This window comes from uncultured Roseibium sp., assembly GCF_963675095.2.
Taxonomy (GTDB): Bacteria; Pseudomonadota; Alphaproteobacteria; order Rhizobiales; family Stappiaceae; genus Roseibium.
This window is the reverse complement of record NZ_CAXXSJ010000002.1, coordinates 56,012-112,566: the sequence shown is the minus strand read 5'-3', so window position 1 is coordinate 112,566 and position 56,555 is coordinate 56,012. Positions and strand designations below refer to the sequence as shown.

55 protein-coding genes and 2 pseudogenes (1 of these 57 cut by a window edge) are annotated in these 56,555 nt (G+C 61.6%); 36 read left to right on the top strand and 21 right to left on the bottom strand.

Going from position 1 to position 56,555, the window contains the following annotated elements:
* The 3 genes in view from ABIN98_RS00765 to ABIN98_RS00755 are tightly spaced (each overlapping or abutting the next) and all read right to left on the bottom strand, a layout consistent with a single transcriptional unit that may run on beyond the window.
* Positions 1–2,904, bottom strand: partial view of an error-prone DNA polymerase gene (locus ABIN98_RS00765; RefSeq protein ID WP_346906516.1) — the 5' portion only. Its footprint begins 444 nt before the window's first position; the window shows 2,904 of its 3,348 coding nt (coding positions 1–2,904); its start codon is at positions 2,902–2,904; its stop codon lies off the left edge, out of view.
* Positions 2,901–4,526, bottom strand: coding sequence for a DNA polymerase Y family protein (locus tag ABIN98_RS00760; protein ID WP_346906682.1), 1,626 nt, complete (start codon positions 4,524–4,526; stop codon positions 2,901–2,903). The genes ABIN98_RS00765 and ABIN98_RS00760 overlap by 4 nt, the downstream gene beginning before the upstream one ends.
* Entirely contained in the window at positions 4,462–5,229 is a 768-nt protein-coding gene (locus ABIN98_RS00755; RefSeq protein WP_346906514.1) for an inducible mutagenesis protein A, read from the bottom strand. The genes ABIN98_RS00760 and ABIN98_RS00755 overlap by 65 nt, the downstream gene beginning before the upstream one ends.
* Positions 5,230–5,730: 501 nt before the next feature.
* Here ABIN98_RS00755 and ABIN98_RS00750 point away from each other — a divergent pair.
* Together ABIN98_RS00750 and ABIN98_RS00745 are read left to right on the top strand one after the other, a co-directional pair.
* Positions 5,731–7,107, top strand: a complete 1,377-nt coding sequence (locus ABIN98_RS00750; protein ID WP_346906512.1) for a lipopolysaccharide biosynthesis protein — start codon at positions 5,731–5,733, stop codon at positions 7,105–7,107.
* Entirely contained in the window at positions 7,104–8,231 is a 1,128-nt protein-coding gene (locus tag ABIN98_RS00745) for a GNAT family N-acetyltransferase (RefSeq protein WP_346906510.1), read from the top strand. Before ABIN98_RS00750 ends, ABIN98_RS00745 begins: the two co-directional genes overlap by 4 nt.
* 6 nt (positions 8,232–8,237) lie before the next feature.
* On the opposite strand, the gene ABIN98_RS00740 is transcribed toward ABIN98_RS00745, so the two are convergent.
* Complete coding sequence (locus ABIN98_RS00740) at positions 8,238–9,866, bottom strand: AMP-binding protein (protein WP_346906508.1); 1,629 nt, start codon at positions 9,864–9,866, stop codon at positions 8,238–8,240.
* A 306-nt stretch (positions 9,867–10,172) separates the two neighbouring features.
* Here ABIN98_RS00740 and queF point away from each other — a divergent pair, with 306 nt between their 5' ends.
* The 3 genes from queF (at position 10,173) to prfH (ending at position 12,744) form a co-directional block, all read left to right on the top strand.
* Positions 10,173–10,640: a preQ(1) synthase gene (queF, locus tag ABIN98_RS00735; protein ID WP_346906506.1), complete on the top strand. Its 468-nt coding sequence runs from the start codon at positions 10,173–10,175 to the stop codon at positions 10,638–10,640.
* 278 nt (positions 10,641–10,918) lie between these two features.
* The gene (locus ABIN98_RS00730) at positions 10,919–12,112 is read left to right on the top strand and encodes an RNA ligase RtcB family protein (RefSeq protein WP_346906504.1); all 1,194 of its coding nucleotides are present in this window, start codon (positions 10,919–10,921) and stop codon (positions 12,110–12,112) included.
* Complete coding sequence (gene prfH / locus ABIN98_RS00725) at positions 12,109–12,744, top strand: peptide chain release factor H (RefSeq protein ID WP_346906502.1); 636 nt, start codon at positions 12,109–12,111, stop codon at positions 12,742–12,744. The genes ABIN98_RS00730 and prfH overlap by 4 nt, the downstream gene beginning before the upstream one ends.
* Before the next feature lie 216 nt (positions 12,745–12,960).
* Here the strand turns inward: prfH and ABIN98_RS00720 are convergent, their stop codons facing one another.
* Entirely contained in the window at positions 12,961–13,557 is a 597-nt protein-coding gene (locus ABIN98_RS00720; RefSeq protein WP_346906500.1) for a hypothetical protein, read from the bottom strand.
* A 159-nt stretch (positions 13,558–13,716) separates the two neighbouring features.
* Here ABIN98_RS00720 and ABIN98_RS00715 point away from each other — a divergent pair, with 159 nt between their 5' ends.
* Positions 13,717–14,256: a hypothetical protein gene (locus ABIN98_RS00715; protein WP_346906498.1), complete on the top strand. Its 540-nt coding sequence runs from the start codon at positions 13,717–13,719 to the stop codon at positions 14,254–14,256.
* A 21-nt stretch (positions 14,257–14,277) separates the two neighbouring features.
* Here ABIN98_RS00715 and ABIN98_RS00710 read toward each other — a convergent pair whose 3' ends face one another.
* Together ABIN98_RS00710 and acnA are read right to left on the bottom strand one after the other, a co-directional pair.
* Positions 14,278–14,940 (bottom strand): L,D-transpeptidase, encoded by a 663-nt coding sequence (locus ABIN98_RS00710; RefSeq protein WP_346906496.1) that lies wholly within the window; start codon positions 14,938–14,940, stop codon positions 14,278–14,280.
* 251 nt (positions 14,941–15,191) lie between these two features.
* Complete coding sequence (acnA, locus tag ABIN98_RS00705) at positions 15,192–17,867, bottom strand: aconitate hydratase AcnA (RefSeq protein ID WP_346906494.1); 2,676 nt, start codon at positions 17,865–17,867, stop codon at positions 15,192–15,194.
* 502 nt (positions 17,868–18,369) lie between these two features.
* Between acnA and ABIN98_RS00700 the strand changes: the two genes are divergently transcribed.
* The 20 genes and pseudogenes from ABIN98_RS00700 to ABIN98_RS00605 all read left to right on the top strand — a co-directional run bounded on the left by ABIN98_RS00700 (position 18,370) and on the right by ABIN98_RS00605 (position 36,885).
* A complete protein-coding gene (locus ABIN98_RS00700) occupies positions 18,370–21,162 on the top strand; it encodes a bifunctional aconitate hydratase 2/2-methylisocitrate dehydratase (protein WP_346906492.1) in 2,793 nt (930 codons plus the stop codon).
* A gap of 239 nt (positions 21,163–21,401) precedes the next feature.
* The gene (locus tag ABIN98_RS00695; RefSeq protein WP_346906490.1) at positions 21,402–22,064 is read left to right on the top strand and encodes a DUF4129 domain-containing protein; all 663 of its coding nucleotides are present in this window, start codon (positions 21,402–21,404) and stop codon (positions 22,062–22,064) included.
* Positions 22,061–23,413, top strand: coding sequence for a hypothetical protein (locus tag ABIN98_RS00690; protein ID WP_346906488.1), 1,353 nt, complete (start codon positions 22,061–22,063; stop codon positions 23,411–23,413). The genes ABIN98_RS00695 and ABIN98_RS00690 overlap by 4 nt, the downstream gene beginning before the upstream one ends.
* On the top strand, positions 23,403–24,359 hold the full coding sequence (locus ABIN98_RS00685; RefSeq protein WP_346906486.1) for a MoxR family ATPase: 957 nt from the start codon (positions 23,403–23,405) through the stop codon (positions 24,357–24,359). Before ABIN98_RS00690 ends, ABIN98_RS00685 begins: the two co-directional genes overlap by 11 nt.
* Before the next feature lie 17 nt (positions 24,360–24,376).
* Positions 24,377–25,654: a DUF58 domain-containing protein gene (locus ABIN98_RS00680; protein WP_346906484.1), complete on the top strand. Its 1,278-nt coding sequence runs from the start codon at positions 24,377–24,379 to the stop codon at positions 25,652–25,654.
* Positions 25,654–26,067: a hypothetical protein gene (locus ABIN98_RS00675; RefSeq protein ID WP_346906482.1), complete on the top strand. Its 414-nt coding sequence runs from the start codon at positions 25,654–25,656 to the stop codon at positions 26,065–26,067. Before ABIN98_RS00680 ends, ABIN98_RS00675 begins: the two co-directional genes overlap by 1 nt.
* Positions 26,068–26,139: 72 nt before the next feature.
* The gene (locus tag ABIN98_RS00670) at positions 26,140–26,649 is read left to right on the top strand and encodes a stage II sporulation protein M (protein WP_346906680.1); all 510 of its coding nucleotides are present in this window, start codon (positions 26,140–26,142) and stop codon (positions 26,647–26,649) included.
* Positions 26,646–27,593: an RDD family protein gene (locus ABIN98_RS00665; protein ID WP_346906480.1), complete on the top strand. Its 948-nt coding sequence runs from the start codon at positions 26,646–26,648 to the stop codon at positions 27,591–27,593. The genes ABIN98_RS00670 and ABIN98_RS00665 overlap by 4 nt, the downstream gene beginning before the upstream one ends.
* A 267-nt stretch (positions 27,594–27,860) precedes the next feature.
* The gene (locus ABIN98_RS00660; protein WP_346906478.1) at positions 27,861–28,643 is read left to right on the top strand and encodes a hypothetical protein; all 783 of its coding nucleotides are present in this window, start codon (positions 27,861–27,863) and stop codon (positions 28,641–28,643) included.
* Between the two features lie 190 nt (positions 28,644–28,833).
* Positions 28,834–29,613, top strand: a complete 780-nt coding sequence (locus ABIN98_RS00655) for a hypothetical protein (RefSeq protein WP_346906476.1) — start codon at positions 28,834–28,836, stop codon at positions 29,611–29,613.
* 2 nt (positions 29,614–29,615) lie between these two features.
* Positions 29,616–30,452: a hypothetical protein gene (locus ABIN98_RS00650; RefSeq protein ID WP_346906474.1), complete on the top strand. Its 837-nt coding sequence runs from the start codon at positions 29,616–29,618 to the stop codon at positions 30,450–30,452.
* 137 nt (positions 30,453–30,589) lie between these two features.
* Positions 30,590–31,237: a heme ABC exporter ATP-binding protein CcmA gene (ccmA, locus tag ABIN98_RS00645; protein ID WP_346906678.1), complete on the top strand. Its 648-nt coding sequence runs from the start codon at positions 30,590–30,592 to the stop codon at positions 31,235–31,237.
* Positions 31,234–31,905: a heme exporter protein CcmB gene (gene ccmB, locus ABIN98_RS00640; protein ID WP_346906472.1), complete on the top strand. Its 672-nt coding sequence runs from the start codon at positions 31,234–31,236 to the stop codon at positions 31,903–31,905. Before ccmA ends, ccmB begins: the two co-directional genes overlap by 4 nt.
* Positions 31,906–31,987: 82 nt before the next feature.
* The gene (locus ABIN98_RS00635; RefSeq protein WP_346906470.1) at positions 31,988–32,755 is read left to right on the top strand and encodes a heme ABC transporter permease; all 768 of its coding nucleotides are present in this window, start codon (positions 31,988–31,990) and stop codon (positions 32,753–32,755) included.
* Between the two features lie 5 nt (positions 32,756–32,760).
* The gene (gene ccmD, locus ABIN98_RS00630) at positions 32,761–32,952 is read left to right on the top strand and encodes a heme exporter protein CcmD (RefSeq protein WP_346906468.1); all 192 of its coding nucleotides are present in this window, start codon (positions 32,761–32,763) and stop codon (positions 32,950–32,952) included.
* Positions 32,949–33,555 (top strand): annotated as a pseudogene (locus ABIN98_RS00625) (DsbE family thiol:disulfide interchange protein). The gene ccmD and the pseudogene ABIN98_RS00625 overlap by 4 nt, the downstream one beginning before the upstream one ends.
* Positions 33,556–33,756: 201 nt before the next feature.
* Positions 33,757–34,194 (top strand): hypothetical protein, encoded by a 438-nt coding sequence (locus ABIN98_RS00620; protein WP_346906466.1) that lies wholly within the window; start codon positions 33,757–33,759, stop codon positions 34,192–34,194.
* Positions 34,195–34,343: 149 nt separating this feature from the next.
* Entirely contained in the window at positions 34,344–35,066 is a 723-nt protein-coding gene (locus tag ABIN98_RS00615) for a DUF1223 domain-containing protein (RefSeq protein ID WP_346906677.1), read from the top strand.
* 132 nt (positions 35,067–35,198) lie between these two features.
* Positions 35,199–36,086, top strand: a complete 888-nt coding sequence (locus tag ABIN98_RS00610) for a cation diffusion facilitator family transporter (protein ID WP_346906464.1) — start codon at positions 35,199–35,201, stop codon at positions 36,084–36,086.
* Positions 36,087–36,216: 130 nt separating this feature from the next.
* Positions 36,217–36,885, top strand: a complete 669-nt coding sequence (locus ABIN98_RS00605) for an HAD family hydrolase (protein WP_346906462.1) — start codon at positions 36,217–36,219, stop codon at positions 36,883–36,885.
* A gap of 58 nt (positions 36,886–36,943) precedes the next feature.
* Here the strand turns inward: ABIN98_RS00605 and ABIN98_RS00600 are convergent, their stop codons facing one another.
* A complete protein-coding gene (locus ABIN98_RS00600) occupies positions 36,944–38,164 on the bottom strand; it encodes an ammonium transporter (protein ID WP_346906460.1) in 1,221 nt (406 codons plus the stop codon).
* 274 nt (positions 38,165–38,438) lie between these two features.
* Between ABIN98_RS00600 and ABIN98_RS00595 the strand changes: the two genes are divergently transcribed.
* Complete coding sequence (locus tag ABIN98_RS00595) at positions 38,439–39,212, top strand: TIGR01458 family HAD-type hydrolase (RefSeq protein WP_346906458.1); 774 nt, start codon at positions 38,439–38,441, stop codon at positions 39,210–39,212.
* Positions 39,213–39,336: 124 nt separating this feature from the next.
* On the opposite strand, the gene ABIN98_RS00590 is transcribed toward ABIN98_RS00595, so the two are convergent.
* The 3 genes from ABIN98_RS00590 to ABIN98_RS00580 all read right to left on the bottom strand — a co-directional run bounded on the left by ABIN98_RS00590 (position 39,337) and on the right by ABIN98_RS00580 (position 42,050).
* Entirely contained in the window at positions 39,337–40,659 is a 1,323-nt protein-coding gene (locus tag ABIN98_RS00590) for an ammonium transporter (protein ID WP_346906456.1), read from the bottom strand.
* Positions 40,660–40,679: 20 nt separating this feature from the next.
* The gene (locus ABIN98_RS00585) at positions 40,680–41,018 is read right to left on the bottom strand and encodes a P-II family nitrogen regulator (RefSeq protein WP_190291594.1); all 339 of its coding nucleotides are present in this window, start codon (positions 41,016–41,018) and stop codon (positions 40,680–40,682) included.
* Positions 41,019–41,498: 480 nt separating this feature from the next.
* Complete coding sequence (locus ABIN98_RS00580) at positions 41,499–42,050, bottom strand: DUF924 family protein (protein WP_346906454.1); 552 nt, start codon at positions 42,048–42,050, stop codon at positions 41,499–41,501.
* Between the two features lie 111 nt (positions 42,051–42,161).
* On the opposite strand from ABIN98_RS00580, the gene ABIN98_RS00575 reads away from it, so the two are divergent.
* Positions 42,162–42,377 carry a sulfurtransferase TusA family protein gene (locus ABIN98_RS00575; RefSeq protein ID WP_346906675.1) on the top strand — a complete coding sequence of 72 codons (216 nt, stop codon included), beginning with the start codon at positions 42,162–42,164 and terminating at the stop codon, positions 42,375–42,377.
* 25 nt (positions 42,378–42,402) lie between these two features.
* Here ABIN98_RS00575 and ABIN98_RS00570 read toward each other — a convergent pair.
* Positions 42,403–42,702: pseudogene (locus ABIN98_RS00570) on the bottom strand (4a-hydroxytetrahydrobiopterin dehydratase); the annotation flags it as partial.
* Positions 42,703–42,724: 22 nt separating this feature from the next.
* Positions 42,725–44,017: an adenylate/guanylate cyclase domain-containing protein gene (locus ABIN98_RS00565; RefSeq protein WP_346906452.1), complete on the bottom strand. Its 1,293-nt coding sequence runs from the start codon at positions 44,015–44,017 to the stop codon at positions 42,725–42,727.
* 156 nt (positions 44,018–44,173) lie between these two features.
* Between ABIN98_RS00565 and ABIN98_RS00560 the strand changes: the two genes are divergently transcribed.
* The 3 genes from ABIN98_RS00560 to ABIN98_RS00550 all read left to right on the top strand — a co-directional run bounded on the left by ABIN98_RS00560 (position 44,174) and on the right by ABIN98_RS00550 (position 45,524).
* Positions 44,174–44,629, top strand: coding sequence for a low molecular weight protein-tyrosine-phosphatase (locus ABIN98_RS00560; protein ID WP_346906451.1), 456 nt, complete (start codon positions 44,174–44,176; stop codon positions 44,627–44,629).
* A 79-nt stretch (positions 44,630–44,708) separates the two neighbouring features.
* Positions 44,709–44,999, top strand: a complete 291-nt coding sequence (locus tag ABIN98_RS00555; protein WP_346906449.1) for a hypothetical protein — start codon at positions 44,709–44,711, stop codon at positions 44,997–44,999.
* Positions 45,000–45,074: 75 nt separating this feature from the next.
* Positions 45,075–45,524, top strand: a complete 450-nt coding sequence (locus ABIN98_RS00550) for a host attachment family protein (protein WP_346906447.1) — start codon at positions 45,075–45,077, stop codon at positions 45,522–45,524.
* A gap of 17 nt (positions 45,525–45,541) precedes the next feature.
* Here ABIN98_RS00550 and ABIN98_RS00545 read toward each other — a convergent pair whose 3' ends face one another.
* Positions 45,542–46,363, bottom strand: a complete 822-nt coding sequence (locus tag ABIN98_RS00545) for a phosphatase PAP2 family protein (protein WP_346906446.1) — start codon at positions 46,361–46,363, stop codon at positions 45,542–45,544.
* Positions 46,364–46,500: 137 nt separating this feature from the next.
* On the opposite strand from ABIN98_RS00545, the gene ABIN98_RS00540 reads away from it, so the two are divergent.
* Positions 46,501–47,145, top strand: a complete 645-nt coding sequence (locus ABIN98_RS00540; protein WP_346906444.1) for a 2-hydroxychromene-2-carboxylate isomerase — start codon at positions 46,501–46,503, stop codon at positions 47,143–47,145.
* Here ABIN98_RS00540 and ABIN98_RS00535 read toward each other — a convergent pair.
* Positions 47,142–48,293 carry a hybrid sensor histidine kinase/response regulator gene (locus tag ABIN98_RS00535; protein ID WP_346906442.1) on the bottom strand — a complete coding sequence of 384 codons (1,152 nt, stop codon included), beginning with the start codon at positions 48,291–48,293 and terminating at the stop codon, positions 47,142–47,144. The genes ABIN98_RS00540 and ABIN98_RS00535 overlap by 4 nt on opposite strands.
* Between ABIN98_RS00535 and ABIN98_RS00530 the strand changes: the two genes are divergently transcribed.
* Both ABIN98_RS00530 and ABIN98_RS00525 read left to right on the top strand, forming a co-directional pair.
* A complete protein-coding gene (locus tag ABIN98_RS00530; RefSeq protein ID WP_346906440.1) occupies positions 48,292–48,519 on the top strand; it encodes a hypothetical protein in 228 nt (75 codons plus the stop codon). The genes ABIN98_RS00535 and ABIN98_RS00530 overlap by 2 nt on opposite strands.
* A 3-nt stretch (positions 48,520–48,522) precedes the next feature.
* Positions 48,523–49,488 carry an AEC family transporter gene (locus ABIN98_RS00525; protein WP_346906439.1) on the top strand — a complete coding sequence of 322 codons (966 nt, stop codon included), beginning with the start codon at positions 48,523–48,525 and terminating at the stop codon, positions 49,486–49,488.
* A 36-nt stretch (positions 49,489–49,524) separates the two neighbouring features.
* Here the strand turns inward: ABIN98_RS00525 and ABIN98_RS00520 are convergent, their stop codons facing one another.
* The 3 genes from ABIN98_RS00520 to gluQRS all read right to left on the bottom strand — a co-directional run bounded on the left by ABIN98_RS00520 (position 49,525) and on the right by gluQRS (position 52,829).
* The gene (locus ABIN98_RS00520) at positions 49,525–51,072 is read right to left on the bottom strand and encodes a sensor domain-containing phosphodiesterase (RefSeq protein WP_346906437.1); all 1,548 of its coding nucleotides are present in this window, start codon (positions 51,070–51,072) and stop codon (positions 49,525–49,527) included.
* A complete protein-coding gene (locus ABIN98_RS00515) occupies positions 51,072–51,629 on the bottom strand; it encodes a hypothetical protein (RefSeq protein ID WP_346906435.1) in 558 nt (185 codons plus the stop codon). The genes ABIN98_RS00520 and ABIN98_RS00515 overlap by 1 nt, the downstream gene beginning before the upstream one ends.
* Before the next feature lie 288 nt (positions 51,630–51,917).
* Positions 51,918–52,829, bottom strand: coding sequence for a tRNA glutamyl-Q(34) synthetase GluQRS (gene gluQRS, locus ABIN98_RS00510; RefSeq protein ID WP_346906434.1), 912 nt, complete (start codon positions 52,827–52,829; stop codon positions 51,918–51,920).
* A gap of 90 nt (positions 52,830–52,919) precedes the next feature.
* Between gluQRS and ABIN98_RS00505 the strand changes: the two genes are divergently transcribed.
* A complete protein-coding gene (locus tag ABIN98_RS00505; protein WP_346906432.1) occupies positions 52,920–53,561 on the top strand; it encodes a DNA-3-methyladenine glycosylase 2 family protein in 642 nt (213 codons plus the stop codon).
* A gap of 4 nt (positions 53,562–53,565) precedes the next feature.
* Here ABIN98_RS00505 and ABIN98_RS00500 read toward each other — a convergent pair whose 3' ends face one another.
* Positions 53,566–54,348, bottom strand: coding sequence for an alpha/beta hydrolase (locus ABIN98_RS00500; RefSeq protein WP_346906431.1), 783 nt, complete (start codon positions 54,346–54,348; stop codon positions 53,566–53,568).
* 85 nt (positions 54,349–54,433) lie between these two features.
* On the opposite strand from ABIN98_RS00500, the gene ABIN98_RS00495 reads away from it, so the two are divergent.
* The gene (locus ABIN98_RS00495; protein ID WP_346906429.1) at positions 54,434–55,657 is read left to right on the top strand and encodes a glycosyltransferase family 4 protein; all 1,224 of its coding nucleotides are present in this window, start codon (positions 54,434–54,436) and stop codon (positions 55,655–55,657) included.
* Here the strand turns inward: ABIN98_RS00495 and ABIN98_RS00490 are convergent.
* Together ABIN98_RS00490 and ABIN98_RS00485 are read right to left on the bottom strand one after the other, a co-directional pair.
* Positions 55,629–56,030, bottom strand: a complete 402-nt coding sequence (locus tag ABIN98_RS00490) for a hypothetical protein (protein WP_346906427.1) — start codon at positions 56,028–56,030, stop codon at positions 55,629–55,631. The genes ABIN98_RS00495 and ABIN98_RS00490 overlap by 29 nt on opposite strands.
* Before the next feature lie 110 nt (positions 56,031–56,140).
* Positions 56,141–56,290 carry a transposase gene (locus ABIN98_RS00485; RefSeq protein ID WP_394701392.1) on the bottom strand — a complete coding sequence of 50 codons (150 nt, stop codon included), beginning with the start codon at positions 56,288–56,290 and terminating at the stop codon, positions 56,141–56,143.
* Positions 56,291–56,555 lie beyond the last annotated feature (265 nt).

Below are 56,555 nucleotides of genomic sequence, written 5' to 3'. Positions count from 1 at the left end.
CGTCACCTGCCGGCCCGAGCGGATCCGGTCCAGATCCCGGCAGGGCAGCACCCGCATCTCCGACAGGGCACCGCGCACGAAGGAAACCGGGTGCGCTTTCAGGGACAGGCTTAAGGCACGGTAATCGGCCATCACATGGGCGCCGGGGCAGCATCGGCGGCAGGTCCGCATCCGGTTCCCGCCTGAGATCGGCAAGGCGGGGCCGTGTCGAACAGCGGCAGGCGATCGCGCAAGGCACCCTTTTCCAGTCCCTGCGCTGCCCACAGCGCCGTGCGCCGATCGAGCCCGAGCGAGCGGAAGGCATCCGCCTCCGCCAGACGCATGATCACCTGCCGGCACAGGCCCGGTTCGCAGCCAGAGATCGCGGATCGAATCGTAGCCCTGCCCGCGCAGGGCGATGATCGTTTTCACATCCTCTTCCCGCAGGCCCTTCACCATGCGCAGTCCGAGCCGCACGGCTTTGGTCGACCGCACCACGTCCTTCATCTCGCCGTGCCGACGGTGGAGATGTTTTGCGGCTTCCATGCCCGGCTCCAGCATCGCATCCCAGCCGGACAGGTTGACGTCCGCCTCGCGCACCTCCACCCCGTGCTCGCGCGCGTCGCGCACCAGCTGGGCCGGGGCATAGAAGCCCATGGGCTGGGAGTTCAGAAGGGCGGCACAGAACACATCCGGATAATGGGCCTTGATCCAGGCCGACGCATAGACCAGCAGGGCGAAACTGGCCGCATGGCTTTCGGGGAAGCCGTATTCGCCGAAGCCCTCGATCTGGCGGAAGCAGCGCTCGGCGAAGTCCCGCTCATAGCCGTTTTGCACCATGCCCTCGATCATCTTGGTCTGGAAGGTGCCGATGGTGCCGACCCGGCGGAAGGTCGCCATCGCCCGGCGCAACTTGTCCGCCTCGCCGGGAGTGAAGCCCGCCGCGACAATGGCGATCTTCATTGCCTGTTCCTGGAAGAGCGGCACGCCCATGGTCTTGCCGAGCACCGCCTCCAGCGCCTTTGACGGATAGCTGACCTGCTCCAGTCCTTGCCGGCGGCGCAGATAGGGATGAACCATGTCGCCCTGGATCGGGCCGGGACGCACGATCGCCACCTCGATGACGAGATCGTAGAAGGACTTTGGGCAAAGCCGGGGCAGCATGGTCATCTGCGCCCGGCTTTCCACCTGGAAGACACCGATGGAATCGGCCCGGCACAGCATGTCGTAGACTTCCGGTTCCTCCGCCGGAATACTGGCGATGGAATAATCGACGTCATACTCGGCACGCAGCATCTCCAGCACCTTGCGGATCGCCGACAGCATGCCGAGCGCCAGGATGTCGATCTTCAGGATGCCGAGCGAATCCAGATCGTCCTTGTCCCATTCGATCACCGTCCGATCTTCCATGGCCGCGTTCTGGATCGGCACCACCTCGTCGAGCCTTCCGCGGGTAATGACGAACCCGCCCACGTGCTGGGAGAGATGCCTTGGAAAGCCGATCAGGGTCTTGGCGCAGGCAAGCATCTGCGTCAGCAGCGGATCGGCCGGGTCCATGCCTGCCTCGCGCACCTGTGTGTCTTCAGTGCCCGCGGACGAGCGGCCCCAGACGGTGCCGGACAGCGCGCCGATGGCATCTTCCGACAGGCCGAACACCTTGCCGACCTCCCTTAAGGCCGAGCGGGAACGGTAGGTGATCACGGTGGCCGCCAACCCGGCCCGTTCGCGGCCGTATTTCCGGTAGATGTACTGGATCACCTCCTCGCGCCGCTCATGCTCGAAATCGACGTCGATATCCGGCGGCTCGCGCCGTTCCGGCGAGATGAACCGCTCGAACAGGAGATCGGCCCGTTCCGGATCCACTTCCGTGATACCGATGCAGAAACAGACCGCGGAATTCGCCGCCGAGCCGCGGCCCTGGCAGAGGATGCCTTGCGAGCGGGCAAAGCGGACGATATCGTAAACGGTCAGGAAGTAAGGCGCGTATTGCAGTTGCTCGACCAGGGCCAGTTCGTGGGCGACCGCCTTTTTGACCTTCTCCGGCGCCCCGGCCGGATAACGCCGGCGCATGCCCTCCTCCGCCAGCCGCTCCAGTTCCGCCTGGGGCGTGGCGCTCTCGCCAGCGGGCTCTTCCGGGTACTCATAGGCAAGGTCATCGAGGGAGAAGGACACCTCGTCCAGGATTTTCAGGCTTTCGCGTAAAGCGCGCGGCGCGGCATCGAACAGGCGCGACATGTCCTCCGCGTCCTTCAGATGCCGTTCCGCGTTGACCTGCAGCTTCCGCCCCGCTGTCTCCAGCCGTTCATGCAGGCGGATGCAGGTGACCACATCCTGCAGGGGACGCCGCCCGGGCGCATGGTAGAGCACATCGTTGGTGGCAAGGAGCGGCACCCCGCACGCCTCGGCAAGGTCAGCGGCAAGCTGCAGCCGGCGCCGGTCGGAGGGCCCGCGCGGCAGGGAACAGGCCAGCCGGACGGATTTTCCGAACTCGCCCTTCAGCCGCGTAAGGACACGGGCAACGCCGTCCGCCTCCGGCAGGCCGGCGGGCAGGACCAACGCCATGGGGAAGCCCTCTTCCAGAACCGCCAGGTCGTCCGCGACCAGATGGCATTCGCCCTTGGGCGCGCGCCGGTTGCCGGTGGTGAGCAGCCGGGTCAGACGGCCGTAAGCAGAGCGGTCCTGCGGCCAGACGATCAGGTCCGGCGTCCCGTCCAGAAAGGCAAGCCGGCAGCCGGGGACAAAGCGCAACCCCACCTCCTTGGCCGCCATATGCGCCCTGACCACGCCGGCCATGGAATTGCGGTCGCACACGGCGAGCCCGGACAGCCCGAGCGCACCCGCCGTCATGGCGAGCTCTTCCGGATGGGAGGCTCCGCGCAGGAAGGAAAAATTGCTGGCCGCGCAAAGTTCAGCGAAACCGGTCATGCGAACACCCCGTGCAGATACCAGCGCGGGGTCGCCGTTTCACGGGCGTAAAGCCCTTCCCGGTAAAGCCAGAACCGCCGGCCGGCATCGTCCTCGATCCGGAAATAGTCCCGGGTCACGCCTTCTCTGGTCGACGGCGGCGCATCCGGCGCGCCCACCCACCAGGGGGGAGCGATCCGCTCCGGCCCTTCCGAGCGGACCACCCGGTAAAGCGTGCGCCGCCAGCGGAACCGGAGCGGCGGGCCTTCCGGGACCATGGCGACGGCCTCCACCGGCTCTGCCGGATTGAGCAGCCGCAACGGGCGTTCAAGAGGCACCTCAGAACTCTGCCGGGTCTGCAGCAACCCGGCCTCGCCCGAGGCCCCGAGACCGAGATCGTCGCAACCCAGAACCACGGAAGAAAACCCGGTCCAGGCGAGCGCGTCCTCGCGCACGACAGCAGCCGGCACCAGGGCCGTCTGGGATTCCGGCAGATGCCGGTCCACGGGCAGAAGCCGGGTGACCCGGTCGAGCCCGAGCCGCGCGCCGAGCCGGTCGATCAGCCCTGCGAGATCGGCCTCGGCCTCCGCCACCCCCTGCCCGCCAAGATCGAGCTGCGCGGGGTCCTCGTCCTGCGCTTCCAGCACCGCCAGACGTACCAGATCGTATCCATACCCGGCATCAAGCACGCTTTCGTCGGCTTTAAGCTTCTCGGCAAAGAGCGCGAGGATCCGTTTCGGCACCCGCAACGGCCGGCTGGTGCCGACAGCAAGCTTTTGAACCGCCCCATCGACCCGAAACAGCGCCAGCTCGAAGGCCCGGCCACCCTGAACTCGCCGCTCCAGCGCATCGGAAAGCTGACCGGCCAGCGACAGGACGACCGCACTGACATCCTCCATGCGCCCGATCGGCTCGAAAAACCGGCGTTCGGCCATGATCAGGGGCGCTGCGAACCGGGGCGAGATCGGCTCGCCCTCCCGGCCAAACGCCTGGTCCAGGCGCCGCACGGGGTCCGGCCCGAACCGGTTGGCCAGCGGCGCGCGTGGCCGCGTCGCAATATCGCCGATCCGGCTCAGCCCCACCCGCTCCAGACCTTCGACCGCTTCCCGGTCGAGCCGCAGGGCGGCAAGCGGCAGGGACGCCAGCGCCTCTTCCTGCTGTCCGGGGGCAATCGAACCGCCGTCGCCATAACGAGCAACCGCCCAGGCGGCCCCCGGCGTATCGGCGATGGCGCCGCGCACGGCAAAGCCCTGTCGCTCCAGCCGGTCAAGCGCATCGGCCAGCAGCGCCTCTTCACCGCCGAAAAGATGGGCGCAGCCGGTGATATCGAGGAACAGCCCGTCGTCCCCGTCAATCGCCACCAGCGGCGTGTACCGGTCGCACCAGTCGGCAACAAAGCCGAGCAGGAGAGCATCCTCGCGCGGAGTGGCTTCTTCCGCCAGCAGAGACGGCACCCGCGCCCGGGCATCGGCCAGAGCCTCGCCGGAGCGCAGGCCCAGGGCACGCGCCGAGGCGGTCAGGCAGATGATCCGTTGGGCATTGCGGATTTTCGCGACCACCGCCAGCGGCGGCGCGGCCTCAGCCGGCGGCGGGGAAGTCGACCCGCCGCCCGGTCGGCTCCGCACCCGCCAGGACGGCCCCATCGTCCGGCGCAGAATCCGATCGCAGGCCAGCTCCGGAAACCAGAGCGACAGAACGCGCTGGCGCGGCAAAACGCCTTTCAGCATGTCTCCACTCCAGATCAAGACGGCCGGACCGGCCGTCACGGTTTCGGGTCAGTTCCACGTTCCAGGCAGCCCGGCCGACCGCCTCATGCGGCCCGGCCCGCAACAGCGCCGGAGCCTGCGAGCGCTCAGGCGAGACGCACCATCGGGTCAGGGCCGCCGTCGGCTCGAACGCCGCCCCGTGGCGCACCAGAAACACCGGCACGCCACTGACCTGGGCCCGCAGCAAAAGCCGACGGGTCGCCGTCAGATCGAGCGCCTTCTGCGCGCCCTGCACCTCGCCGACGACCGCCGCCAGGACGGACGCGCGCGTGCCTTCCTCCATCGCCCATAACAATTCCTCAGTCCGGCGTGGGCGAACCGCGATCAGGCGGGCCGGATCGATACCGAAACGCAACAGGCCCGGTCCATGCAGCAACCCGGCCTCCCGACCGGCAAGCGGATCCTGAACCCAGAGCACCGCACCGGAACGCGCCGACATCACCCTCGCGAGCAGCGCGAGGGCAAACCCCGACAGGGCACCCGCATCCCGGCTTTCGCCGCTCACCACCTCATGCAGGCTGCCGCAGGCAAGTCCGCCCGCGGCAAACAACCCGTCCAGCCCTTCAAGACCGAAGGACATACGGACTGGTCCCGGCCCCTGCTTTCCGGCGGAAAAAGCAGGAGCCGGACCAAGCTGCCCGTTGAAGGGGAGGCCTCCCTCAAGGGCCGCAATGCGGCGGCGCAGCTCGGCAAGGTCCGTCCGGCCTTCCGGCCGGATTGTTGTTCTGTGTTCTGGCCTGTCGCCTGACCGATTTTCTGGCCAATTTTCCGGTCGGCTTTCTGGCGGGCTTTCTCGCGATCCGGGCACAGTCTATCCAATCACCTTGGATTATGTTCTCTCTTTGTTCTTATAGATTCCGAATCCCGGACACGGAGTCAAGAGCCTTTGCGAACCGAACCGAAGCAATGTGCAATACCGTAAGGGAAACATCTGGAAACATTTCACGGAGGTTTGATCGCGCGAACAGCGTTTCAAAGCCACGGAATCTTAAGTCCCTCGTGTCATAACAGCGCCGGATAACGGATCGGGGACCCCTCTTTGCGCCTATTTGCAACGACCTGGACACAACGACTGCAGCATATGCCGGCCTTGCGGCCGGTGGCGGACGTGCTGAACCAGATCCTTGGAGCCCTCCGTGACCCGGCGGACGGCAGCGGCGGCGCAAGCCGCATGGCCCTGTCCACCTTCGCGATCCGTGTCGGCGGCGCAGCACTTGCCTATGTCTCCCAGATCATCCTGGCCCGCCTGATGGGCGCCCATGACTACGGCATCTTTTCCGTGGCCTGGACCTGGATCGTGGTGCTCGGCGTCATGGCCTGCTTCGGGTTTTCTTCCTCCACCACCCGTTTCGTCCCCGAATACAGCGAGACCGGAGACTTCGACCGCCTGCGCGGCTTTCTGCTCGCCAGCCGCACCATCGCGTTCCTGGGCGCCTCTCTCGTCACAGGCGCCGCAATTGCCGTGGTCTTCCTGCTCCATTCGATGATCGATTCCCAGTACACGCTGCCGATGGTCGTCGTTTTGCTGGCCTTGCCCATGTTCGCCTTCGGCGGCGTTCTGGACGGCATCGCCCGTTCCTACGACTGGCCGTGGCTTGCCATGTTGCCGACCTATATCTGGCGGCCCGGCGCGATCCTGGTCTTCCTGCTTTTCTTCCTCCTGATCGGCCAGCCCGCCACCGCCCTGACCGCAGCCTTTGCCGCGCTCGCCGCCACGTGGGCTATCGCAATCTATCAGCAGATCAAGCTGAACGGACGGCTCGCCTCCAAGGTACCGAAAGGTCCCCGCCGCCTGGAACTCCGCACCTGGTTCGCCATTTCCATGCCCATGCTCATGGTGGAAGGCTTCTTCCAGCTGATCACCAGCGCGGACGTGATCATGGTCAGTTTCTGGCGCGATCCGGATGAAGTCGCCGTCTATTTCGCCGCCTCCAAGACGCTGGCGCTGGTGCATTTCGTCTATTTCGCCGTCCGCGCCGCCTCCGCGCACCGGTTCTCCCGCTTCGTCACCACGAACGACCGGGAAGGCCTCGCAGCTTATGTGCACAAGGCAACCACCTGGACCTTCTGGCCGTCGCTCGCCACCGGCCTCGCCGTCCTGGTCGCCGCCCCTCTGCTGCTCAGCCTGTTCGGCAAGGACTTCACATCAGGCATGCCCCTGATCGCGGTCCTGCTGGTGGGCATTCTGGCCCGCGCTTCCGTCGGCCCGGTCGACGCCCTTCTCAACATGAGCGGCAACCAGAAGAGCTGTGCCGTGATCTATGCGGCCACCTTTGCCGTAAACGTGGGCTTGAATGTCATCCTTATTCCTCATCTCGGCCTGATGGGCGCAGCCCTCGGCACCAGCCTCGCGATCATGTTCGAGGCAACCTGCCTGACCGTTTCCGCCCGCAGGACCCTGGGCGTCCAGACCTTCATCCTGCCGCTTCTCCTGAACCGGAAGGGGATGGCGGCTTGAGCGACTCCGATCTTCCGGCAGTTGGCGATCTGGAACCGATTGTCATCGATCCGGCGCGTCCGGCTGACCAGCTCAGCGCCTGGCGGGCCCTGGCCGAAACGGCAGTCGATCCCAATCCGTTCTTCGGCCCCGATTTTCTCATGCCTTTCCTGGAAGACATGGCACCGGCACATGTCCGCCTCTGCGCCATCATAGACAAGAGGACCGGCCGTTGGATGATGGCCGCGCCCATGGGCCGCCGCCGCCTCGGCCTCGGCATCCCGGCGGCAACGTCCTGGGCCACGGAATACGGCCCCCTGGGCACGCCCCTTCTGGACCGAACCGCCCCGGCAGGCATCGGCGAACGCTTTCTGGAGCTGGCGGCACGAGCGGTCGGCCTTCCCCTGGTGGCCTTCCCCTATCTGCCGCTCGATTGCACCGCTGCCCAGGCCCTGGAGGCCACCTCCTGGCAGATGCGAGAAGCCCACCCGGAAGCCCGCGCCGGTCATGACGGCGGGGTGGAAGGTGAAAAGCAATTCGCAAAGGCCTTCAGCGGCAAGAGGCGCAAGGAACTGCCCCGCCTGGTGCGCCGTCTGTCCGAACAGGGCGAGGTCCGCCTGGAAAGCGCCCGCGAGGACGACGCGGTTCGGCTGTTCGAAACCTTCATGCAACTGGAGGCCTCGGGCTGGAAGGGCAAGAAGAAGACCGCCCTCCTGAACCACCCGGCCTCCACCCAATTCGCCCGAAGGATGATTGCCGCGCGTGCCAAATCGGACGGCGTGCGGATCGACAGCTTTTCCGTCGACGGCAAGGCGATCGCCATGCTGGTCATCCTGCTTGAGGGCGATCACGCCTTTTCCTGGAAGATCGCCTTCGACGAGGACTATGCGCATTTCTCCCCCGGCAGCCAGATCGCGCTTTATGCACTGGAGAAGAACCTGCAGGACAAGCATCTGAAGGGCGCCGATTCGCTTGCCGTTCCCGGACACCGGATGATCGAACCCCTGTGGCGCGGCCGGATCCGCTACGCGACCCTGCTCTGCGCCGCATCGCCCGCCGGACGCCTCCTGCAACTGGCCGGGCATTTTGATCTGTCCCTCGAACGCGACCTGCGCCGCCTCGCCCGCAAGCTTCTCAGGCACTAAAGCGCCTCACCCCTCGGCGCGCGCCTTTTCCCGGAGGATCCGGCGGATCACCTTGCCCGTGGTCGTCATGGGCAGGTCGGGCACGAATTCGATCTCACGCGGATATTCATGGGCCGACAGGCGCTTTCTCACGAAACCCCGGATCTCGTCTTCCAGGGCCTTGCCGGCCGTCACCCCGTCCTTGAGCACCACATAGGCCTTGACGATTTCGGTCCGCAGCGGATCGGGCTTGCCGATCGCCGCCGACAGCTTGACCGCCGGGTGCATCAGCAGGCAGTCCTCGATTTCCCCCGGACCGATCCGGTAGCTGGCGGAGGTAATCACGTCGTCGTCACGGCCGACGAAATGGACGTAGCCGTCCTCGTCCTGCAAACCCTGGTCGCCGGTGATCATCCAGTCGCCGATAAACTTCTCTTCCGTCGCCTCGGGCTTGTTCCAGTATTCCAGGAACATCACCGGATCGGGTCGCCTCACCGCGATCTGGCCGAGCGTTTCCGGCGGCAGGACGTGACCGTCGTCATCGATGATCGCCACCTCGTGGCCCGGAATCGCCTTGCCGATCGCACCGGACCGGGACACCCCGCAGGCCGCACAGGAGCCGAGCACCGCATTGCATTCCGTCTGGCCGTAGAATTCGTTGACCTGGAAGCCGAATTCATCGGCGAACCAGTCGTAGGTCTCCCGGCCCAGTGCCTCGCCGGCGGAGCCGACGCTGCGCAATTTCAGATCGAAACGGCTTGCCGGGCTATCGACCGCCCGCAACATTTTCAAAGCCGTCGGCGGGATAAAGGCATTGCGCACCCCTTCGGCCGCCATCAGTTGGAATGCCCGCTCCGGATCGAACTTGCGGAAGGCGTAGGAGACGACCGGCACTCCGAAATGCAGCGCCGGGAACAGGGCGTTCAGCAACCCGCCGGCCCAGGCCCAGTCCGCCGGCGTCCAGAACAGGTCGCCCGCCTGGGGCATGAAATCCTGCGACATCTGGATACCCGGCAAGTGACCCGGCAACACCCGGTGGCCGTGCAGCACCCCCTTCGGCTGGCCGGTGGTGCCGGAGGTGTAGATCATCATCGCCGGGTCATCCGGCGTCGTTGCCAGCGTATCGAACCGGTCGGAAGCTGCCTCGGACAGGGCGTCGAAGCTCTCCACTCCGCTTTCCGGCCCGTCGATGGAAACCACCAGGCCCAGACCAGAGATGTCGTCCCGAATCTCCGCCAGTTTTTCAAGGCCCGCCGTGTCGGTCACCAGGGCGCTCGCACCGGAATCGTTCAGCCGGTATTTCAGTGCCTCCAGGCCAAACAACGCAGCCAGCGGCACCGCGATGGCACCCATCTTGTAGATCGCCAGATGGGCGATGGCCGTCTGCGGCGCCTGCGGCAGCAGGAGCGCGACCCGGTCGCCCCGGGCAATCCCTTTTGCGGCAAGGGCATTGGCGAAACGGTTGGCCGCGCGCGCCAGTTCCAGATAACTCCAGACCTCGGCCCGGCCGTCTTCGTGGAGATGGCGAATGGCGAGGCGGTCGGGATCTTCCGCGGCCCAGCGGTCGCAGACACTTGTCGCGATATTGTAGGTCTCGGGTATCTGCCAGCGGAAATTGGCAAGGAGAGAGCGATAGTCTCCGGCCTGCTTGAACATTCCGTCGTCCGTTGCTGATTTATTGTGCACCGGAGCCTACTCCTGCCCGTGCTGCAGTGCAATAGACGTCGCGGCAGAAGGTAAACCTTCGCGTTTCCGCGATTTTCCCCTTTCCATTTCGGCTGGCCTTGCCCGAGCCTCCTGCGTTCACTCGAACGCAGGAGGCTCCCGCTTTGTAAGGTCGATCAACTTTTCTGCGTTCCCGTGCTCGCACGAGAACGCAGGTTGATCTAAAAGCCGATTGTCCGCCTCTTGGCGGAAACCGGTCGCAGCCTACCCGGTTCCAGCGAAAACAAGGGTTCACTCATGACTGACAAAAGCATCTACGAAAACCTGACCCAGCTTGGCGGACAGACCGAGCAGCCCCAGTCGCCGGAAGAGGCGGTTCTGGAAAAAGTGCCCAATCCGCAGGAAGGCACGGACTATATGGTCCGCTTCACCGCGCCCGAATTCACCTCGCTCTGCCCGATCACCGGCCAACCGGACTTCGCCCATCTGATGATCGACTACGTGCCGGACAAATGGCTGGTGGAGAGCAAGTCGCTGAAGCTGTTCCTGGTTTCGTTCCGGAACCACGGCGCCTTCCACGAGGACTGCACGGTCTCCATCGCCAAACGGCTGGTCGATCTGCTTGACCCCAAATGGCTCAGGATCGGCGGCTACTGGTATCCGCGCGGCGGCATTCCGATCGACGTCTTCTACCAGACCGGCCCGGCGCCCGATGGCGTGTGGATCCCCGAACAGGGCGTCGCGCCATATCGCGGACGCGGGTGAGGCCCGTCCGGCACACCCACCACAGTTGCCATAAAACAACAACCCGCGCCGAACCTCCCCAAACAGCCGCAGCGGCTCTTGAGGCAGACCGGCGCCGGGTGTAAAGGACGCCCTCCTTTTTGATCCATTTTGAATGGGGTAACGGACATGCCGATCATGAGCCGCTCGCCCAAAGGGGCAGCAAACCCGCGCTAACCCGCGACGACGGGACGGCCGGTGTCAACGGGACAGGGACCACCCTGTACCCGCACGACCCTTATTCAAAATGGAAATCTCCCATGGGCAATTCCATCCCGGACGCCGGGCCGGCCGACGCCGCGCCTGCGTCCATCCATACGTTTTATTCCGAAGCTTCCTGGATCGAGGGCGCGGCGGTCGATCAACTTCACCAGGTCGCCGGTCTGGACGGCGTCAGGGCCGTTGCCGCCTTTCCGGATCTGCATCCCGGCAAATACGGTCCCGTCGGCAGCGCCATCCTGTCGGAGCGGATCTATCCGCCGCTGATCGGCAACGACATCGGCTGCGGCATGTCGCTGTTCGCCCTGGATCTTCCCGCCCGCAAGCTGCGGCTCGACAAGGCCGCGGTCAAACTGCGCGCACTGGAAGGTCTCTGGGACGGCGATGCGGCCGGACGCCTCGTTGAGGCAGGCCTTGCGCCCGACCTACACCCCCAGGCGCTCGGCACCATCGGCGGCGGCAACCACTTCTGCGAACTGCAGGTGGTCGATCGTGTGTCCGACGACAGGGCGCTGGCAGAGGCCGGCCTCGCCGAAGGGCAACTCGTGTTGCTGGTGCATTCCGGCTCCCGTTCGCTCGGCATGGCGGTTTTTAGCGATGTCGATCAGACTCATGAAGGTCTGGCCGCAGGTTCGAGCGAAGCGGCAAACTACCTGAACCGCCACAACGACGCGGTCGCCTGGGCCGAGCTCAACCGTCGGATCATCGCCGAGCGGGCGGCCAGCGCCCTGCGTGCGGCGCTAACGCGCATCGCCGATGCGCCGCACAACCTGATCGAGGCCCTCGACGGCCTCTATCTCCACCGCAAGGGTGCGGCAAAGGCGGATGGCGGTCTGGTGCCGCTGGCAGGCTCCCGCGATGCGCTGAGTTATCTGGTCAGGCCGACCGGTTCCGTGCCGGAGGCACTCGCCTCCCTCGCCCACGGGTCCGGCCGCAAATACGACCGCGCCTCCATGACGGGCCGGGCCGGTGCGACCAAGTCGGACCGCAAGCAGCTGGAACGCACCTCCTTCGGCGGCTACGTGGTCTGCGAGGACCGCCAGCTTCTGATCGAGGAGGCCCCGGTTGCCTACAAGCCCTCCGCTCAGGTGCTGGCGGACCTGGAATCAGCCGGCCTCGTGACGGCGGTCGCGGCCCTCAAACCGCTGCTGACCTTCAAGAAGGCAAAGGCGGAGCAGGACAGCGCCGACAAGGAAAGCTGGAAACGCGACCGGAAAAGGAGGGAGAAATCATGACCTCCTCAAAAGACCTGAGTCTTCTGGTGACCAGCGGCGACGGCCCGCGCGAATGCCGGCGGGCCGTCCACCTGATCCTCGGACAGATGCGGAAAGAAGCCGCCCGGCAGAAGCTGCCCTTTGACGAGACCCTGTCCGACCCGGACACCCAGGATCCGCCGTCGGCCATCGTCCGCCTCTCGGGCACAGATGCCGAGGCCTTTGCGAAACGCTGGGTCGGAACGGTGCAATGGATCGCCCAAAGCCCGTTCCGCCCCCATCACAAGCGGCGCAACTGGTTCGTCGGCGTCTTCCGGGTGTCGGCGGAAGACGCGGTTTCGACCGATCTCGATCCGAAGGAGCTGAAGTTCGAAACCTTCCGCGCCGGCGGACCGGGCGGCCAACACCAGAACACCACGGACAGCGCCGTCCGCCTCACCCACCTGCCGAGCGGGATCGCCGTGATCTCACGGGATGAACGCTCCCAGCACCGCAACAAGCAGGCAGCCCTGCGCCGCCTCGCCGACCGGCTCTACCTGCAGCAGGAAATCGCCGATGCCCGTTCAAAGGCATCGGAAAACATCCTGCACAAGCGCCTGGAACGCGGCAACGCAGTGCTCTGCTTCAAGGGGGAGAAGTTCATGGAGAGCTGATCGTTTCGAGGGGACAGTTTCCGGGAAGACGTTGCGGTGCCGCACCCCGGACTGTCACCCCGGGCGAACGCAGTGAGACCCGGGGCCTACTCGTTTGCAGAGCCGTTGTTGCTGTGACCAAAGCTGCGGCAAGCGGCTCTGCGAGTAGGTCCCGGATCAGGTCCGGGATGACGCCTGTGTGTACGAAACGGCAGGCATTTCAACCCGCCGGCCAAATCACTCCGGCGTCGGCAGCTTCAGGTCCGGGGCCTTTTCGATCACCTGGGTGATCGTCATCTCGAAGTTCGGTGCCTTTGTGTCGTAGGTCGCCTTGACGATGAAGCCGTCATCCGGCCGGACCCAGTACTTGTAGTGGTTCTCCGTCACCATGCCCTGAGACACGGTGAGATCGGCCTCCAGCGTCTCATGGGCGACACCGTCGATCTCCTCCGTTCCACAGGCGGCGTTGCGGATCGTTTCCGCATTGGTCTTCTTTGCCGCAATGGCGCCTTCCGCATTCTGGCTCGCGTCGAGGTCGCGCACCTTCGCCCAGGTCTTTCCCTCGTCCGACGACTGGTACATGACGTTCTCATAGGTCAGCACCCAGGCCTGCGGCGGGTTGATCGGCACGCTCATATGATGGCCGTGGTTGAGATAGAGAAAATCGTTGGTCATGGGCGGCGCGCCCTTGAACGCGGTCGTGACGAAGGTCTTCGTCGGTACGCCCTGATCGAGCTGCATGTAGAGTTCGACGAAACGGTCATGACACGGATCGGCCAGACCCGTCTGAACGGTACCGAGCAGAAGGCCCGCGGCCGTAATGGCTGATTTCATCGACAGCCTCCCTTTTTTGAAATGCGCTTTATTCAATCTCATCAGGCAAGAGAATAGCAAATCCCCACCGGGGACCATCACACAAACGTCGTATGTGGCGGACCGCCCGGCCGTGCCATAGTCGGCGGACTTCGCCCTGAGCTACGGAGCAATGCCCCCATGACACCCGCCATTCGCGCCTGCGTCCGGGCCTCGGCCTTGCTGAGCCTCGCACTCTTTGGCCTCGTACATCCCTCCGCCGCACAGGAACGGGTGCTGACGCCGGAAAAGGCCGCCGGTTTCGACGGTGTGGTCACCCAGTGCGTCAGCTTCGTGCGCTACGACTTCGCCAACGGCATGTGCGACAAGGTCATCCCGGCCGTTGAAAAACTGGCTGAGACAAACGGCCTGAAGCATCTCCACCTCGGCCGCACCGAATGGGGTTTCGGCACCGATGAATATCTGGAACTGCCTGCCGATGCCGGTTTCAAACGGCCGGTCTGGCTGACGTTTTACATCCGCGCCACCGACAAACCGGTCAGCGCCTTCCTCTGGATGTCGCTCTATGAGCCTTCCGCCTCGGGCGGGCGCCGGGTCCTGTGGGAGGATTCCGGCATCGGCGCCGGCCAGGTAAAGCGGATTACCAACGGTCTTTCGACCGGGCTGGCAGGCAAACTGGAACCGGTGTTCCAGGCGCTTGGGGAAGGCCGCTCAGACTAGGATCGGAACCTCACGCGGGACCTACCCCAGGACGACAACCTTGGCGCCGACGTTGACCCGATCGTAAAGATCGATCACGTCCTGCTGCCACATGCGGATGCAGCCGCTCGATGCATTGGTGCCGATGCTGCTTGGCGCATTGGTGCCGTGGATGCGGTAGAGTGTGTCCTTGTTGCCCTGCCACAGATAAAGGCCGCGGGCGCCGATCGGATTGCTGGGGCCGCCCGGTTGGCCGTCCCGGTATTTGGCAAGCTTGGGATCCCGGTCGATCATTTCATCCGGCGGGAACCACTTTGGCCATTCCCGCTTGAAGCCGATCCGCGCCTCGCCGTTCCAGGCAAAGCCTGCCCGCCCGACACCGATGCCGTAGCGGATCGCCCGCCCGCCGGGCTGGACCAGATAGAGGAACTTCTTCTTCGGATCGACGACGATCGTCCCTGCCGGATAGCGCGACGAGTAGGACACGGTCTGGCGCAGGTATTGCGGATCGAAATTCTGGTACTTGATACCGGGAAGCGAGAACCCGCCGTCCCGGATCGGCGCATAGGCCGCGGCATAATCCGGTGTCCCGTCGGCGCGCAGGTCGAGCCCCGCCTGACGGATCCCGCTTTCCTTGCTCTGGCACGCCGCCAGAAAGCAGGACAATCCCACCACGAAACTCCGGCGGCTCACCTTCAACGCCATGATTGCTTTCCTCGTTCCCGGCCCCGACCGGCCGCGTCAAATCCATGATCCGACAGATCCACTGTCTTGCAACGAAAGCAACATATTTATGGTAAACGGATGGTGAATTTTTAACCCAGCGTCAGGTTATTCGGTGCATAGCCCCGGGAAAATAACCCGGCCATTGACAGATACCGAAAAGGGCCGCCCGAACGGACGGCCCTTTCGTATTTTCAGGGTCGGGAACAGGCAGCGCCCGCTCCCGGATCCCCTTAGCTGGTGACCAGGTTGCGCAGCACGTAGTGCAGGATGCCGCCGGCCTTGATGTAGTCCAGCTCGTCCTCGGTATCGACCCGGCACAGGCACTCGATGGTCTTGGTGGTGCCGTCCTCGTAGGTCACGTCCACGTCCATCATCTGGCGCGGCTGGATGTCGGCGATACCCTTGATGGTCACCCGTTCCTTGCCTGTGATGCCATGGGACTGCCAGCTCTCGCCGTCCTTGAAGGTGAGCGGGATGACGCCCATGCCGACCAGGTTGGAGCGGTGGATACGCTCGAACGACTGGGCGATCACGGCGCGCACGCCGAGCAGCTTGGTGCCCTTCGCGGCCCAGTCGCGGGACGATCCGGTGCCGTATTCCTTGCCGGCGAAGACGACCAGCGGCGTGCCTTCGGCCTGGTATTCCATGCAGGCGTCGTAGATCCACTCCTGCTTGCCGTCCTTCATGGTGACGCCGCCTTCGACGCCCGGAACCATCTGGTTCTTGATGCGGATGTTGGCGAAGGTGCCGCGCATCATGACCTGGTGGTTGCCGCGGCGCGCGCCGTAGGAGTTGAAGTCCTTCGTGGCGACCTGATGCTCGGAGAGATAGATCCCTGCCGGGCTGTCGGCCTTGATGTTGCCGGCCGGCGAGATGTGGTCGGTGGTGATACTGTCCAGGAACAGGCCCATGACGGCGGCACCCTCGATGTCCTCAAGCGGCTTCGGCTCCATGGTCATGCCCTCGAAGTAGGGCGGGTTCTGGACGTAGGTCGACGCCGCCGGCCAGCCGTAGGTCATGCCGCCTTCCACCTTGATCGCCTGCCAGTGCGCGTCGCCCTTGAAGACGTCGCCGTAGCGCTCGCGGAACATTGCGTCGGTGATGGACGAACGGATGAGATCGGTGATTTCGGCCGTCGTCGGCCAGATGTCCTTCAGATAGACCGGGTTGCCGTCCTGGTCCTCGCCGAGCGGATCTTCGGTGATGTTGACGTTCAGGTTGCCGGCGATGGCATAAGCCACGACCAGCGGCGGAGACGCCAGGTAGTTGGCGCGCACGTCCGGGTTGACGCGGCCTTCGAAGTTGCGGTTGCCGGACAGCACCGAGCAGGCAATCAGGTCGTTGTCGTTGATGGCCTTGGAAATGGCCGGGTCGAGCGGACCGGAGTTGCCGATACAGGTGGTGCAGCCGTAACCGGCAAGCGTGAAGCCCAGTGCATCGAGATCGTCCTGAACACCCGCCTTTTCCAGGTAGTCGGTAACGACCTGGGAACCCGGTGCGAGCGACGTCTTGACCCACGGCTTGACCTTCAGGCCCTTGGCGAGCGCGTTTCGAGCCACGAGGCCGGCGCCGATCAGCACGGACGGGTTGGAGGTGTTGGTGCACGAGGTGATCGCGGCGATCACGACGTCGCCGTTGCCGAGATCGTAATCCTTGCCTTCGACGGCAACGCGCTTGGCGAGTTCCGCACCCTTCTTGAACTCGTCTTCCATGGTCCTGGCGAAACCGGCAGCCGCATCGGACAGGTTGATGCGGTCCTGCGGACGCTTCGGACCGGAAATGGACGGAACGACCGTGGAAATGTCGAGTTCGAGCGTATCGGTGAAGACCGGCTCTTCGTCGGAGTGGCGGAACATGCCCTGCGCCTTGGCGTAGGCTTCGACCAGGGCGATACGGTCCGCGTCGCGGCCGGTGGACTTCAGGTAGCCCAGCGTGTCGTTGTCGACAGGGAAAAAGCCGCAGGTCGCGCCGTATTCCGGCGCCATATTGGCGATGGTGGCGGCGTCTTCCAGCGACAGGTTGTCGAGGCCCGGGCCGTAGAATTCCACGAACTTGCCGACCACGCCCTTCTGGCGGAGCATTTCGACCACGCGCAGAACCAGATCGGTCGCGGTGATGCCGTCGTTGAGCTTACCCGTCAGCTTGAAGCCGACGACTTCCGGGATCAGCATGGAGATCGGCTGGCCAAGCATGGCCGCTTCCGCCTCGATGCCGCCGACACCCCAGCCGAGAACGGCCAGGCCGTTGACCATGGTGGTGTGGCTGTCTGTGCCCACCAGCGTATCCGGGTAGGCAACGGTTTCGCCGTCTTCTTCCTTGGTCCACACGGTCTGGGCCAGATATTCCAGGTTCACCTGGTGACAGATACCCGTTCCCGGCGGCACGGCGCGGAAGTTGTCGAAGGCCGACTGTCCCCAGCGCAGGAACTCGTAGCGTTCGCCGTTGCGCTCATATTCCAGCTCAACGTTCTTCCTGAACGCGTCCTTTGTGCCGAAATAGTCGATCATGACCGAATGGTCGATGACGAGATCGACCGGCACCAGCGGGTTGACCTTCTTCGGGTCGCCGCCGAGCTTCACGGCGGCATCGCGCATGGCGGCAAGGTCGACCACGGCCGGAACGCCGGTGAAGTCCTGCATCAGCACGCGGGCCGGACGGTAGGAGATCTCATGGGTGGAGGTACGGGTCGTCAGCCATTTGGCGACGGCGCGGATGTCGTCGGCGGTCACCGTGCGGCCGTCTTCGAAGCGCAGCAGGTTTTCCAGAACGACCTTCAGCGAGAACGGCAGCTTGGAGACGCCTTCCAGGCCGTTCTTCTCCGCATCGGGAATGGAAAAGTAGGTGTAGGTCTTGTCACCCACGGTCAGTGTTTTCTTGGATTTAAAGCTATCGAGGGACTGTGGCACGACTGGCGATCTCCTTCAGGGTCCGTAGCCGCCTCCCGCATCCGGGCCGCGGCCGGTCATGAAAATCTCTGGATGGTCCGTCAAGACAACGGACGGGAGCCCGTTCGGGTTCCGTGTTATGAAGCTCTGTCTTACTCAGGTCTGCGATGAACCTGACGTTTATCTCTCTATATTTAGATATAAACCTCCAAAAACAACCGCCGCGATCGGAATGGGCGGTTCGATGGAGCACCCTGGTGAGGATGCGCTTCGGTTGTTGCGGGAAAGCGGATTGGGGCGACTGCCGTTTTCCAAGGCTGTGATACAATCAAGCTTGGAAAAGCAGGTACATCGGCATGCGCGGACCCGCGCAACGCAATCCACCCTTCATCATGTGGCGGAAAAGATATTGCATACCATTGTATACTGAACTAATACACCCTCAGCCAGCTTGACCCGGCTCGCCAGAACCGTATGAGACCGGATGTTCAAGACACACCTAACACCAGGACGCGGGATCATCATGAGCTTGTACACAGACTACCTGAACGAGATTGAAAGCCGCAAAGGCCAGGGCTTGCATCCGAAGCCCATCGATGACGGCGCGCTTCTGAGCGAGATCATCGCTCAGATCAAGGATCCCGCGAACGAGCACCGGAAAGCGTCCCTCGAGTTCTTCATCTACAACACCCTGCCGGGCACGACGAATGCCGCGGGTGTGAAGGCGAAGTTTCTGAAGGAAATCATTCTGGGCGAAGTGGCCGTCGAGGAAATTTCTCCGGCTTTCGCCTTTGAACTCCTGTCTCACATGAAGGGCGGACCGTCCGTCGAAGTCCTGCTCGATCTGGCCCTCGGCGACGACGCGGCGATTGCCAGGGACGCCGGCGAAGTCCTGAAGACCCAGGTGTTCCTGTACGACGCCGACATGTTCCGGCTGCGCGACGCCTTCAAAGCCGGCAACGAAGTCGCCAAGGACGTGCTGGAGAGCTACGCCAAGGCTGAATTCTTCACCAAGCTTCCGGATGTCGAGGACGAGATCAAGGTCGTGACCTACGTCGCCGCGGAGGGCGACATTTCGACCGACCTGCTGTCTCCCGGCAACCAGGCGCACTCCCGCTCCGACCGCGAGCTGCACGGCAAGTGCATGATCACACCTGAAGCCCAGCAGGAAATCGTCGCGCTGCAGAAGCAGCATCCGGACAAGCGCGTCATGATGATCGCCGAAAAGGGCACGATGGGCGTCGGCTCGTCGCGTATGTCCGGCGTCAACAACGTCGCCCTGTGGACCGGCAAGCAGGCCAGCCCTTACGTGCCGTTCGTGAACTTCGCGCCGGTCGTCGCCGGCACCAACGGTATCTCCCCGATCTTCGGCACCACCGTCGACGTGACCGGCGGCATCGGCCTCAACCTGAAGAACTGGGTCAAGAAGCTGGACGCCGACGGCAAGCCGATCCTCAACAATGACGGCAATCCGGTCCTGGAGCAGAAATTCTCCGTGGAAACCGGCACCGTTTTGACCATCGACACCAAGAGCAAGAAGCTCCTGAGCGAAGACGGCAGCGAAGAGCTGACCGATATCGCCGCCGCCTTCACACCGCAGAAGATGGAATTCATGAAGGCTGGCGGTTCCTACGCCATCGTGTTCGGCAAGAAGCTGCAGACCTTCGCCGCCGAAACGATCGGCGTCGAGGCACCGCTCGTGTTCGCCCCGTCCAAGGAAATTTCCAATCCGGACCAGGGTCTGACCGCTGTTGAGAAGATCTTCAACCGCAACGCCGTCGGCGTGACCCCGGGCAAGGTTCTGCACGCCGGCTCCGACGTCCGCGTCAAGGTCAACATCGTCGGCTCGCAGGACACCACCGGCCTGATGACCGCCCAGGAACTGGAAGCCATGGCGGCAACCGTCATCTCGCCGCTTGTCGACGGCGCCTACCAGTCCGGCTGTCACACTGCGTCCGTCTGGGATCTGAAGGCACAGGCCAACATTCCGAAACTCATGAGCTTCATGAACAAGTTCGGCCTGATCACCGCGCGCGATCCGAAGGGCGAGTACCACCCCATGACCGACGTGATCCACAAGGTGCTGAACGACATCACCGTGGACGACTGGGACATCATCATCGGCGGCGACAGCCATACCCGCATGTCCAAGGGCGTCGCCTTCGGCGCAGACTCCGGCACCGTGGCTCTGGCTCTGGCGACCGGTGAGGCGACCATGCCGATCCCGCAATCCGTGAAGGTCACCTTCAAGGGCACCATGAAGGATTACATGGACTTCCGCGATGTGGTCCACGCCACCCAGGCGCAGATGCTCAAGCAGCATGGCGACAACGTCTTCCAGGGCCGGGTGATCGAAGTGCATATCGGCACGCTGCTTGCCGACCAGGCCTTCACCTTCACCGACTGGACCGCGGAAATGAAGGCCAAGGCCTCGATCTGTATTTCCAACGACGAGACCCTGATCGGCTCCCTGGAGCTGGCCAAATCCCGCATCCAGGTGATGATCGACAAGGGCATGGACAACGCCGCCGGCACCCTGGCGGGCCTGATCGCCAAGGCGGACAAGCGGATCGCCGAAATCAGGTCCGGCGAAAAGCCTGCCCTGACCCCGGACGACAACGCCAAGTACTTCGCCGAAGTCGTGGTCGACCTGGACGAGATCGTCGAGCCGATGATCGCCGATCCGGACGTGAACAATGCCGATCCGTCGCGCCGCTACACCCACGACACCATCCGCCCCGTGTCCTATTACGGCGGCGAAAAGAAGGTGGATCTTGGCTTCGTCGGCTCCTGCATGGTGCACAAGGGCGACATGAAAATCGTCGCCCAGATGCTGAAGAATCTCGAGAAAGCAGCCGGCAAGGTGGAGTTCAAGGCTCCGCTGGTCGTTGCCGCACCGACCTACAACATCATCGACGAGCTGAAGGAAGAGGGCGACTGGAGCATTCTGGAGAAATACTCCGGCTTCGAGTTCGACGACAACGCTCCGAAAAACACGGCCCGTACGGAGTACGAGAACATCCTTTATCTGGAACGCCCCGGCTGTAACCTCTGCATGGGTAACCAGGAAAAGGCCGAGAAGGGCGATACCGTTCTGGCCACGTCCACGCGCCTCTTCCAGGGCCGCGTCGTGGAAGATTCCGCCGAGAAGAAGGGCGAATCCCTGCTCGCCTCGACCCCGGTCGTCGTCCTCTCCGCGATCCTCGGCCGTACGCCGAGCATCGACGAGTACAAGGCCGCCGTGGAAGGAATCGACCTGACCAAGTTCTCCCCGCCGCTGGAAAAGACCGGCACCGCCCGTTCGGTTCACTTCTAAGGCCAGTTGAGCTCTGAAATTTGAGGCCGCTGACCGGTCCTCTGCCTTGCAACAGAAGCAGGCAGGGGACGGTCTGCGGCCTTTGACTTAGGGTCAGGGCGATCCCCGTCCATTCCCGCGGGCCGGGCCGCACAAGCTGCGGTGGCATCGCTGTCTATTGCGTCGTCCCGGGCTTCCAATTAATAAATTTTGGTATGCGCCCGTATTTTCTGCTGATTGTCTTTTTTAGTTTCTTTGGAGTGTCTGCCCCGTCCTACGGGCAAGAAGCCGTACGGGAATCGCTGGAAGTCGGAGACGCCGGCAAGGCCTATCTCCGCTCGATCCGGCTGCGCGGCATCGAAGCCGATGTCGCCTATTTCGATCCCTCCGCACCGCCTCCGGATCTGGACACCAGGCAGGAACCGGCCAAACCGAAACCGGAGGAAAACAGCCTCCGGACCAGGATCGACTGGCCGACCGGCCTCATCGCCGGCGCCATACTGGCCATCATCGCCTATGTTTTCCTGCGCTATGGCGGAGGCATCGCCGTTTCACTCAAGCGGGATGCGCAGAACCCCGACCGGAAACACGGACGATCCCCTCTCGCGACGCCTGCCTGGGCCGAACGGCTGGGCTCCTACCAGGAAATCGTCGGCATGAAGGACCGCAGGCGGGCCCTGGTCCTTCTGACCCAGAAAGTGCTGGCCTCGGTGGTGGCCGCAAATGGCGTGCTCATGCAGCGCAGCTGGACCGGACGGGAGGCCCTGCAGCATATCCCCGCCACCTGGACACAGCGCGACACCTTGCGCGCGCTCATCATGACAAGCGAACGCGTCCAGTTCGGCGGCTACGATGTCAGTGACCACGAATTCCGCGAACATGTTTTCGCCTGCAGGCAAATATTGGGGCCGGAGGCCTCATGAGCGACACCAGGGCTACGTCTTCGCCCAAAGGGGCTGCGTCTCAGGGGCCCGCCTTTCAGGGACTGCGTCTCGAAACAATCGTCATTGCCGCTGTCTGCGTGATCGTGCTTGCCGCCGGATGGTATCTTCTGGCGCAGCGGCAGCAGACCTTGCGCAGGTCCCCGTCCGGATTGGACGGATTGCAGATCTGGCTGGCGTCGAACGGCGTCGGTGCCCAGAATTTTTCCGGCGGCTGGCTCCTGGACCAGACCTCGGTCGGGCTCCTGATCGTGCCGGTCTATGACACTGTGCTCAATGAGGATCGCAAGGCACCCACGACCAAGGAAGAGCTTCTGGCGCAGCAGGACGAGTACGACCTCACCACATCCGTGATCTCGATCAAGGCTAAGAAGGTCCCGACGCTGCTCGTCCTGCCGAAATGGCGCAGCGGCATGCGTCTGACCGGCCTTGCCCACCCGATCCTGAACGTGGAGACCAAACGGCTGAAGGAAACCGTTCGAAAGCTGACCGGAGACGGCAGTTTCACGCCGGTCTTGTCGAAGACGCCTTTCACCCGGTTCCCGTACCAAGCACAGGACGACAAGGACCTGAGCGCCGAGGTCTATGCCGCGCAAATGTTCCGGAGCAACCTCTGCACACCCCTGCTCGGAACCAAAGACGCCATGATCCTCGCCGAATGCCCGCTGAAAGCCGGATCTGATGAAAAAGACGACAAGGTTCTCGTCCTCTCCGACCCGGATCTTCTGAACAATCACGGCCTGCGCCTTGGCGACAACGCAACTGTCGCCCTGGACTTTCTGCGCTCAAAAGCAGGCAAGAAGAATATCGTGATCGATTACAGCCAGTCCGACTGGCTGCGCGATCCGTCCGCCGAACCGAAGCGCGAACGCAGCTGGGACGATCTTCGCCGGTTTTTCGGTCCGCCCTTCCTGACGCTCTGGATCGGCGCAGCCCTGGTATTCGGGCTCTCCCTCTGGCGCTCCGCGCTCAGATACGGCCCGATCCGCTCAGAGACGACGGCCCCCGGCGCGTCCAAGAACCTCGCTGTTCGCGCCAGGGCGCGGCTCATGCGGATGTCGGGCCAGGACGGCGCCCTGGTCGGCGACTACGCCGCCGCGCGCCTGTCTGCGACCGCCGATGCCCTGTTCGGCCGCGTCAACGCACATCGCTACGCCAGCGAAGACGGTTTTCTGAAATTCGCGGACCGGCGGCATCCGGAACAGGCCACCCGTCTGCGCGCGGTCCTGTCCAGGATCCGGCAGTTTCCCGCACGCCTTCCGGCCTCGGAGGCAATCCAGCTTATCGACGAATTGGAACAGGTTCTGGAGCAAATAACCAATGACACTTGAAGCCCTGCGCGAACGTACAGACGCCCTGCGGGCAGAGATCGGCCGGACCGTTCTTGGCCAGGACGAAGTTGTCGAACTCCTGCTGGTCGCGCTGTTCGCGCGCGGCCACGTCCTACTGGAGGGCCCTCCGGGCACGGCGAAAACCCTGCTCGCCCGCAGTTTCGCCGCAGCCCTCGACCTCGATTTCGGCCGAATCCAGTTCACGCCGGACCTGATGCCGGGAGACGTGCTCGGCACCTCGATCTTCGATTTCCGGACCAACAATTTCGTCCTGACCAAGGGGCCGGTCTTCTCCCAGGTGCTACTCGCCGACGAGATCAACCGGGCGCCGCCGAAAACCCAGGCGGCCCTCCTGCAGGCGATGAGCGAGCGCACGGTCAGCATCGATGGCACCGATCACCCGCTCGGCCGCGAATTCATCGTAGTGGCCACCCAGAACCCGATCGAACAGCAGGGAACCTATCCGCTGCCCGAGGCGCAGCTCGATCGCTTCCTGTTCAAGCTGGTGATCGATTTCCCGCCGGAAGACATCGAAATGGCGATCCTGCGCCAGCACGCGGCAGCACCCCTGGAAGCCGGCCTGGAGACGACGGCCCTTGCAAAGGTGCTGGATGCGGCCGCCCTGGCCGAAACGCGCACGCTGGTCGACGGCATCACCCTGAAAGACGATATCCTGGCCTATATCCTCCGCCTGATCCGGGCGACGCGCGAAAGTTCCGAAATTGCCTTCGGCGCCTCGACCCGTGCGGCCGACGCCCTTGCCGGCGCGACCCGGGCCAGCGCAGCGCTGAGCGGTCGGGACTTCGCCATTCCCGACGACGTCAAGCGGCTGTTCATTCCCACCCTGCGCCACCGGATCGTGCTGGGTCCGGCGGCGGAGATCGAGGGCCGCAGTCCGGCGCAGGTTCTGGAAAACATTCTCAACCAGATCGAGGCCCCCCGCTGATCCGTCCATCGAAAAGATTGCTGGCCTCCGGTGCGACGGCCCTGGTCCTTTCGGTTTTCGCCGTGGTGGCCGGGGGCGCGGGACGGGATATTGCGTTCCTGCCCTGGGTGGTGCTTGCCGCCCTGACCGGCCTGGATCTGGCGCTTTCCTTCCGGCGCCCGAGGTCCATGGCCTTTGACGTGCCGCCGGAAGTCTTCGTCGGGGAAACGGCCACCCTGCACCTGACGATCGAAGGCGCCACGCGGAATCTTCTGGCAAAGCTGGACTGGCCCGAAGGATTGAGCGGCGAAGGCGAAATCACCCTTCGGACCGGCCCCGGCAACATCGCGGAAGCCGACGTCAAATGCCTGGCCGTGCGCCGGGGGCTCTGGAATTTCGATCATCTCTGGCTGCTCTGGGGCTCCCGTCTCGGGCTCCTGGAATTCGTGCCGCGCCTCGATCTCGGGGCGGAACTGCGCGTCGTTCCCAACATCCGCCTGGTTCAGTCCGGCCAGATCACGACGACGGTTCTGTCCACCCTCTACGGCGTGAAGGAAAACCGGGCCATCGGCGAAGGCTCGGAATTCCAGCAGCTGCGCGATTTCGTTCCCGGCATGGACATCAAGAGCGTCGACTGGAAACGCTCCGCCCGTCGCCGGTCTCTGGTGGCCAAGGAACTCCGGGCGGAGCGCAACCACCACGTGATCGTCGCCCTCGACAACGGCTACCTGATGCGCGAGGAGATCGGCGGACTGCCGAAGATCGATCATGCTATCACGGCAGCACTTGCCACCGCCTGGGCCGCGGCCATCGGCGGCGATCTGGTCGGCTATTATTCCTACGACGTGCGGCCACGCACCTTTGCCGCCCCCGGGCCCGGCCGCAATGCCTTCGCGCGGCTGCGCCACTGGACCGCCGAACTCTCCTATGTCAGCCGCGAGACCAACCACACCCTGGCGCTTACCGAGCTTAATGCCCGCACCCCCAAGCGCAGCCTGATCATCATCTTCACCGATTTCATCGACACCACGTCGGCCGAACTCCTGATCGAGAACATCGGCATTCTCGCCAAGCGCCATCTGCTGATCTTCGTCGCGATCCGCGACCCGGATCTGGAGACGCTGGTGGAAACAGCGCCCGACAATCTGGACGGGGCTGCCACGCTCGTGGCCGCCAACCAGTCGATCAACGAGCGCCGTCTGGTTCTCGAACGCCTCACCCGCATGGGCGTCACCATTGTCGACGCCAAGCCGAGTGCCGTTACCGCGCGGCTGATTTCGGCCTATCTGGAAATCAAGGCACGGGAGCTGATCTGATGGACAATCAGGATCTCATGCGCTCGGCGCGGTTCCGGAAGGAGCGCGAAGCGGACTGGCGCCGCCTTGAGGGCCTCGTGCTCCAGGCCGAGGGCAAGGGCCTGCAGCGGATGGACTTCGCCGACACCCGCGATCTGGCATCCCTTTACCGTCAGGCGACGACATCGCTCGCGATTGCCCGCGAGATTTCCCTGGACAAGGCGCTGCTTGGCTATCTGGAGGCGCTGACCGCCCGCGCCTACCTGTGTGTCTATGCCCCGCAGGAGCGGGTCGGCGGACTGGTTGAGCGGTTTTTCGCTGTCAGCGCGCCCCAGGCGATGCGGCGGAGCTGGCCTTATATCCTGCTGGGGTTCGTCTGCATGGCGCTCGGCGCCCTGACCGGCTACCTGCTCTATTTCGAGAACAACGACTGATTCTACGTCTTCACCCCGTCCGGCCTCGGCGGCGGACGCGGGCCGGATGCCACGACGGAGTCCTTGCGGTCGGTGATCTACGGCGGCAGCGAAAAGAGCGGATTCGGTGCCTTCGCAACCTATCTCTTCTCCCACAACACCCGGATTGCGATCTTCGTCTTCGGTCTTGGCGTTTTCGCCTGCGCACCAGCCATTCTTCTGACCTTCTACAACGGCCTCATTCTCGGGGCCTTCCTGGCACTCCATGTCGACCGCGGCCTGGGCGTGGATCTCGCCGGCTGGCTCTCCATCCACGGGGTCACCGAGATCTCCGCGATCTGCATTGCCTGCGGCGGCGGACTGCAACTCGGAATGGCCGTTCTTTTTCCCGGTGACAGATCCCGGTCCGACGCGCTTCATCATGCCGGCCGCGACGCCGTGAAACTCGCCCTCGTCGCAGCACTCATGCTGGTCGCGGCCGCCTTTCTGGAAGCCTTTGCCCGGCAGATGGTTCAGGATCTCACCGCACGCTTCGTGATCGGCTGGGGCGTCGGCGCGCTCTGGCTGGCCTGGTTCGTCTTCACCGGACGGAGGCGGCGATGATCCCCCGCCGGAAAATCTCACTTCTTCGGCGCAAGAAGAAGGACAGGCCTTCGCCCGACATCCTGATGCCGCCCGAAGGGGTTCCGCTGACCCTGCCCGTCGCCGGCGTGGGCGTCCGCTTCGCCGCGCAGATCACCGATGTCCTGATCACCACGATCGGGTCTATCTGCCTGCTGGTCCTGCTGTCCGCCCTCAACCTGACAACCCCGCGAACAATTGTCGCCATCGGCGCCCTGCTCTTCTTCGTGATCCGGGTTCCCTATTACGTGATTGCCGAGCTCGGCTGGAACGGCCAGACGCTGGGCAAGCGGCTCATGAAGATCAAGGTCGTCTCCCATGACGGCGGACCACTGACCGCCCATGCGCTGGTCCTGCGCAACCTGATGAAGGAGGCGGAGATCTTTCTGCCGGCCACGCTCCTCCTGACCCTGAATACGGCGACGCCCTTTGCCTCGATCGCCTCGCTTGCCTGGATCACGATGGGACTGATGGTGCCGATCCTCAATCGCTACCGCCGCCGTCTCGGCGACATCATGGCCGGCACCCACGTGATTCACCTGCCAGTGCCCGTGCTTTTGAAGGACCTGGCAGCGGAAACACCGGTCGTGACCGAAGACCGGAAGAAGATCACCTTCCTCTCCCACCAGCTCGATCACTACGGCGCCTTCGAACTGCAGACGCTGGAAGCGCTCCTGCGGGCCCAGAGCCAGCGTCCCACGGCCGGTGCCGAGCAGCAGCGGCAAGCGACCATCGAGACCATCGTGGAAAAAATCCGCAAGAAGATCGGCTACGCGGACCCGGTCCCTCCCGCGGACCGCCTGCGGTTCCTGCAGGCCTTCTACAACGCCCAGCGCGAACATCTCGAACAGCGCCAGCTGTTCGGCGACAGGCGCGAAAACAAGCACTACGCTCAGTCAGACGAGGATAACCAGACCGGGGATTAAGCAATACGCTAATCTACGCCCGCCTGCGCGAGATCAAGGAGGACATCGGCATCGACCGGATCGATACCGTGTTCGACTGACGATAACGCAAGGCATCCCCCCGCAGAGGATGCAGGTTACAGCCATTCCGCTCCCCGCTTGAGCCCGCCACCTCAAATACATATGGTGAAAAATTGCGATAAAGGCGCGAAACCTCGGACAAAACCTGCGCTTACTGGAATTCAGAAAAAACCACTCATTTGAAAACTTTTTCTCGGAGCAACAAGAATGACCGACACGACCATGGGCCAGCCGAAACCCCCTCTCGGAGTTGGCGAGATCATTAGCGACAGCTTTTCGATCCTCTTCGGAAAATTCATTCAGGTCATAATCGTCGCCTTCGTGCCGAGCCTGATCGGGTTGCTGATTTCCGGCATGCTGGTCGGCTTCGGAGCCGTCCTTGGAACCGAGACACCGCAATACACCGGTCCGGGAATGGCGGTGGCCAACGTGCTGTCGGGAATTATCGATATCGTTGTCTATTCCATTTCGGCCGCCCTGCTGGTGCAGCTGGCCTATGACGCCAAACTCGGTCGCCCTGTGCAACTCGGACGCTATTTCGGCCCGACTTTGTCCGCCTTGTTTCCGCTTGTCGTTTTGAGTGTCGTTGCAGGTATCCTGGCCGGCCTCGCCACGATTGTGTTCATCATTCCCGGCCTCTGGGTCTATGCGGTGTTTTCCGTCATGGTACCCGCGATTGTCATCGATCGGGTCGGGTTCGGCGGGCTGGGCCGCAGCGCATTCCTGACAAAGGAATACAGATGGCCGATTGTCGGCGCCATGATCCTGATCGTGATCTGTGCCGTCCTCATCACTTTTGCAGCCGCGTTCATCATTGGCCTTATCGTCAACATCGTTCCCTTCGGCATGGTCCTGGGCATTCCGCTTTTCGCGGCACTTTCCGCCATCGGAGCCGGCATCTTGGGTATCTTCGTCGCCCTGCTCTATGCCCGGCTGCGGGAAATCAAGGAAGGCGTCAGCGTCGATCAGATCGCATCCGTTTTCGACTGATCCGGTCGCAAGTCAGTCACCGACAAAGCAGGCGGGTGCATCAGGCACCCGCCGGCCGATCCTCAGGGTCGGCACGACAGACACCCTTTGCGGGAATTTCCCGAAAACGCAACGCGGCTCCTGCAGACGCCGTGCGTTTTCAGGACTGCAGAAGACTTCCACCATTTAGAATTTTCCCGGAGCGGTACGAATGATTGACACGACCTTGGGCCAACAACCCAAAGCCGCACTTGGCATCGGGTCTTTAATCGGTGAAACCTGTTCGATCTATGCCAGATATTTCCTTCCAATCACCATTGTGGCTTTCGTATTTGGCGCAATCGGCCTCGCAATTTCGATCCCGATCGTCGGTTTCGATTCGGCAATCGGCATCAAACAGCCCCAGGTCGCCGACCTCGGCATCTTGATCGTTTCCTATTCGTCGACCGTCGTGAAAATAGCGATAGGCTCCTTCGCAACCGCCCTGCTCCTTCAGTTGGCGTATGACGCGAAACTCGGCCGGCCTATACAGTTTGGCCGTTATTTCGGTCCGGCCCTGAGCGCCATTGTCCCATTGGTGATTTTGAGTCTTGTTCAATCGATTTCCTTCACGATCGGGCTCGTTTTTCTGATCGTCCCCGGCCTTTGGATCTATGCGGTTTTTTCCGTCATGGACCCCGCCGTCGTCATCGAACGCGCCGGCTTCCGCGGCCTGCACCGCAGTGCCTCCCTGACCAAGAACTATCGCTGGCTGCTCGTCGGCCTGTTTGCTCTGATGCTGATCCTCATTTTCTCTCTCGACTTCGCGGCAACATTTCTTGCCAAAATCATCGTTCCCGCGGCCGGAATGGCCACAGGCCTCATCCTCATCGCGGCGCTGAACGCCCTGGGAAAAGGCTTCGCCATTGTTCTCATTACATTGATCTACGCCCGGCTGCGGGAGATCAAGGAAGGCGTCAGCGTCCACCAGATCACCTCCGTGTTCGACTGACGATGGTGAGGGGGACGAGAATACCAGACTCGGGCTTTGGCCAGCCCAAAGCCTTGCTCGGTGTCGGCTCACTCATTGGCGAGTGTTTTTCAATCTTTTTCCGGCGTTTCATACTGATCGTCACGATTGCGTTCGTACCGATCCTGCTGAGCAACATCATTTCCGGCTTGCTGATCGGATTTGAGGTCGCAATCAACCTGAAAGCGCCAGATTTGCCCAATGCCGGCAAGACAATGGCGTATGTGTTTTCATTTATCTTGATATTAGCCGTTGATGCTTTCATAGCAGCTCTGCTTGTGCAGCTGGCTTACGACAAAAAATTCCGTCAGACGATCGCGCTTAAACGCTATTTCGATCAGGCGAAAAGCGTTGTTTTACCATTGGTCATTCTGAGTATTGCTAAAAATTTCCTCGCTATCGCCATGATCTCCGTGACCATCATCGAAATCTACTTAGGAACCATCGAATTTTACTTGCTTCTCATCCCTCAAATTTGGCTCAATACGGTGTTTTGCGTTCTGGTACCCACCATCGTCATCGACCGTACCGGTTTTGGCAGCCTGTACCGCAGTGCCGCTCTGACAAGGGGATATCGCTGGCCAATTCTGGGTCTGGTTATTCTGGCAACAATGTTCACCCTGCCTGCCAACATCGGCACGCGCTATTTGACCGGTATCGCCGTAAATCTGGAAGGTATCACGTCAGGCATCATCCTATCCTCCGCTCTCTACGCCATCATTACCGGCCTTGACTGTATTCTCGTGGCATTAACCTACGCCCGACTGCAGGAAATCAAGGAAGGCGTCAGCTTGGGTCAGATCGCTTCCGTATTCGATTGAAACCGAACCGGAATGACTCCCCGGGACTTAAGACCAGGGAGCCCCTTTGCCACACACTCAGGCCCGGATTTTCCTTGCATGATGTCCGTCTTGCCAACTAACAAGACGGACATTCATCTGAGTGCGGAGCCTGTTCCCTGAAACTGATTGCCGAAAATCTTGCCGTGGACCGCGGGGACCGACGGGTCTTCACGGATCTGACCTTCACGCTGGAAAGCGGATCCGCCCTGGTCGTGACCGGTGCCAACGGTGTCGGCAAATCCTCCCTTTTGAGGACCCTCGCCGGCCTGGTTTCGCTGAAGGAAGGCGGCATTTCCCTTGAGGGCGGCGAGGACGACCGGACCGCGTTCGAGCATTCCCATTATTTCGGCCATCAGGATGCGGTCAAATCCGCGCTCACCGTGCTGGAAAACCTGACCTTCTGGCAGGCCTTCACCGCGCCGATCTCAGCCAACCTGTTTCCGACAGAAATCCACAAGCCGGCAGAGGCGCTAGAGTTTTTAGGGATCGGCCATACCGCCCGGCTTCCGGCCGCCTATCTGTCGGCCGGCCAGAGACGGCGCCTGTCTCTTGCCCGCCTGCTGGTCTCGTCCCGGCCCATATGGCTGATGGATGAACCCACATCGGCGCTCGACCGCCACTCCGAAGCGCAATTGCTGGGCCTGATGAACGCCCATCTGGGCCGCGGAGGAATGATCGTGACCGCGACCCATACCGACCTTGCTCTCAACTCCATCCGCACGCTTCATCTGGAAGCGCCGCAGGACATGGAGGAAATGGCATGACCGGCTGGGCGCTTTCCCTCTTTCGACGCGAGCTCCGCCTGGCGGTCCGGGTCGGCGGCAGCGCCATGGTCGGCGTGCTGTTCTTCCTGGCGGTCGTGACCGTCATTCCCTTCGGCGTTGGCCCCGACCTCAACCTGCTTGGCCGCATCGGTCCCGCCATCCTGTGGATCGGCGCCCTGCTGGCAACGCTGCTCGGCCTCGACCGGCTGTTCCAGGCCGACCGGGAAGACGGCGCGCTGGATCTGTTTCTCATGTCCGGTCGGTCGCTGGAACTGCTCGTCCTGATCAAGTGTCTGGCCCACTGGATGGCGACCGGCCTGCCGCTGGTGATTGCGGCCCCCGTGCTTGCCATCTTCCTAAACCTGGAACCGCTCGCCATCGGCGCGGTCACCCTGACGCTGCTTGTCGGCACGCCGGCGCTGACCCTGATCGGCGCTGTCGGCGCATCGCTGACGGTCTCCTTGCGCCGCGGCGGGCTGCTGCTTGCGGTCCTCGTCATTCCGCTCGCCATCCCGGTGCTGATTTTCGGCGTCAGCTCGGCGGATGCCGCCATTCACGATCCCGTCCCCTTCATGACCCCGTTCCTGATCCTGTGCGCGCTGACGCTGATCACCGCTGTGATCGGACCGCTGGCCTCCGCGGCCGCCCTCCGGTTTTCGTCGGATTGACGATCTGGTGTTTTCCCTCACAGGAAACCATGCGGCACTGTTGGCCATTGAAGGTTGAACGGCTCTACATTAGAACGGTTCCATGGCTATCTGGGATTATGCAAATCCGACGCGGTTTCTGAGGCTGGTGCAGATCATTCTGCCCTGGCTCATCGGCCTGTGCGTCATCGCCTTTGCCGTCGGCCTCTACATGACCTTCTACACGACCCCTGACGACTACCAGCAGGGCGCGACGGTCAAGATCATGTACATCCACGTACCGGCCGCCTGGCTTGCCATGATGTGCTATTCCGTCATGACGATTTCCTCTCTGGGCACCCTGGTTTGGAAACATCCGCTGGCCGACGTCTCCGCCAAGGCCGCGGCCCCCATCGGCGCCGCCTTCACCTTCATGTCGCTGGTGACCGGCTCGCTCTGGGGCAAGCCCATGTGGGGCACCTACTGGGTCTGGGACGCGCGCCTGACCTCCGTCCTGGTGCTGTTCATCATGTATCTCGGCCTGATCGCTCTGTGGCGCACCATGGAAGACCCGATCAAGGCCGGCAAGGCTGCAGCGATCCTGACCCTGGTCGGCGCGCTCAACCTGCCGATCATCAAGTTTTCCGTGGAGTGGTGGAACACCCTGCACCAGCCGGCAAGCGTGATGCGCATGGATGGCCCGACCATCGACGCGTCGATGCTGATCCCGCTGTTCGTCATGGCCGTTGCCTTCACCCTTCTGTTCTTCGTCTTGCACCTGATGGCCATGCGCAATGAAATCCTGCGCCGCCGGGTGCGCGCCATGCGCCTGAAGGCGGCCGCCACCGCGCGTCCCGCCACCGTCACGGCCACAGCCCAGCCGGCGGAGTGAGTTTCATGGATCTGGGAACCCACGCCGGTTTCATCATCGCCTCCTATGCAGTCTGCCTCGCCGTCGTCTTCGGCCTGATCCTCTGGGTCGTCATCGACCGGAAACGGCAGGAAGCCGACCTTGAGGAGCTGGCGGACCAGGGGATTACCCGCGCTGCCACGGCAGGAGACAAAGCGTCAAAGGCCGCCAAAGCATGAGTGATCAAACAGAGACACCGCAGAAGCGCCGCATCCCGGTGCTGGTGCTGCTTCCGGTCGTGGTTTTCGCAGCCCTTGCCGCCCTCTTCCTGTTCCAGCTCACCCTTGGCGAGGATCCGCACGCGATCCCCTCCGCCCTGATCGGCAAGAAAGCGCCCGAAACCGACCTTCCGCCCGTCGCCGGTCTGACCAATAACGGTACGGCCCGTCCCCGGTGTGTCCACCGCGGACCTCATGGGCAAGGTCTCCGTTGTGAATGTCTTCGCCTCGTGGTGCGTGCCCCTGCCGCCAGGAACATCCGCTCCTGGAAGAGCTCGCCACGGTGGACGGCATCCAGCTGATCGGCATCAACTACAAGGACAAGCCGGGAAAACGCCCGCCGCTTCCTCGGCAGCCTGGGCAACCCTTACGACCGGATCGGCGCCGATGAAAAAGGCCGGGTCTCGATCGACTGGGGCGTCTACGGCGTGCCTGAAACCTATATCGTCGACGGCCAGGGCGTGATCCGCTACAAGTTCATCGGCCCCGCTGACGCCGAAGGCCTATCAGGATGTTTTCCTGCCTCAGCTTGAGACGGTGAAAGCAGGCAAGAGCGGATCCTGATCACGCACAGGACCCATGCCGGCCATTAAGACGTTCTCTGGCTCCCTGCACCTCGCGCTCGGCCGTCTTATCGTTGTCGCTTCAATTACATCAGGACCCGGCCGTTGCCGAACCATTGGCCCGCCCCGGCTCCTGTCGCCGACGGAACGGCCATGCCCCACCGTGGCGGCCGAAGTCCCTGGCCGATCTCCGATAAGGACGATGGGCTATAAATATGACGATGCGAGCTGGCACTACGGCGGCGACTTTCCGGCGGACCTGCCGAACAGCGCAGGCGCAACCCACATCGCAATGTTCGTCGTATGGTCGATCCTGCATGGCATGGCCGGAGAATTGAACACGTCCGGTTCCATAAGCGAGCTCCGCAACCGAACGGTTTCTCCCGCAACCTGGTTCATCTCGGAATGGGATGAAAAGTTCACGAACGAAGTTCTGAATGCCGAAGGCAATGCCTTCGCCCACGCCTATTACGGGTCTGCGGATCCTGATTCGTATTTCGAGGAATATGCCGCGGTCTTCAACGAATTTCCCTCGGTTTATCACGTTCCGGATACATGGGAATCCTTCGACAGGCTGGCTCCCAGAATACAGCTGCGCTTTGACATCTGGCAGCGCAATCGCTCGAAGCATAAGCCATAGGCAAGCGAAACAAAATTCAGCCGGTCACCGCCTCGTGACTCGCTCTTTACCCGGCTTGTGCCTATTTTGGGCGGCATCGGAAAAACCATAAGGACGAGCCCCTATGGGCAAGCTCAAAGGCCCGGCAAGCGCCCTGCTTCGCCGGCACGATCATCGTTTCCTCGATTGTTTCAACTCTGACGGCTGCCGGACCGGTATGGGCCGAGCCGCAGGCGGTCGCGGAACTCTTCACCAGTCAGGGGTGCTCCTCCTGTCCGCCCGCCGACCGGCTGGTCGAGAACATGGCGAATACAAGGGGCGACGTGCTCGCCCTGGTGCTGCCTGTCGACTACTGGGACTATCTCGGCTGGAAGGACACGCTGGCCCGGCCCGCCTATTCCGCCCGGCAAAGAGCCTATGCCGCCCGGCGCGGCGACCGGTCCGTCTATACTCCGCAGATCGTGGTCAACGGTGACGAACATGTCGTCGGCAGCAACAAGGCCGCCGTTGGCAGCGCTTTGAAGCGCGCCGCGCCCTTCACGGCCCATGTCACCCTGAAAACCAACGACATGGCGATCGAGGCGACGGTGGATGGCGTCCTGCCGGAAGGCGCGCATATGGCCACGGTCCTGTTTCTCAGGGTCAAGGATCACAAGGAAGTCGCCATCGGACGGGGAGAAAACGCCGGCGCCACGGTCAATTACGTCAATGTAGTGCGCAGCCTGCAGCCGATCGGCATGTGGGACGGCAAGACACAAACCTTCCGCATGCCGAAAAGCGAGCTGACCCGGTCGGGAGACGAACGCTGCGCCGTCCTGATCCAGCTCGAGGACGATGACGGACCCGGCCAGATCATCGGCGCCGCCATCATGGATTTGCCGCCACACTCGTGATTTTTCGCGAGTACCCGCGCTCCAAGTCCTGAGGACGAGCGAAACTCCGGGGTTGTTTCCGGGACGAAAACTGTTACCCCTTGCCGCGTTCACGGCGCTAATCCGGCGCATCCGGCAAGACGGGGACAATTCATGAGTCTCAGACTGCGCATTGCTTTTGCCAGCATAGGCGTCGGCGTGATCGTGCTCGGTCTGAAGTTCGCCGCTTACTGGCTGACCGGTTCGGTCGCCCTTTATTCCGATGCGCTTGAAACGGTGATCAACGTCGCATCCTCCATCGCAGCCGTCTTCGCCGTCTGGTTCGCCTCCAAGCCTGCCGATTCCAATCACCCCTATGGGCACGACAAGGCGGAGTATTTCGCAGCCGTCCTGGTGGGCGTGATGATCGTTCTGGCCGCCATCTCGATTTTCCAGTCCGCCTGGGCTGGCTTCATCGCAAACGAACCCGCCAACTATTCTCTGCTGGGTCTTGGGGTGAATGCGGCGGCAGGCGTCATCAACGGTGGCTGGGCCTGGTACCTGATCCGGTTCGGCAAGAAGCACCGGTCGCCGGCTCTGGTCGCCGACGGCCGTCACCTGCGAACCGACGTGGTCACGTCCATTGGCGTCCTGGTGGGCGTGATCCTTGTCGCCCTGACCGGCTGGACCCGTCTCGATCCAATCCTGGCCGGCCTGGTGGGCCTGAATGTGCTGTGGACCGGATGGGACATCATGAAGGAATCCATCAGCGGCCTGATGGATGAAGCGGCCTCCGCCGACACCCTGGACAAGATCCGCACCCTCATCTCCGAGCAGGGGGAAGGGGCGCTGGAAGCCCACGACCTCAGGACCCGAAACGCCGGCCGGACGACCTTCATCGAATTTCATCTGGTTGTACCGGGGGAGATGACGGTGGATATGGCCCATGACATCTGCGATCGGATCGAACAGGCCATCGGCAAGGGCCTGCCAGGGGCCCACGTCACCATTCATGTCGAGCCCGAACACAAGGCCAAGCACTCCGGCATCGTCGTCCTGTAGTCAGGCTCCGGGCCGCTCTTGGCGGACATCGGCCGCATGAAACCTGCGGTATTAGGTCTCGGGTTCAGCGCAGGTTCATCAAAGGCCTGTACGACGGCATCCACCAGCTATCACCTTGCCGGGAGTGGGCATGCATTTTTCCGCGATTCTCTTCGACTGCGACGGCGTGCTCGTCGATTCCGAAATCATCTACATCGACGTCGAACGTGAGCATTTAAGCCGGATCGGCCTGGAATACAGCCTCCAGGATTATCAGGAGCGATTTATCGGGCTGACCAGCACCGATTTTTACAAGACCGTCGAAGACGATTATGCCGCGCTCGGAAAAGGGGCATTGCCGTCAAGCTTCGCCGATGGGCTGGACAGAGCGACCAGGGAACGCATGGACCGGGATCTGGTGGCCGTCGACGGGATCAAGCCTCTCCTGGACGGTTATCGGGGACCGAAAGCCGTCGCATCATCGACCCGTCTCGGCCGGTTGAACGAGAAATTGAGGCAAACCGGGCTACATCATTACTTCGATCCGCACATCTATTCCGGCGAGCAGGTCCGCAACGGCAAGCCCGCTCCGGATCTGTTCCTCTTCGCCGCGTCCAAATTGCAGGCGAGTGCGGATGAATGCCTGGTCATCGAGGACAGTATCAACGGCGTCCGGGCAGGCCGGTCCGCCGGCATGACTGTCTGGGGATTTACCGGCGCCAGCCACGGCGACGATGCGCTGAAGGTGCGCCTGCTTGAAGCCGGCGCTGCCGAGGTCTTTGCCGGACACACCGACCTGGCAAAGCGCCTCCAGCCATGATGGAACGCCCGGGCCTTTCGCCCGGGCATCCTGCAATTTCAGGAACGGAAGCCTGACATCAGCGGCCCAGATCGTGCTCCGGATTGGCGCTGATCTTGTGGATGGCGAGGTCGGCCCCCAGATGTTCTTCTTCCGCCGACAGACGAATGCCGACAACACGCTTCAACACGCCGTAGACGATGAAGCCGACGGCGAGAGCATAGGCCACACCGGCAACCGTACCGGCAATCTGGGACAGGGGCGAAACCCCGCCGAGGCCGCCGAGACTTTCCAGGCCGAAGAGCCCTGCAGCAATACCGCCCCAGGCACCGCAGATGCCGTGGAGCGGCCAGACGCCGAGCACATCGTCGATCTTCAGCCGGTTCTGGCAGAACTCGAAGCCCTTGACGAAGATCACGCCGGCAACACCGCCGACGACCAGGCTGCCGATTGGATGCATGATATCGGAACCGGCGCAAACCGCGACCAGACCGGCCAGCGCACCGTTATGGACAAAGCCGGGATCGTTCCGGCCCGCGATCAGCGCCGTCAGGATCCCGCCGACCATGGCCATCAGCGAATTGATGGCGACCAGACCCGATACACCTTGAAGCGACTGCGCGCTCATCACGTTGAAGCCGAACCAGCCGACGCACAGCATCCAGGAGCCCATGGCGAGCCAGGGAAGCGAGGATGGCGGGATCCCGATCGGTTTGCCGCGGCTGTCGTATCGACCCCTGCGGGCGCCGAGGAGCACAACGGCGCCGAGCGCGATCCAGCCGCCGACCGCATGCACGACAACGGATCCGGCGAAATCATGGAACGTGGCGCCAAAGCTGGATTCCAGCCATCCCTGGAAACCGAAATTCGAATTCCAGACGACACCCTCGAAGATCGGATAGGCGAGACCGACCAGAACGACCGTGGCCAGACATTGCGGCAGGAATTTCATCCGCTCGGCAATACCGCCTGAAATGATGGCCGGGATCGCGGCAGCGAACGTGGTCAGGAAGAAGAATTTCACCAGGGTCAGGCCCTGCAGCTCGAATCCGCCGCCTCCGCCGGACAAGGTCGCCGCATTCACAAAGAAACTGGTCCCGTAAGCGACGGCGAACCCGACGAAGAAATAGGCGATGGTCGAGATCGCGAAATCGACCAGAATTTTCACCAGGGCATTCACCTGGTTTTTCTGGCGGACCGTGCCGACCTCCAGAAACGCGAAACCGCCATGCATCGCAAAGACGAGAATGGCACCCAAAAGGACAAAGAAGACATCTCCGCCCACGTTCGTGTCGGTCATACCTGGCTCCAAATTATGCAAATGCCCATTCTCTGGGCGTATTTTTGGAAAGCAGCGCTTTCAAGCTGCATGCCAAACAGGCAAAATGGCCAGTTCTCGATCATTTTGGGCATAGACCGAAATGAAGCCTCACCTGAGGCAGTATTTCAGCCTAATTAATAGGCATATTTAATAGGCAGTATGATTATTTCTTCAGCATATTCTCTGTTTCCCTGCCCTGAACATCGACCAGACCCGATTTGACCTGACCCAGTCTGCTTGGCATGGTTCCGGCATGATCCGCGGCATCCTCATCGACCTGTCAGGCGTGATTTACATCGGCGGCGGACCTATTGCCGGCGCACCGGAGGCTTTGTCTCGGATACGGAAATCCGGCTTTCCCGTCCGGTTTCTGACCAACACCACCCGCACGCCGAAGCGGGGCCTGCTGGATCGCCTGTCCAGGATGGGCTTTGAAATCGCGGCCGATGAGCTCTTCACGCCGGCCCAGGCGGCCCGTGAACTGTTGATCGAGCGCGGGCTGGCGCCGCATCTTCTGATCCATCCGGCCCTGGAAGAGGATTTCCGAGACCTGCCAGCCTCATTAGGGAAGAACCGCGCCGTGGTCGTCGGAGACGCGGCCGACGGCTTCACCTATCAGGCCCTGAATGCCGCGTTCCGGGACCTTGCAGATGGCGCGGAATTTCTGGCGCTTGCCCAAAACCGGACCTTTCTGGACGCGGACGGCCGCCTCAGCCTCGATACCGGTGCCTTTGTCGCCGCACTGGAATACGCCAGCGGCCGCAGCGCCACCGTCCTCGGCAAGCCGTCAGTGGACTTCTACGCCGAAGCCGCCCGGGACATGGACGTTCAGATGGGCGACCTGGTGATGATCGGCGACGACGTGGAAAGCGATGTGTCGGGCGCGCTTTCCGCCGGCGTGGGCCACGCCCTCCTGGTCAGGACGGGAAAATATACGCCTGGCGCGGAAGCCGCCGCCGAACCTGTGCCAACCGCGGTTGTGGACGACATCGGAGCGGCCGCGGATTGGATCCTGGCCCGCATCTGATCACTCCGCATCCCTGCACGAGGCAGGCATTTTTCAAAGAAACCATGAAAAAAGCCCGGAGCGTGAGCCCCGGGCCTCAAGTTTGCGGTCTGAGCCAGTTAGACCGCTTTGGGAGATACTAAGATCAGAGCCGCTGGGAGCCCGTACCGAACTCCGGATAGGCTTCGACACCGATCTCGGCCTTGTCCAGACCCATGGCTTCTTCCTCTTCGGACACCCGGATACCGATGGTGAACTTCAGGATGAGCCAGACGATCGCGCTGATGATCACAACGAATGCGCCGTAAGCCACGATACCGATCAGCTGGGTGACGTAAGAGGTGTCGCCGTTGGAGAACGGAACGATGAAGGTGCCCCAGATACCTGCCAGCAGGTGGACCGGGATGGCGCCGACAACGTCGTCGATCTTCAGCTTGTCGAGCAGCGGAACCGCGAACACCACGATGGCTGCACCGACGCCGCCAACGATAACCGACTGCAGGACGGTCGGAGCAAGCGGTTCAGCGGTGATGGAGACCAGACCGGCAAGCGCACCGTTGAGAGCCATGGTGACGTCGACCTTCTTGTAGAGGATCTGGGTCAGGGCCATCGCGACGACCACACCGGCAGCAGCGGCCATGTTGGTGTTGGCGAAGATGCGGGAAACGTCGGTGACGTCGCCGATGGTGCCCATGGCAAGCTGCGAAGCACCGTTGAAGCCGAACCAGCCGAGCCACAGGATGAACGTACCCAGGGTCGCCAGCGGCATGGAGGAACCCGGCATTGCATGAACGCTGCCGTCCGCACCGTACTTGCCTTTACGTGCACCGAGGATCAGGGCACCGGTCAGAGCCGCCCAGCCACCGACGGAGTGCACCAGGGTGGAACCGGCGAAATCGGAGAAGCCCATTTCGGAGAGCCAGCCTGCACCCCACTGCCAGGAGCCGGCGATCGGGTAGATGAAGCCGGTCAGGACAACGGTGAAGATCATGAACGGCCACAGCTTGATGCGCTCGGCCAGCGTACCGGACACGATCGAAGCCGTGGTGGCACAGAACACCATCTGGAAGAACCAGTCGGAAGCCGTCGAATAGCCGGTGTCGAGGGCGTTACCGCCGACGGCATCGAATGCATAAGGTCCGAACGAACCGATGAAGCCGCCGTCAACGCCGTCGTACATCAGGTTGTAGCCGGTGAGCCAGAACAACAGGCCCGCGACAGAGTAGAGTGCAATGTTCTTCAGGCACTGCATGGACACGTTCTTGGAACGAACCAGGCCGGCTTCCAGCATGGCAAAGCCGGCTGCCATCCACATCACGAGGAAACCGCCGATCAGGAAGAGCAGGGTGTTGAAGATATACTGGGTTTCGGGCGAAACCGCCGGAGCAGCATCCTGGGCGAAAGCCGGCACGGCCATCAGGCCGAGGGCGCCAAGGGTAGCCGCGCTTTTTGCGACAAGTTTGTTCATCTTGGTTTTCCTCACAACAATCAAAGAGCTTCGGCGTCGGTTTCGCCGGTACGGATACGCACGACCTGGTCGATCGAGTAGACGAAGATCTTGCCGTCGCCGATCTGACCCGTCTTTGCCGCGGAGGAGATAACTTCGACGACTTTGTCGACAGCATCGCTTGCGACAGCGACTTCGATTTTCAATTTGGGCAGAAAGCTCACTGCGTATTCAGTGCCGCGGTAGATCTCGGTGTGCCCTTTCTGGCGGCCATAGCCCTTCACCTCGGTCACCGTCAGGCCCTGAATGCCGATGCCCGTCAGCGCATCACGCACTTCATCGAGCTTGAACGGCTTGATAATGGCCATCACGATTTTCATTGCTCGTTCCCATTCCTCTTTTTTCACCCCTTCCCGGCGAAGAGGCTCACTTGACCGTCCCGTCTGGCACCCCCCTCAAGGTTCCACCCTGCCGAGAACCCTTCGGTTCAAATCAGAGCCCGCAAACGCAAGAAGCCGGGTCGGTTTCACGCCCTTACAAACAAGGACCGTGCCAACTTTGAAAATTGAGTCTGGGAATGGCGGTATTCCGCGGAATTTTGAAACTCAGCGCGCCTGTTAGACATGCAATCCCAGCGGAGCGCCCGAAATTGAGTCATTGGATAGGTCTATTTTTTGTGCAATTTTCAGAATTTGCACAAAAAATATGCACAATTCCTAAGCGAAACTTAAACCCGATCAATAAAGAGGCAAAAAATCGGACAAAAACTGATTGTTAACCCCCGAAAGGAGGGATTTCGGGAAAACCTCCTCCCTTGAAAATTACCGATTTTCCCCTTGCAGGGGACTGCAAACGCAACGTCATGCGGAAAATCCGCCGTCGTCCAGAAACGCCTGCTCCTCCGGCGAGGTCTCCCGTCCGAGCACCGTGTTGCGATGGGGAAAGCGGCCGAAACGGCGGATCACATCCAGATGGATCAGCGCATAGAGATGGAAATCCCGGTTACCCGTCTTGCGGAACAGATCGACGCTCGCCTGTTGGGCATCCATATCCTCGGCATGTTCGAACGGCAGATAGAAGAAGGCCCGGACCTCCTTGGGAAACGCCTTGTCATAGCCCGCGGCAACCGCCCGCCTGGCATGTTCCAGGGCCCGGTCGTCCGCCTCGAAGGCCCGCCTGTCGTTCCGAAACACGTTGCGCGTGAACTGATCGAGCACCAGGATCAGGGCAAGGGCACCATGCGCGGTGTCCGCCCAGCCGTCGAGATCCCCCCTTTGCGCGGCTTCGATCGTCGTCAGGAACCGGCCCCGGATTTTCCGGTCGAAATTGTCGTCACGGGCAAACCACTTGGAGGCCCCCGCCTGCCACCAGAAATCGAGGACATCGATCGGATTTGCCAAAGTCTCGGACATGGAGGACCCTTTTGAAATGAAAACAGACGACAGGAACGGTCTGTTGGACCTATATAGCAGCTAGGTCATAGACTCGATCAGACAAGGAGCCCGTTATCCGTGAGCGATGACATGCTGTTGGATTTGAAGGGGCTGAAATGCCCACTGCCGGTTCTGAAAACCCGCAAGGCCATGGCGAGCCTGGAAACCGGAACCCTGGTCACAGTGCTGACGACCGATCCCATGGCCGCGATCGATATTCCCCATTACTGTCAGGAAAACGGTCACCGCCTGGTCAGCGCCGAAATGACCGGAGAAGCCGGACGTTTCGTTCTGGAAAAGGGCTGAGCTCGGATCAAGCCTCGTGCCGGTCTCAGGATCCGGCGAACCGGTCCATTTTCCTCGCCAGCCTGAAATCCAGCGCCGTCAACCCGCCCGCGTCATGGGTTGCCAGGGTGACGTCGACCTGCCCGTACACGTTCGACCACTCGGGATGATGGTCCATCTTTTCGGCAACCATCGCCACACGCGTCATGAAGCCGAAGGCCTCGTTGAAATCGCGGAACCGGAAGCTGCGGGTGATCGCTTTGCGCCCGTCTACCAGGCGCCACATCGGCAAACTTTCCAGTTCCTTTGCCTGTTCCACGTCGGTCAAACGTTCAGCCATCTGTAAACCCCTCCTGTCTTTCGTCCGCTTACACCGTCGCTTCGATGCGTTGCTTTTCGCCGGTTAGGAACGCGGTTTTCATGGGTCCAACTCCCTTCACCTCGATCGGTTCACGCTCCTGAAACGAAAACACCTGTTGCGTCCGGCTTCGGAATGCCTCCGTCACCTGAATACGGCCGGCTTCGGAGTGCGATTCCATGCGGCTCGCCACATTGACCGCATCTCCCCACACATCATAGGAATAGCGCCGCTTGCCGATCACGCCGGCAATGGCCGGACCGGTATGGATGCCGATACGCAGATTGAGCCGGACCCCGTTCAACGGCTCGCAGGCCTTGATCGCCTGCAGCATGGCAAGCGCCAGCCGGCCGATGGCAACCGCAGCCTCGTCGGTTCGTCCTTCCAGGCCGCCGACAACCATATAGGCATCGCCGATGGTCTTGATCTTTTCCGCCCCCGCCTGTTCGACCAGGCGGTCAAAGGAGCGGAACAGGCCGTCGAGATAGCCGACGACCTCATCGGGTGACAAAAGCCGCGCTGCGGGCGTGAAACCGACCAGGTCGGCGAAGAGCACGCTGACATCTTCATGGCGGTCGGCGATGCGCTCATGAGGATCGCTCTTGAGCCGGTCGGCGATCGGGCGCGGCATGATCGTTTCCAGGAGGGTCTCCGACCGCTCATGCTCGGCCTGCAGCGCGGTTTCCGCCCGGTGCAGGGCTGTCAGCGCGTAGACGATCAGCACGGTCGAAATGATCAGCACGTTGACCATCACCTGAGCGGCGAGATCTCTTCTGAACTCCATGTCATGCGGCATGACCGGCCCGACTTCCGGCGCGAACTGATAGGAGACCAGCAAGAGCAAAAGAGCCGTCAGGAAGACGCCCATGTAAATGCGCCAGTGATGGACGCCGAAGAAGATGAAAGCGGCGCCACCAAGCGCGAAATAGGCCTGGGTTCCGCTTTCAAGCCCAAGCGCCCAGACCACGAAGAGATTTCCGGCCGCGGTGACCGGAATGAAATAAAGAGCCGCCGCATTGTCACCGAAGCGATGGAATCGGGACGTCAGCGAAAACAGGACGATCATCACCATGCCGTAGATACTGATCGGCATAAGCTCGTAGAATGCATGAAGGAGATTCTGGGCCGTATGGAAGATATTGTCGGCCACACCGACCAGCGCGGATACATTGACCACCATCTGACGGCGGCCGACATATCTGTCGGTCGAATGAATCCCGGCGGAGGCAAGACGGCGCAACCAGGACGGGGGTCGAATCCCCCCGGCGATCCCAAGCAAGTCCGATGTGGACCACTTTCTCATGAAGTGCATGCCTCCGAACCGGCGGACGACCCTGCCTTTCCAGAATCCGCAATTTCCGTTTCCTACAGGAAAAGCCGACAAGACCGATTTATCAAGGCCGGTCCAAATATCCGCCGGCCCGTTGACAGGGTCGGCGCGAACCGTTTTCTCTAACCCATGACCTCCGTTCTGTTCGTCTGTCTTGGAAACATCTGCCGCTCGCCCCTTGCCGAAGGCGTCTTCCGGCACACCGTGGAACAGGCCGGCCATTCGGATCGGGTCCTGATCGATTCCGCCGGAACCGGCAGCTGGCATCAAGGTCATGCTCCCGATCCGCGTTCTATCAGCGTGGCCGCGTCCAACGGCATTGACATCTCGGGCCTCAGGGCACGGCAGGTGAAACAGGACGATTTCGACCGGTTCGACCTGATCCTGGCGATGGACCGCGACAACCTCGCCGCGCTTCGGCGAATGTGCGCAGCGGAGCAGACAGGCAGGATTCGCTTGTTTCTAGAAGACCCTGAACGGGATGTTCCCGATCCTTATTATGGCGGAGCGGATGGTTTTCAGGACGTTTACAAGCTGGTGAGAAACGGCTGCCTGGACCTTCTTGAAGACCTGCGGCTCGCCTGAGCCGGGAACCGGTAAAATTCACACGGGCGTCTTGATCCCGATGTTATCCGGAAAGAATCCTCGTTCCGGAGACCATGTCATGAAGCTTTTCTGGTGGGTATTCGCGGCCGTTCTGATTGTCCTGGGTCTCGCCACCGTCTGGATGCCGATACCGACCGGTGTTCCGCTCCTGGCTCTCGGCGGCATTATCATCATCGGCAGCAGCCGCAGCACGGCCCGCATGATCCGCAAGCATCGCAGAAGCCGCGAAACCCTGGACAGGGTCTTCCTTTTTCTGGAGGAACGCGCCCCCTTGAAGCTCGCACGTATCCTCAAGCGCACGCGCCCGAGAAAAAACGGCACGGGGAATCCGGATAAGCCGCGAACTTGATCCGCCTCAAAGCAGCCCCAGATAGAAACTGGTTCTCTGTGAACAACGATAAACCGGACGGAAGAGGAGTTCGCTATGGCCGGGATTCAAATCGCACATGACGCGTGGGTACTGGTTGGCGATGGTGAGAAGGCGCTGGTTTTCCGTAATGAGGGGGATGAGAAATTTCCGAACCTCCAGGTCATTCAGATCATGGAAAACGAAAACCCGCTGACGAAGGACCAGGGCACGGACGAACCGGGACGCCGGCATGACGGCCCCGGACCGCAGAAAAGCGCCATGGAGCCGACAGACTGGCACACGATCGAAAAGCACCGCTTTGCCAAGGAAATGGCCGCAGCGCTTTACAAGGCCGCCCACAAGGGCCGGTTCTCCCAGCTTGTGGTCGTCGCTCCGCCGATGACGCTCGGCGATTTGCGCAAGGAATTCCACAAGGAGGTCAAGGACAGGGTCGTCGCGGAATTCGACAAGACCCTGACCGGTCATCCGCCGGCAGAAATCGAAAAGATTCTGACGAAGGCCTGATTGAACCGGAAAACCGGTCAACTGTGATCGCGAAACATCTTCAGGAACCGGCGCGCGGAGGCACGTATCCGCGTGCCGGTTTTTTTTACCGAAACGTGCAAGAGGCGGCCTTTCCGCGTAAACCCTTCATCCAGCGCCTGGTCCCGGAGGAAAGCCGGAGGACGGACATAAAACAGGTGATACGTCACCAGAATGACCAGCAGCGTCAGGCCCCAGGAAATCATCGTGTCGGACAGAAAGTGCCCGCCGAAGGCGATCCGGTTGACGGACAGGACAAAGGCAAGCGGCAGCACGAAACACAACATTGCGAACCGCCAGGCAACCGGCACCAGAAAGACGGCGGCTACCAGCCATATGCCGGCCGAAGCTTCACCGGACACGAAAGAGCAATTCGTATCGCACAGGTTCGTCGGCCACCACACCGGCTGGTAGGGAAGATCTCCGCCGAACTGATCGACCATGACCGGCCGCGGCCGGCCCCAATTGTTCTTCAGGATCAGATTGACCAGAACGCCCGGCCCCAGGATCAGCGTCGTCAGCAGGAACAGCGGCGCCCGTAATGGCACGAGCGGCCGGCGACCCGGCACCAGAAGCTTCAGCAGCAAGACCGCACAGCTTGCGATCGCAATGATCCTGACCAGATAGGGTCCAAGATGACGAAGTCGGCGGAGAAACGGATCGGACTGCGCCCAAAAACCGGTTTCATCGGAATAAAACAGGCCGCTGATCCACAGATCGACGGAGGGAAACACCAGAAAGAAAGCCGATACCAGGACGACATAGACCGTGACCGCAGCGATCGGGTGCCGTTTCGCCCGATCGATGGCCTTGCGCCACACACCATGCGGCCTATTGTGTCGAAAACTCCGGGCGCTCATGGCCTGCTGTTTATACCATTCATTTCGCGCGGCCAATGCTTCTGCATTGAGGCGACAGGCTTTCGTCCAGCTCCGGCTGCCGGATCATCACAAAAACCATGACCGACCATTCCTCCCATCCCACACACTCCGAGCCGGACCGGCCCCTGCTGCATTTCTGGTTCGAGTTCGCCTCCACCTACAGCTACCTGTCGGCCATGCGTGTCGAAACGGTCGCGCGCGACCGTGGCGTCCAGCTTGTCTGGCATCCGTTTCTGCTCGGGCCGATTTTCAAGAAACAAGGCTGGGACACGTCGCCGTTCAACCTTTACCCGGCCAAGGGCCGGCACATGTGGCAGGACATGGAACGGCAATGCGAAAAGCTAGGCCTTCCTCTCGTGATGCCGGATCCGTTTCCGCAAAACAGCCTGATGGCTGCTCGCATCGCCCATGCCGGCCGGCAATCGCCCTGGATCGGCGCCTTCGTGCGCGCCGTCTTCGACGCCGAGTTCGGTCAGGGACAGGATATTTCCGATCCCGCCCTTCTGGCCGGTCTCCTGCTGGAAGCGGGTGCGGATGCGAAAGCCGTTCTGAAGGAAGCCGAGTCCATCGACGTCAAGATCGGCCTGCGCGCCGCCGTTTCCGAAGCGGAGACCCTCGGCATCTTCGGAGCGCCCAGTTTCGTCACCGTCAACGGCGACCTCTATTGGGGCCACGACCGGCTGGAAGACGCGCTCGACGACGCCCTGTTGCTGACGCGTTAGAGCGGCACAGGCGCATCAGGCTTCCTGCTGTTCTCCCGATAGTCCCGGGCATGTTCCAGCGCCTGGAACAGAAGCGACGGCGACAGGGGTTTTGTCAGAACCTCCAGAAAACCGGCATCCTTCAGCCTTTTATCGCCGACCGATTCCATGGCCGCGGTCACCGCAATCAGAGGGATCTTTTCGCCCGTACGCACCGCCAGAAGTTTTTCCGCAACCTCCAGCCCGCTCATTCCGGGCATGTGCAGATCCATCAAGGCGGCGTCGAAGGTCCCGGTCGTCAGCATCTCGATGGCCGCCGGACCGCTCTCCGCCTCTTCACAGGTCATACCGAAGGATTCCAGGAGGGCGGACAGGAGCCTCCGGTTGGTGTCATTGTCGTCGACAATCAGAACATGCCTTTCGCCTGGCGGGAGGATTTCGAACTCTTCATTGGTCTGAGAGCCGGCGTCCCGTTCCGATGTCTTTTCCGACGGAACCGTGATCTCAAACCGGCAACCTCCCGACTTCGGGCTCACCAGCCGGAGCTTGCCGCCAAGACGCCGGATCAGTTGAACGGCCCCCCAAAGACCGAGCCCGGAACCGTCCCCGGAGGCCCGTCCGGTCTTGCCACGCACGAAAGGCGCGAACAGCCGGTCTCGCTCGGCCGGGTCGATCCCCGGTCCGGTATCCGCAACGCTGATGGTCAGGTCGGCGTCGTCCTCTTCTCCCGGAGGAGTGGACCGCACGGTCACGGTGACGCTGCCTTTGGCGGTATATTTTATGGCATTGTCGACCAGCGTCGTCACCACCCTGCGCAAGGACGCCGCCCGCCCTGCCTCGATCGGCCTGCCGACCGCGTCGGACACCAGGTCGAAGCCAAGTCCTTTCCGGTCGGCCAGGGGCCGAAACAGGTCGAAGACCTCGCGCACCAGCGCCGGTGCATCCTTGGATGCCTTCGCTCCCTGCGCCTCGGACGAGTTCGGCCGGATCAGGTTTTCCGTCATGTCGGTAAGCGCGTCGATAGACTGCAGAAGAATGGAAAGGTATTCGCTTTGCTCCTGGCTCAGCGTGCCCTTGGCGATCAGCTCCGCCGTGGTCTTCATGGCAGCCAGCGGCGTGCGCAGGTCATGCGCAAGCAAGGCAGTTTCATTGCCGTTTTCAGCCTTCATGTCGGCCAAAACCTGTCTGTTCGTTGCGAGTGCGCAATCGGCCCTTGCCAACATCGAGCCCGGTCGTCATGCTGCAGTCTTCATATCCCACCCTCACCGGCTTCAGGCCACCTCTCAAGACCCGCTTGAGAAATTTGTGTCGCCCGGCAAGCTTTACCCGGACGCCATCATGCCCGAAGAAGGGTTAGCAAACCTGAAAACCTGCCTGAGCGAACAAGTAGAATAAATCATGACTGGCCAAGTTCTGAGCATTGTCCTCCCGGTCTTCATCCTGATCGGGGTCGGCTATCTTGTCGCCAGGATCAGGCTGATGTCGCAGACCGTCGGCGAGGCGCTCGGAGAATACGTCTATGTGATCGCCATTCCGGTGCTGGTCTTCAAGACCCTGGCCGTCGTCAATCTGGAAGGCCAGAGCCCGTGGGCGATCTGGATCGCCTATTTCAGCGGCATGGCGGCCACGTGGATTGCGGGCAATCTCATGATCCGCAAGGTTTTCGGACGCGAAGCCCGCGCCGGGGTCATCGGCGGCATATCCGCCGCCTTCGCCAACACAGTGATGGTCGGCCTGCCGCTGGTGTCCCAGGTCTACGGCGATGCCGGCCTGGTGCCGCTGCTTCTGATCATTTCGGTTCATCTTCCGGCCATGACCGCGGCGACCTCCGTCCTCATGGAACGGGCCGCGGCGCTGGATGGCGTCAGCACGCCGCCGCCAATGCCGGAACTCCTGAAGCGGATCGGCAAGAACCTGATCGTCAATCCGATTGTCGTCGCGATCACCTGTTCCCTGATCTGGCGTGCGACAAGCCTGCCGATCGAGGGCTTGTTCCAGGATATCCTGAACCGGATCTCAGCAACCGCGCTGCCGGTTGCGCTCTTGTCGCTGGGCATGAGCATGGTGACCTACGGCATCCGCGGCAACGTATTGCCGGGGTTCCTGCTGAGCGTCCTGAAGCTCGGCTTCATGCCGGCGGCCGTCTTTGTCATGTCCGCCTATGTGGTTCATCTGCCGCCGCTGTGGACAGCGGTGGCGACATTGACCGCGACATGCCCGACGGGCGTCAACGCCTACATTTTCGCAAACCGCTACGGCACGGGCCATGCCATGTCGACGAATGCGATCACCCTGACAACGGCGGCAGCCGTTGCAACCAGCGGGCTCTGGTACGCGTTTCTGGAAACCTGGCGGGCATTTTAGGTCGTTGGTGCGATTTGGCTGATACGCCCCGGCGCGTCAGTGCGAAACCACTTTCGCGTCTATCACGGCCGACGTATCCAGGCCGTTGCGAACCATCGAAGCGAACGCCTTGTAATCGACCGGCGGGCTCCATAGGAACCCCTGGGCATAGGTTGCGCCCCATGCGCGCAACTGGTCGAACTGCAACGGCGTTTCAATGCCTTCGACAACCGTATTCATTTTCAGCTGCCGGGCCATCATCAGGATCAGTTGCACGATGGCGCGCTGGTTTTCGTCCTCGGCCATGTCACGGACAAAGGAACGATCGATCTTGATCGTGTCGAATGGCATGGTGGCGAGCGTGTTCAGGCTGGAATATCCGGTCCCGAAATCGTCGATTGCCAGGAGCACGCCCTCCTCCTTGATCGGCATGATCTGCCCCATGACGCGCTGAGGATCGTCCATCACGCTGGATTCGGTGATTTCCAGTTCCAGCCGATCGAGCGGAAAGCCGCTTTCGCCGAGAATGCCGAGGGTGCGGTCGGTAAAATAAATGGACTGGAACTGCACCGGCGCCACATTCACCGCGATTTTGAGATCATGACCCTCCGTCCGCAGCCGGTTCATATCCTCCAGGGACTGGCGCAGCACGAACTCCCCGATCGGGGTCATCAGCCCGCATTCCTCTGCGATCGGCACGAACTTGAAGGGCGGAACGTTACCCAGTTCCGGGTTCGACCACCGCAGAAGCGCTTCCGAACCGATGATCTGTCCAGAGGTCAGATCGATCTTCGGCTGGTAGAATACCCGCAATTCGTCGTTATCGAGCGCATTCATCAAGTGGCTTTCGATCTTTTGCCGCTCGAGCGCTTCTTCCCGGATCTTTTCGTTGAAGATCGTTGCCTGGTCCCGGCCCTCTTCCTTGGAACGATACATGGCCATGTCGGCGCAACGCAGAACATCCTCGGACCGCGCCCCGTCCTGCGGATAGAGCGCGATGCCCATGCTGGCACGCACGATCAGGCTCAGGGAACCGACACGGACCGGTCGGCCGATTTTTTCGATGATGGTTTCGGAAAGTTCCATCAGCTTTTCCGCATCGGTCATGCCAGGAAGCACCGCGATGAATTCATCGCCGGCAAAGCGGGCGACGAACGGGGCCGATGTCACATGAGGCTTAAAAAACTCCGCGACGAGAGATCTGATCCGTTCGGCGATATGCTTGAGCAGTTCGTCGCCGACCGCGTGACCATGCATGTCGTTGATCGTCTTGAACCGATCGAGATCGAAAAACAGGACCGCGCCTTTCGCCCGCGGTGACAGGTCGATCAGCTGCACGGCCGTGTTTTCGAACTTCAGCCGGTTGGGAAGTTGTGTCACGCCGTCCACATGGGCAAGATATTCTATATGCTTGATGGTCTTGCGCAAGTTGAAGGCCATCGCCTTGAAGGCTTCCTGCAGCTCTCCGATTTCCCCGTCCGCATCGACCACCATATTCGGATCGAGAAATCCTTGAGCGGCTTCGTTCGCGGCCTGGGTCACCCGGCTGATACCGCGGGTGGACCGATACATCAGATAGGTCCCGAGCGGCACGAAAGCGACCATCAGAATCCGAACAGGATGAGGACTTGCAGGAACGCCTCTTTCCTGACGGACAGGATTTCCGCATTCGACATTCTCACGAGGACAGTGCCCACCACCGCTCCATCCCGAAGCACGGGCACATAGTAGTCCGTAGATATCGCGCTTTGGTTCGTATCCGATTCTCCGGTTTCCATGACGCCAAGAGCAATCGGATCCGGTGCTGGGGTATTCTCCGTTGAAGGCAATTTTCCGCCGGAAGCAACCAGCTTCCCGGAAGGCGAGAAAACCCCCGCCGCAATCACTTCAGGCTCGGAAGCCAGAGCATCCAGGAGCGGCTGAAGCGTTGTAAAATCGTTTCGTTCGACCTTGTCGACGGAAAGCCCTGCGATCAGTTTCGCATGCCCCATCGCAGCGCGCTGAAGCCCGTCTTCGACGACCCGCAACTCATCTCTGTAGTTGATGAAACCCATAATCACGGAGAAGGAAAGCATCAAGAATATCAAGTAAGCGGTCGAGCGAATGAAGACTCGTCCGTATGCCGTCTGCATGTGACGAAAGAATTTCCTGATCTTTTTCACAAAAAGCTCCCCGCGCTCCCGCGAAAATAACTTTATTTTTTAATTCACCTGCGATCCGTTTGATTTCGCATTCCAACGATCGCGGAACTGAAAAGGCAACGCGCACAGGCGAATAAGGATATCGTGCAAACGCCTGTCCCAAGCCAATTACAGGGAACATGAAACAAGTATATAAATACATAATTCCTATGATTTCGCACGCCATAGTTCAAAAATTGAATTTTAATTCTTGAGTGTATTTTTCTGTTAAGCTTTTATAAATAGTATTTTTTACGATAACGAGAAAAATTACATATCAGCTAAAATACCTATTCGCTCATGAACATCCGGCACCTGGAATCCCGCAGTCCGTAAGTCTCTCAGGCTCGTGCTCCGGTCGGATTTCGCAAGCTTCCGGCCGTCGACATCCAGTATCAAACGGTGGTGGCGATAGCGCGGTTCCGGCAATTCGAGCAGGACCTGCAAGACCCGGTGCACCGACGTTGCATGATAAAGGTCCCGTCCCCGCATCACATCGGTGACGCCCTGCCGGGCATCGTCGACAACGACCGACAGATGGTAGCTCGTCGGCGTATCCTTGCGGGCAAGGATCACATCCCCCCATGCGGCCGGGTCGGCCGGGATTTTCCTGGCTTCAAACCAGCCGGCACCGGCCGGGTTGGAGGGGATCTCAGCGGCGCATTCCTGCCACGTGACCGGCTCCCGGACGCGTTCCAGCGCCCGGCGCATGTCCAGGCGGACGGCAAAAGGTGCGTCCGCCTCAAACCTCCGGCGGCACTCTTCGTCGTTCAGAACGGCCCTGTCGCCCGGATAATGCGGCGCCCCGTCCGGATCGTGCGGCCACGAAACCCCTGCCGCCTCCTGCTCGGCCACGAACCGCTTGATCTCGGCGCGGGTCAGATAGGCGCGATAGGTCAGGTCCATGCCCTCCAGTTTTCGAAGCGCATCCTCGTAAATCAAGAAATTCTCCGACTGGCGCAAAACCGGCTTTTCCCATGTGAGACCGAGCCAGGCGAGATCTTCCAGCATGTCCCGTTCCAGTTCCGGCGTGCATCGGACCGTATCGATATCCTCGACCCTGAGCAGGAAGCGGCCGCCGGTCGCCTGCGCCGCGCGGTAATTCAAAATCGCGGAATAGGCATGCCCAAGATGCAGATGACCATTGGGAGACGGAGCAAATCGGAAAACCGGAACTGTCATCGGCAGGGATCTTATAGCAATGTGCTCGGGTTTGGCTCATCCAGTGGACTTGAGCCTTAGCAGGTGGGCCGCAGCAGACAAGGAATTTTCATGAAGGCGATTGAAAGCCTGGACGATATTGCGGAAGGCGTGGCGGCCCTGCAGCGGTTGGACCCGCGTCTGGTTCCCGTCATCGCGGCCTCGGGAGACATTCCCCTGCGCCGACGGGCCGCCGATTTCGCCGGCCTTGCCCAGATCGTCACCGGACAACAAGTTTCCGTCGCTAGCGCCGCCGCCATCTTCGGTCGCCTCGAACAGCGCGTCCGGCCGCTGAACGAACAGGGGCTGGCGTCCGTCGCCGACGAGGATCTGGCTTCTGTCGGCCTCTCCCGTCCCAAGATCCGGACCCTCAGAGCCATCGAAGACGCCTGCCGCAACGGGCTGGATCTGTCACACCTTGCCGAACGTCCTGGCGAGGAAGCTCATGCGGAGCTTTGCGCGATCAAGGGCATCGGCCGCTGGACGGCGGATATCTTCCTGCTTTTCTGCGCCGGCCATCCGGATGTGTTTCCAAGCGGCGATTTGGCGCTTCAGGTCGCGGTACAAGGCGCTTTCGGACTGGAGGACAGACCGAAACCCGGCGCCCTCGACGAGATCGCCACAGCCTGGGCCCCGTGGCGCGGCGTCGCCGCCCGTGTCTTCTGGGCCTGGTACAGGGTGCAGAAACAGGGCCGCGAAACGATGCCAATTTAAACGATCAGTAGCGCAACCCCTCGACGGATTTCAGCAACAGCGCAATATCCTGCGGCCGGGACAGCCGATGATCGCCGTCGGGAACGAGCGTCAGCGTAACATCGTCTTCCGGCAGTGCCTCGGCCAGACGTTCCGCATGGCGCCAGGGGACGTCCGGATCCTGGACCCCTTGCAGGATCGTCACCGGGCAACCGGTCGTAATCGGTTTGTCGAGAATGAGGTGCCGGCGCCCGTCCTCGATCAATTTGGCGGTGATCACGTAAGGGTCTTCCGAATAGGCGGAAGGCTGCTGCCAGCGTCCCTCATTGAGGATCGCGTCCCGGATCTCATCAGTGAACCGTTGCTTCCACATCAGTTCCTCGGTGAAATCCGTCGCCGGCGCGATCAGGACCATGCCCTTGAGGAGGCAAGCATCCCGTCGCGCCAAAGCCAGGAGAAGCGCGATCCACCCGCCCATTGAGGATCCGACCACGATGGTCGGTCCCTCGCAAAAGCGGTCGAACACGGCGAGGGCCTCTTCCAGCCAGTCGGATACGCAGGCGTCCTCGAACGCGCCTTCGGACATTCCGTGCCCGGAATAATCGAACCGGGTGCAGGCAAGGCCTTGCTCTTTGGCCCAATCATCAAGTTCAACCGCCTTGGTGCCGCTCATGTCGGACTTAAAGCCGGAAAGCCAGAGCAGGCCGGGGCCTTGTCCCTCCCGATGACGCACGGCGATCCGGCGGGTTCGGCCTGTTTTTCCGGCCGCTTTTCCAATCTCGATGAATTGCGGTTCGTCGGCGTTCATATTAAGGCTCTGCCCAGTTTCATGGTTTCAGGTCCCCTTTGGCATAGACGGGGACAAATGAGAAGCCTCACCGCCGGAGCCCTCCTTGGCCATCAAAGCGAACACCATCCTGCAAGTCATTCCGGATCTCGTGACCGGCGGTGCCGAACGCACCACCGTCGATGTTGCCGCGGCGATCGTGCAAGCCGGCGGAACGGCATTGGTGGCCAGCGAAGGCGGACAGATGGTAGCAGAGCTCGAGGCCGTCGGCGCACGGCACATCACACTGCCGGTCAAGTCGAAGAACCCGCTCACGATCTGGAAAAACGCGGCAAGGCTGCAGCGGATAATCGAGGCGGAAGGCGTCGGCCTGATCCATGCCCGCAGCCGGGCCCCGGCCTGGTCCGCGCTTCTGGCCGCCCGCCGCTGCAAGATCCCGTTCGTGACCACCTATCACGGCATCTACAATCAAAAAGGCCCGCTGAAGGCGCTCTATAATTCCGTCATGGCGCGAGGCGACAGGGTGATCGCGAACTCCGCCTATACCGCCTGCCTGATCGCAGAGCGCCATCCCTTTGCCAAAGACCGGATTGACGTCATTCACCGGGGATCGGACCTGTCCGCACTGGCTCCCGACGCCGTGACCGACGTCCGCAAAGCGGTATTGGCCGATGCATGGGGTCTCGAACCCGGCCGACCGGTAATACTCCAGCTTGCACGGGTGACGGGATGGAAGGGCCAGAGGGTTGTCATCGACGCCATGGCTGCTCTCAAAGACGCAGGGCTGACGGCCCCGATCGCCATCCTGGCCGGCGACGCCCAGGGGCGCGACGACTACGTCTCAGAGCTGAAAAGCAAAATTTCCGGTCACGGCCTGGAAGACCAGGTCAAGCTCGTCGGCCATTGCGCCGACGTGCCAGCGGCCCTGGCCCTGGCCGATCTGTCCGTCGTCGCCTCGACAGAGGCGGAAGCGTTCGGCCGGGCGGCAGTCGAAGCCCAGGCTGCCTGCGTGCCTGTCATCGTCTCGGATCTTGGCGCCGTTCCCGAAACCGTGCTCGCACCGCCGGAAGTCAGCGAAGCCGACCGTACCGGATGGCGGGTACCGCCGGGCGATCCGAAAGCCCTTGCCGAAGCTATCAAGCATGCACTGAAAATGCCCGAAGACGAGCGCCAAGCGCTCACTGCCCACGCCAGCGCCCATGTGACGGAGAAATTCTCGGTCGAAGCCATGTGTGCAAAAACGCTCGCCGTTTATGAACGGCTACTGACTTTGGAACACTTGGATACTGCGTCATCAACATCTAAAGGTATTCAATACGCAAGATATTGAGATCTATTAAGTTTTTTATTTTTGGATTTTCCAGAGAAACATGCCAAACGATCTGCCTAACGACCGCAGGACCAAAATATGTAATAGAAGGCCATAACGGATCCGGAGCATGCCTTTTAATAACTTGCCATACAATGCCCGTTTTTTCAGGGCGAGGGAGGTCGTTTAAGATCGAATCTAGATCTCTCAACAAATCTTCCGCAATTAAGCTCACATCCTCATCGTTCTTATTAATGAAATTAATTATATTGATGAGATCTGAATTGCGTAATTCATAAATTTCTCCATCAATTTCCTCTGGCTCAACGAAAAAACCTTCGTATTCTTCTTTAATTTTCCTAATTTTAATTGAAATAAATTCAGGATTTTCCATATTTCCAATTAAACCCTTTCCACCAAACCACTGTATTAAACTTCTATCTCCGGATCAGAAACAGAGCCAGAGTATCTAATCAGCTAGGCCGCGGACTCATTAACGCGTAGTCAAAGCCGGATGGCAGCGAGCTTGACGAAGGCAAGGAAGTTGGCTGCGTGTTTCTCATATCGCGTAGCGATGCGCCTGCAGTGTTTCATCCGGCTGATGAACCGCTCAACGTGATTTCGACGACGGTAGAGATACGGATTGTAGCAAATCGGATCGCGCCGGTTCCGACGGAGTGGGATGTTCGTCCAGCCTCCACTGAACTCACGAACGTTCTTATCTCGGTCGCGTCGTAAGCCTTGTCGGCGAGAACCATTCCGCCGCCCGGTAGGCCTTCAAGTGGAGCACGTGCCATCTGACTGTCATGCTGCTGACCGCCGGCAACCATGACTTGGAGCGGCAGAGAAGCCGTTTTGCGCAGTCAAAATCGGGCTGTGGCAGAGCTGAACCACCTCGGCCTCCGGGCGGAAATGCCCC

Coding starts and splice junctions, on each gene's coding strand:
- ABIN98_RS00760 (WP_346906682.1), bottom strand. CDS start 4,526: ATGGGGCCGTCCTGGCGGGTGCGGAGCCGACCGGGCGGCGGGTCGACT.
- ABIN98_RS00755 (WP_346906514.1), bottom strand. CDS start 5,229: ATGTCCTTCGGTCTTGAAGGGCTGGACGGGTTGTTTGCCGCGGGCGGA.
- ABIN98_RS00750 (WP_346906512.1), top strand. CDS start 5,731: ATGCCGGCCTTGCGGCCGGTGGCGGACGTGCTGAACCAGATCCTTGGA.
- ABIN98_RS00740 (WP_346906508.1), bottom strand. CDS start 9,866: ATGTTCAAGCAGGCCGGAGACTATCGCTCTCTCCTTGCCAATTTCCGC.
- queF (WP_346906506.1), top strand. CDS start 10,173: ATGACTGACAAAAGCATCTACGAAAACCTGACCCAGCTTGGCGGACAG.
- ABIN98_RS00730 (WP_346906504.1), top strand. CDS start 10,919: ATGGGCAATTCCATCCCGGACGCCGGGCCGGCCGACGCCGCGCCTGCG.
- prfH (WP_346906502.1), top strand. CDS start 12,109: ATGACCTCCTCAAAAGACCTGAGTCTTCTGGTGACCAGCGGCGACGGC.
- ABIN98_RS00720 (WP_346906500.1), bottom strand. CDS start 13,557: ATGAAATCAGCCATTACGGCCGCGGGCCTTCTGCTCGGTACCGTTCAG.
- ABIN98_RS00715 (WP_346906498.1), top strand. CDS start 13,717: ATGACACCCGCCATTCGCGCCTGCGTCCGGGCCTCGGCCTTGCTGAGC.
- ABIN98_RS00710 (WP_346906496.1), bottom strand. CDS start 14,940: ATGGCGTTGAAGGTGAGCCGCCGGAGTTTCGTGGTGGGATTGTCCTGC.
- ABIN98_RS00700 (WP_346906492.1), top strand. CDS start 18,370: ATGAGCTTGTACACAGACTACCTGAACGAGATTGAAAGCCGCAAAGGC.
- ABIN98_RS00690 (WP_346906488.1), top strand. CDS start 22,061: ATGAGCGACACCAGGGCTACGTCTTCGCCCAAAGGGGCTGCGTCTCAG.
- ABIN98_RS00685 (WP_346906486.1), top strand. CDS start 23,403: ATGACACTTGAAGCCCTGCGCGAACGTACAGACGCCCTGCGGGCAGAG.
- ABIN98_RS00675 (WP_346906482.1), top strand. CDS start 25,654: ATGGACAATCAGGATCTCATGCGCTCGGCGCGGTTCCGGAAGGAGCGC.
- ABIN98_RS00665 (WP_346906480.1), top strand. CDS start 26,646: ATGATCCCCCGCCGGAAAATCTCACTTCTTCGGCGCAAGAAGAAGGAC.
- ABIN98_RS00660 (WP_346906478.1), top strand. CDS start 27,861: ATGACCGACACGACCATGGGCCAGCCGAAACCCCCTCTCGGAGTTGGC.
- ABIN98_RS00655 (WP_346906476.1), top strand. CDS start 28,834: ATGATTGACACGACCTTGGGCCAACAACCCAAAGCCGCACTTGGCATC.
- ABIN98_RS00650 (WP_346906474.1), top strand. CDS start 29,616: ATGGTGAGGGGGACGAGAATACCAGACTCGGGCTTTGGCCAGCCCAAA.
- ccmB (WP_346906472.1), top strand. CDS start 31,234: ATGACCGGCTGGGCGCTTTCCCTCTTTCGACGCGAGCTCCGCCTGGCG.
- ABIN98_RS00635 (WP_346906470.1), top strand. CDS start 31,988: ATGGCTATCTGGGATTATGCAAATCCGACGCGGTTTCTGAGGCTGGTG.
- ccmD (WP_346906468.1), top strand. CDS start 32,761: ATGGATCTGGGAACCCACGCCGGTTTCATCATCGCCTCCTATGCAGTC.
- ABIN98_RS00620 (WP_346906466.1), top strand. CDS start 33,757: ATGGGCTATAAATATGACGATGCGAGCTGGCACTACGGCGGCGACTTT.
- ABIN98_RS00610 (WP_346906464.1), top strand. CDS start 35,199: ATGAGTCTCAGACTGCGCATTGCTTTTGCCAGCATAGGCGTCGGCGTG.
- ABIN98_RS00605 (WP_346906462.1), top strand. CDS start 36,217: ATGCATTTTTCCGCGATTCTCTTCGACTGCGACGGCGTGCTCGTCGAT.
- ABIN98_RS00600 (WP_346906460.1), bottom strand. CDS start 38,164: ATGACCGACACGAACGTGGGCGGAGATGTCTTCTTTGTCCTTTTGGGT.
- ABIN98_RS00595 (WP_346906458.1), top strand. CDS start 38,439: ATGATCCGCGGCATCCTCATCGACCTGTCAGGCGTGATTTACATCGGC.
- ABIN98_RS00590 (WP_346906456.1), bottom strand. CDS start 40,659: ATGAACAAACTTGTCGCAAAAAGCGCGGCTACCCTTGGCGCCCTCGGC.
- ABIN98_RS00585 (WP_190291594.1), bottom strand. CDS start 41,018: ATGAAAATCGTGATGGCCATTATCAAGCCGTTCAAGCTCGATGAAGTG.
- ABIN98_RS00580 (WP_346906454.1), bottom strand. CDS start 42,050: ATGTCCGAGACTTTGGCAAATCCGATCGATGTCCTCGATTTCTGGTGG.
- ABIN98_RS00575 (WP_346906675.1), top strand. CDS start 42,162: ATGCTGTTGGATTTGAAGGGGCTGAAATGCCCACTGCCGGTTCTGAAA.
- ABIN98_RS00565 (WP_346906452.1), bottom strand. CDS start 44,017: ATGAGAAAGTGGTCCACATCGGACTTGCTTGGGATCGCCGGGGGGATT.
- ABIN98_RS00560 (WP_346906451.1), top strand. CDS start 44,174: ATGACCTCCGTTCTGTTCGTCTGTCTTGGAAACATCTGCCGCTCGCCC.
- ABIN98_RS00555 (WP_346906449.1), top strand. CDS start 44,709: ATGAAGCTTTTCTGGTGGGTATTCGCGGCCGTTCTGATTGTCCTGGGT.
- ABIN98_RS00550 (WP_346906447.1), top strand. CDS start 45,075: ATGGCCGGGATTCAAATCGCACATGACGCGTGGGTACTGGTTGGCGAT.
- ABIN98_RS00540 (WP_346906444.1), top strand. CDS start 46,501: ATGACCGACCATTCCTCCCATCCCACACACTCCGAGCCGGACCGGCCC.
- ABIN98_RS00530 (WP_346906440.1), top strand. CDS start 48,292: ATGTCGGCCAAAACCTGTCTGTTCGTTGCGAGTGCGCAATCGGCCCTT.
- ABIN98_RS00535 (WP_346906442.1), bottom strand. CDS start 48,293: ATGAAGGCTGAAAACGGCAATGAAACTGCCTTGCTTGCGCATGACCTG.
- ABIN98_RS00525 (WP_346906439.1), top strand. CDS start 48,523: ATGACTGGCCAAGTTCTGAGCATTGTCCTCCCGGTCTTCATCCTGATC.
- ABIN98_RS00520 (WP_346906437.1), bottom strand. CDS start 51,072: ATGGTCGCTTTCGTGCCGCTCGGGACCTATCTGATGTATCGGTCCACC.
- gluQRS (WP_346906434.1), bottom strand. CDS start 52,829: ATGACAGTTCCGGTTTTCCGATTTGCTCCGTCTCCCAATGGTCATCTG.
- ABIN98_RS00505 (WP_346906432.1), top strand. CDS start 52,920: ATGAAGGCGATTGAAAGCCTGGACGATATTGCGGAAGGCGTGGCGGCC.
- ABIN98_RS00500 (WP_346906431.1), bottom strand. CDS start 54,348: ATGAACGCCGACGAACCGCAATTCATCGAGATTGGAAAAGCGGCCGGA.
- ABIN98_RS00490 (WP_346906427.1), bottom strand. CDS start 56,030: ATGGAAAATCCTGAATTTATTTCAATTAAAATTAGGAAAATTAAAGAA.